Source organism: Pseudomonas sp. LBUM1658 (assembly GCF_059716055.1).
In genome coordinates this window covers 1953851-2011521 of record NZ_CP166798.1, presented here as the reverse complement: position 1 = coordinate 2011521, position 57671 = coordinate 1953851, and the positions used below count along the sequence as shown (strand labels likewise).

General features: G+C 56.5%; 49 protein-coding genes, 1 tRNA gene and 9 pseudogenes (2 of these 59 running past the window's edge). 25 read left to right on the top strand and 34 right to left on the bottom strand.

The genetic code is table 11. The features are described from left to right. Positions 1–350, bottom strand: a pseudogene (locus ACA064_RS09210) (MFS transporter) (its annotated part extends 10 nt beyond the left edge of the window); the annotation flags it as partial. Between the two features lie 99 nt (positions 351–449). On the opposite strand from ACA064_RS09210, the gene ACA064_RS09205 reads away from it, so the two are divergent. Next, positions 450–1421 carry a cupin domain-containing protein gene (locus tag ACA064_RS09205; RefSeq protein ID WP_497673071.1) on the top strand — a complete coding sequence of 324 codons (972 nt, stop codon included), beginning with the start codon at positions 450–452 and terminating at the stop codon, positions 1419–1421. Between the two features lie 234 nt (positions 1422–1655). After that, positions 1656–2090: a VOC family protein gene (locus ACA064_RS09200; protein ID WP_497673070.1), complete on the top strand. Its 435-nt coding sequence runs from the start codon at positions 1656–1658 to the stop codon at positions 2088–2090. Positions 2091–2391: 301 nt separating this feature from the next. Here ACA064_RS09200 and ACA064_RS09195 read toward each other — a convergent pair whose 3' ends face one another. Together ACA064_RS09195 and ACA064_RS09190 are read right to left on the bottom strand one after the other, a co-directional pair. After that, positions 2392–2637 (bottom strand): DUF2934 domain-containing protein, encoded by a 246-nt coding sequence (locus ACA064_RS09195; protein WP_497673069.1) that lies wholly within the window; start codon positions 2635–2637, stop codon positions 2392–2394. 68 nt (positions 2638–2705) lie between these two features. Beyond that, the gene (locus tag ACA064_RS09190; RefSeq protein WP_497673068.1) at positions 2706–2834 is read right to left on the bottom strand and encodes a hypothetical protein; all 129 of its coding nucleotides are present in this window, start codon (positions 2832–2834) and stop codon (positions 2706–2708) included. Positions 2835–3101: 267 nt separating this feature from the next. On the opposite strand from ACA064_RS09190, the gene ACA064_RS09185 reads away from it, so the two are divergent. Both ACA064_RS09185 and adhP read left to right on the top strand, forming a co-directional pair. Then, positions 3102–4532, top strand: coding sequence for an IS1182 family transposase (locus ACA064_RS09185; RefSeq protein ID WP_497672996.1), 1431 nt, complete (start codon positions 3102–3104; stop codon positions 4530–4532). Positions 4533–4925: 393 nt separating this feature from the next. Then, entirely contained in the window at positions 4926–5954 is a 1029-nt protein-coding gene (gene adhP, locus ACA064_RS09180) for an alcohol dehydrogenase AdhP (protein ID WP_497673067.1), read from the top strand. A 306-nt stretch (positions 5955–6260) separates the two neighbouring features. Here adhP and ACA064_RS09175 read toward each other — a convergent pair whose 3' ends face one another. From ACA064_RS09175 to ACA064_RS09115, 13 genes and pseudogenes are all read right to left on the bottom strand, one after another. Continuing rightward, complete coding sequence (locus ACA064_RS09175) at positions 6261–6881, bottom strand: tyrosine-type recombinase/integrase (RefSeq protein WP_497673066.1); 621 nt, start codon at positions 6879–6881, stop codon at positions 6261–6263. A 182-nt stretch (positions 6882–7063) separates the two neighbouring features. Further along, positions 7064–7216 carry a hypothetical protein gene (locus ACA064_RS09170; RefSeq protein WP_497673065.1) on the bottom strand — a complete coding sequence of 51 codons (153 nt, stop codon included), beginning with the start codon at positions 7214–7216 and terminating at the stop codon, positions 7064–7066. A 200-nt stretch (positions 7217–7416) separates the two neighbouring features. Then, positions 7417–8025: a PqiC family protein gene (locus tag ACA064_RS09165; protein WP_497673064.1), complete on the bottom strand. Its 609-nt coding sequence runs from the start codon at positions 8023–8025 to the stop codon at positions 7417–7419. Between the two features lie 5 nt (positions 8026–8030). Beyond that, positions 8031–9704, bottom strand: a complete 1674-nt coding sequence (locus ACA064_RS09160; RefSeq protein WP_497673063.1) for a PqiB family protein — start codon at positions 9702–9704, stop codon at positions 8031–8033. Then, positions 9697–10311 carry a paraquat-inducible protein A gene (locus ACA064_RS09155; RefSeq protein WP_497673062.1) on the bottom strand — a complete coding sequence of 205 codons (615 nt, stop codon included), beginning with the start codon at positions 10309–10311 and terminating at the stop codon, positions 9697–9699. The genes ACA064_RS09160 and ACA064_RS09155 overlap by 8 nt, the downstream gene beginning before the upstream one ends. Further along, positions 10311–10874 (bottom strand): paraquat-inducible protein A, encoded by a 564-nt coding sequence (locus ACA064_RS09150; protein ID WP_497673061.1) that lies wholly within the window; start codon positions 10872–10874, stop codon positions 10311–10313. Before ACA064_RS09150 ends, ACA064_RS09155 begins: the two co-directional genes overlap by 1 nt. Positions 10875–11560: 686 nt before the next feature. Continuing rightward, complete coding sequence (locus ACA064_RS09145; RefSeq protein WP_497673060.1) at positions 11561–12322, bottom strand: bestrophin-like domain; 762 nt, start codon at positions 12320–12322, stop codon at positions 11561–11563. A 113-nt stretch (positions 12323–12435) separates the two neighbouring features. Next, positions 12436–12609: pseudogene (locus ACA064_RS09140) on the bottom strand (IS5/IS1182 family transposase); the annotation flags it as partial. A gap of 377 nt (positions 12610–12986) precedes the next feature. Then, positions 12987–14615, bottom strand: coding sequence for a 3-(methylthio)propionyl-CoA ligase (locus ACA064_RS09135; protein ID WP_497673059.1), 1629 nt, complete (start codon positions 14613–14615; stop codon positions 12987–12989). 35 nt (positions 14616–14650) lie between these two features. Further along, on the bottom strand, positions 14651–15517 hold the full coding sequence (locus ACA064_RS09130; protein WP_497673058.1) for an SDR family NAD(P)-dependent oxidoreductase: 867 nt from the start codon (positions 15515–15517) through the stop codon (positions 14651–14653). A 96-nt stretch (positions 15518–15613) separates the two neighbouring features. After that, positions 15614–16090 carry a 2,4'-dihydroxyacetophenone dioxygenase family protein gene (locus tag ACA064_RS09125; protein WP_497673057.1) on the bottom strand — a complete coding sequence of 159 codons (477 nt, stop codon included), beginning with the start codon at positions 16088–16090 and terminating at the stop codon, positions 15614–15616. A 194-nt stretch (positions 16091–16284) separates the two neighbouring features. Next, entirely contained in the window at positions 16285–16551 is a 267-nt protein-coding gene (locus tag ACA064_RS09120) for a hypothetical protein (protein ID WP_497673056.1), read from the bottom strand. Positions 16552–16709: 158 nt separating this feature from the next. Continuing rightward, complete coding sequence (locus tag ACA064_RS09115) at positions 16710–16916, bottom strand: hypothetical protein (RefSeq protein ID WP_497673055.1); 207 nt, start codon at positions 16914–16916, stop codon at positions 16710–16712. Positions 16917–17211: 295 nt separating this feature from the next. Here ACA064_RS09115 and ACA064_RS09110 point away from each other — a divergent pair, with 295 nt between their 5' ends. The 6 genes and pseudogenes from ACA064_RS09110 to ACA064_RS09085 form a co-directional block, all read left to right on the top strand. Further along, the gene (locus tag ACA064_RS09110) at positions 17212–17646 is read left to right on the top strand and encodes an acyl-CoA thioesterase (protein ID WP_497673054.1); all 435 of its coding nucleotides are present in this window, start codon (positions 17212–17214) and stop codon (positions 17644–17646) included. A 309-nt stretch (positions 17647–17955) separates the two neighbouring features. Next, positions 17956–18864, top strand: a complete 909-nt coding sequence (locus ACA064_RS09105; RefSeq protein WP_497673053.1) for a peptidyl-prolyl cis-trans isomerase — start codon at positions 17956–17958, stop codon at positions 18862–18864. Continuing rightward, positions 18861–19874 (top strand): HupE/UreJ family protein, encoded by a 1014-nt coding sequence (locus ACA064_RS09100; protein ID WP_497673052.1) that lies wholly within the window; start codon positions 18861–18863, stop codon positions 19872–19874. The genes ACA064_RS09105 and ACA064_RS09100 overlap by 4 nt, the downstream gene beginning before the upstream one ends. Positions 19875–19943: 69 nt before the next feature. Then, positions 19944–22166, top strand: a complete 2223-nt coding sequence (locus ACA064_RS09095) for a DUF3604 domain-containing protein (RefSeq protein ID WP_497673051.1) — start codon at positions 19944–19946, stop codon at positions 22164–22166. Positions 22167–22962: 796 nt separating this feature from the next. Beyond that, a complete protein-coding gene (locus ACA064_RS09090) occupies positions 22963–23889 on the top strand; it encodes a transporter (protein WP_497673050.1) in 927 nt (308 codons plus the stop codon). A 172-nt stretch (positions 23890–24061) separates the two neighbouring features. Further along, positions 24062–24568: pseudogene (locus ACA064_RS09085) on the top strand (transposase); the annotation flags it as partial. 3 nt (positions 24569–24571) lie between these two features. On the opposite strand, the pseudogene ACA064_RS09080 reads toward ACA064_RS09085, so the two are convergent. Then, positions 24572–24750, bottom strand: a pseudogene (locus ACA064_RS09080) (IS21 family transposase); the annotation flags it as partial. A 600-nt stretch (positions 24751–25350) separates the two neighbouring features. On the opposite strand from ACA064_RS09080, the pseudogene ACA064_RS09075 reads away from it, so the two are divergent. Further along, positions 25351–25428 (top strand): annotated as a pseudogene (locus ACA064_RS09075) (TerC family protein); the annotation flags it as partial. A 289-nt stretch (positions 25429–25717) separates the two neighbouring features. On the opposite strand, the pseudogene ACA064_RS09070 reads toward ACA064_RS09075, so the two are convergent. The 3 genes and pseudogenes from ACA064_RS09070 to ACA064_RS09060 all read right to left on the bottom strand — a co-directional run. Beyond that, positions 25718–26103 (bottom strand): annotated as a pseudogene (locus ACA064_RS09070) (transposase); the annotation flags it as partial. Positions 26104–26196: 93 nt separating this feature from the next. Next, positions 26197–27111 carry a glycine betaine ABC transporter substrate-binding protein gene (locus ACA064_RS09065; RefSeq protein WP_497673049.1) on the bottom strand — a complete coding sequence of 305 codons (915 nt, stop codon included), beginning with the start codon at positions 27109–27111 and terminating at the stop codon, positions 26197–26199. Positions 27112–27221: 110 nt separating this feature from the next. Beyond that, positions 27222–28148, bottom strand: a complete 927-nt coding sequence (locus tag ACA064_RS09060; protein ID WP_497673048.1) for an NAD(P)-dependent oxidoreductase — start codon at positions 28146–28148, stop codon at positions 27222–27224. A gap of 108 nt (positions 28149–28256) precedes the next feature. Between ACA064_RS09060 and ACA064_RS09055 the strand changes: the two genes are divergently transcribed. Next, on the top strand, positions 28257–29171 hold the full coding sequence (locus ACA064_RS09055) for a LysR substrate-binding domain-containing protein (protein WP_497673047.1): 915 nt from the start codon (positions 28257–28259) through the stop codon (positions 29169–29171). On the opposite strand, the gene ACA064_RS09050 is transcribed toward ACA064_RS09055, so the two are convergent. Then, positions 29168–29563, bottom strand: a complete 396-nt coding sequence (locus tag ACA064_RS09050) for a hypothetical protein (protein ID WP_497673046.1) — start codon at positions 29561–29563, stop codon at positions 29168–29170. The two genes, ACA064_RS09055 and ACA064_RS09050, sit on opposite strands and share 4 nt — an antisense overlap. Positions 29564–29923: 360 nt before the next feature. On the opposite strand from ACA064_RS09050, the gene ACA064_RS09045 reads away from it, so the two are divergent. Continuing rightward, complete coding sequence (locus tag ACA064_RS09045) at positions 29924–30493, top strand: MepB family protein (RefSeq protein WP_497673045.1); 570 nt, start codon at positions 29924–29926, stop codon at positions 30491–30493. On the opposite strand, the pseudogene ACA064_RS09040 reads toward ACA064_RS09045, so the two are convergent. The 3 genes and pseudogenes from ACA064_RS09040 to ACA064_RS09030 form a co-directional block, all read right to left on the bottom strand. Continuing rightward, positions 30490–30750, bottom strand: a pseudogene (locus ACA064_RS09040) (transposase domain-containing protein); the annotation flags it as partial. The gene ACA064_RS09045 and the pseudogene ACA064_RS09040 overlap by 4 nt on opposite strands. A gap of 92 nt (positions 30751–30842) precedes the next feature. Further along, positions 30843–31805 carry a group II intron maturase-specific domain-containing protein gene (locus ACA064_RS09035; RefSeq protein WP_497673044.1) on the bottom strand — a complete coding sequence of 321 codons (963 nt, stop codon included), beginning with the start codon at positions 31803–31805 and terminating at the stop codon, positions 30843–30845. A 134-nt stretch (positions 31806–31939) separates the two neighbouring features. Then, positions 31940–32827, bottom strand: a pseudogene (locus ACA064_RS09030) (IS1182 family transposase); the annotation flags it as partial. A gap of 578 nt (positions 32828–33405) precedes the next feature. On the opposite strand from ACA064_RS09030, the gene ACA064_RS09025 reads away from it, so the two are divergent. The 3 genes from ACA064_RS09025 (at position 33406) to ACA064_RS09015 (ending at position 36810) form a co-directional block, all read left to right on the top strand. Next, positions 33406–34632, top strand: a complete 1227-nt coding sequence (locus tag ACA064_RS09025; RefSeq protein WP_497673043.1) for an acyl-CoA dehydrogenase family protein — start codon at positions 33406–33408, stop codon at positions 34630–34632. A 494-nt stretch (positions 34633–35126) separates the two neighbouring features. After that, a complete protein-coding gene (locus tag ACA064_RS09020) occupies positions 35127–35981 on the top strand; it encodes a bile acid:sodium symporter family protein (RefSeq protein ID WP_497673042.1) in 855 nt (284 codons plus the stop codon). Between the two features lie 604 nt (positions 35982–36585). After that, positions 36586–36810 (top strand): hypothetical protein, encoded by a 225-nt coding sequence (locus ACA064_RS09015; protein WP_497673041.1) that lies wholly within the window; start codon positions 36586–36588, stop codon positions 36808–36810. Between the two features lie 79 nt (positions 36811–36889). On the opposite strand, the gene ACA064_RS09010 is transcribed toward ACA064_RS09015, so the two are convergent. Both ACA064_RS09010 and ACA064_RS09005 read right to left on the bottom strand, forming a co-directional pair. Continuing rightward, complete coding sequence (locus tag ACA064_RS09010; RefSeq protein WP_497673040.1) at positions 36890–37678, bottom strand: DUF1295 domain-containing protein; 789 nt, start codon at positions 37676–37678, stop codon at positions 36890–36892. A 120-nt stretch (positions 37679–37798) separates the two neighbouring features. After that, positions 37799–39082, bottom strand: a complete 1284-nt coding sequence (locus ACA064_RS09005) for an acyl-CoA dehydrogenase family protein (RefSeq protein WP_497673039.1) — start codon at positions 39080–39082, stop codon at positions 37799–37801. Positions 39083–39216: 134 nt separating this feature from the next. On the opposite strand from ACA064_RS09005, the gene ACA064_RS09000 reads away from it, so the two are divergent. Next, positions 39217–40098 carry a helix-turn-helix domain-containing protein gene (locus ACA064_RS09000; RefSeq protein WP_497673038.1) on the top strand — a complete coding sequence of 294 codons (882 nt, stop codon included), beginning with the start codon at positions 39217–39219 and terminating at the stop codon, positions 40096–40098. 74 nt (positions 40099–40172) lie between these two features. Here ACA064_RS09000 and ACA064_RS08995 read toward each other — a convergent pair. Both ACA064_RS08995 and ACA064_RS08990 read right to left on the bottom strand, forming a co-directional pair. Continuing rightward, a pseudogene (locus tag ACA064_RS08995) lies at positions 40173–40365 on the bottom strand (DUF1214 domain-containing protein); the annotation flags it as partial. 458 nt (positions 40366–40823) lie between these two features. Then, positions 40824–41321: a hypothetical protein gene (locus tag ACA064_RS08990; protein WP_497673037.1), complete on the bottom strand. Its 498-nt coding sequence runs from the start codon at positions 41319–41321 to the stop codon at positions 40824–40826. 175 nt (positions 41322–41496) lie between these two features. Here ACA064_RS08990 and ACA064_RS08985 point away from each other — a divergent pair, with 175 nt between their 5' ends. Further along, a complete protein-coding gene (locus tag ACA064_RS08985; protein ID WP_497673036.1) occupies positions 41497–42363 on the top strand; it encodes a helix-turn-helix domain-containing protein in 867 nt (288 codons plus the stop codon). A 162-nt stretch (positions 42364–42525) separates the two neighbouring features. On the opposite strand, the gene ACA064_RS08980 is transcribed toward ACA064_RS08985, so the two are convergent. Both ACA064_RS08980 and ACA064_RS08975 read right to left on the bottom strand, forming a co-directional pair. After that, entirely contained in the window at positions 42526–43935 is a 1410-nt protein-coding gene (locus tag ACA064_RS08980) for an amidase (protein ID WP_497673035.1), read from the bottom strand. A 150-nt stretch (positions 43936–44085) separates the two neighbouring features. Beyond that, positions 44086–46077 (bottom strand): MOSC domain-containing protein, encoded by a 1992-nt coding sequence (locus ACA064_RS08975; protein ID WP_497674204.1) that lies wholly within the window; start codon positions 46075–46077, stop codon positions 44086–44088. Between the two features lie 892 nt (positions 46078–46969). On the opposite strand from ACA064_RS08975, the gene ACA064_RS08970 reads away from it, so the two are divergent. Continuing rightward, the gene (locus ACA064_RS08970; protein WP_497673034.1) at positions 46970–47206 is read left to right on the top strand and encodes a hypothetical protein; all 237 of its coding nucleotides are present in this window, start codon (positions 46970–46972) and stop codon (positions 47204–47206) included. 307 nt (positions 47207–47513) lie between these two features. Here ACA064_RS08970 and ACA064_RS08965 read toward each other — a convergent pair whose 3' ends face one another. After that, positions 47514–49769: a S8 family serine peptidase gene (locus ACA064_RS08965; RefSeq protein WP_497673033.1), complete on the bottom strand. Its 2256-nt coding sequence runs from the start codon at positions 49767–49769 to the stop codon at positions 47514–47516. Between the two features lie 382 nt (positions 49770–50151). Here ACA064_RS08965 and ACA064_RS08960 point away from each other — a divergent pair, with 382 nt between their 5' ends. The 3 genes from ACA064_RS08960 (at position 50152) to mobI (ending at position 52971) form a co-directional block, all read left to right on the top strand. After that, a complete protein-coding gene (locus ACA064_RS08960) occupies positions 50152–50988 on the top strand; it encodes an AraC family ligand binding domain-containing protein (protein ID WP_497673032.1) in 837 nt (278 codons plus the stop codon). 108 nt (positions 50989–51096) lie between these two features. Continuing rightward, entirely contained in the window at positions 51097–51693 is a 597-nt protein-coding gene (locus tag ACA064_RS08955; protein ID WP_497673031.1) for a LysE family translocator, read from the top strand. 816 nt (positions 51694–52509) lie between these two features. Further along, positions 52510–52971 carry a conjugative transfer protein MobI(A/C) gene (gene mobI / locus ACA064_RS08950; RefSeq protein WP_497673030.1) on the top strand — a complete coding sequence of 154 codons (462 nt, stop codon included), beginning with the start codon at positions 52510–52512 and terminating at the stop codon, positions 52969–52971. Positions 52972–55071: 2100 nt separating this feature from the next. On the opposite strand, the gene ACA064_RS08945 is transcribed toward mobI, so the two are convergent. Continuing rightward, positions 55072–55392, bottom strand: a complete 321-nt coding sequence (locus ACA064_RS08945; RefSeq protein ID WP_497673029.1) for a hypothetical protein — start codon at positions 55390–55392, stop codon at positions 55072–55074. Positions 55393–55531: 139 nt separating this feature from the next. On the opposite strand from ACA064_RS08945, the gene ACA064_RS08940 reads away from it, so the two are divergent. Genes ACA064_RS08940 through ACA064_RS08930 form a run of 3 tightly spaced genes read left to right on the top strand, consistent with a single transcriptional unit; the run spans position 55532 to position 57364 of the window. After that, positions 55532–55849, top strand: coding sequence for a hypothetical protein (locus tag ACA064_RS08940; protein ID WP_497674367.1), 318 nt, complete (start codon positions 55532–55534; stop codon positions 55847–55849). Between the two features lie 46 nt (positions 55850–55895). Continuing rightward, on the top strand, positions 55896–56312 hold the full coding sequence (locus ACA064_RS08935; RefSeq protein ID WP_497673028.1) for a hypothetical protein: 417 nt from the start codon (positions 55896–55898) through the stop codon (positions 56310–56312). Continuing rightward, entirely contained in the window at positions 56213–57364 is a 1152-nt protein-coding gene (locus tag ACA064_RS08930) for a tyrosine-type recombinase/integrase (RefSeq protein ID WP_497674203.1), read from the top strand. The genes ACA064_RS08935 and ACA064_RS08930 overlap by 100 nt, the downstream gene beginning before the upstream one ends. A gap of 80 nt (positions 57365–57444) precedes the next feature. Here ACA064_RS08930 and ACA064_RS08925 read toward each other — a convergent pair. Then, positions 57445–57521, bottom strand: a tRNA-Pro gene (locus tag ACA064_RS08925). An 89-nt stretch (positions 57522–57610) separates the two neighbouring features. Then, positions 57611–57671, bottom strand: the 3' portion of a protein-coding gene (locus ACA064_RS08920) for a MerR family transcriptional regulator (RefSeq protein ID WP_003179985.1). 296 nt of this gene lie beyond the right edge of the window; only the last 61 of its 357 coding nucleotides appear in the window; its start codon lies off the right edge, out of view — the gene reads right to left on this strand; its stop codon occupies positions 57611–57613.

Genomic DNA, 57671 nt, shown 5'->3' with positions numbered 1-57671 from the left:
ATCAGGCTGGAAGAGAAAGCCACCAGCAGGTTGGAGGCAATCATCAGCGTGGAAAAGCACAGCAACACCACTCGCCGGTCGATCGCTCGCGTCAAGCCTGGCACCAGTAACCCGGAGAACAGCGCCACTACCGCCGTCACGGTCACCGCCTGCCCTGCCAAGGCTTCCGACACCCCCAGTTCAACGGCCATCGGCGTCAGCAAGCTGGCTGGAAGGTACTCCGCCGTCAACGATCCAAACACGCCCATCGCCAGCGAAAATACCGCCATCCAGGCCGGCGTCGCAGGTTCTACATCAGCCTCGTAGCCAAAGCGCGCATCGGCTACAACGTCACACACCCCATTATTCATCATTAAACACCTCTGGAATTTATCTCAACCAGAAGTCTATGGACGCAGACCAGGATGTTCTATGATGCAAAGTCTTTAGTTTTTGACCGAAACCCCGAAATGACATCTCTAGATCAGTTCGCCTTATCCTCCGATCTCATCAACGAACTGTTGCGCGGCATGCGCCTGCGGGGCGTCGAGTACCGTCGCATCCAAGCTGGCCCCTCTTTCGGGCTGGGCTTCGCTGCCAAACCAGGACACGCCTACTTCCACTTCCTCGCCGTCGGCACCGCCGTCCTGCGTGCGGAAGACGGCACTTTGTACGAGTTGTCGGCCGGCAACGCCGTGTTCATCGCCCAGGGTGAAGCCCATCAGCTTCTCTCAAGCCTGGACGTACTCGCCCAAGACATCGGTAGCTTTGATGCGGCCCCTCTCGGCGACGCGGTCTGCGCCGTGGATGCTTCACCCGGTGCCGATGTCAGCCCCAGCACTATTATCTTCAGCGGCTGCATGGAGTTTGAACTCGGAAGCATGCAAGGTCTCGGTGGGTTGATGCCTGATCTGATGCTGATTGATGCCAGGGGGCAGCGTTACCCTGGGCTTATGCCGATTCTCGCCTCCATGGAGCGCGAAGTTCGCTCCGCACGCGTTGGCTTCGCAGGCATCCTCGCTCGCCTCGCCGACGTAGTGGCGGCCATGATCGTGCGCGGCTGGGTTGAATGCGCCTGCGGCAACGCTTCTGGCTTGGTGGCCGCGTTACGCGACCCCAGGCTGGCCCGCGCACTCCTGGCCTTGCACCGAGAGCCGGCGCGTGACTGGACCGTGGCGGAACTGGCGGCGCAATGTAATACCTCTCGCTCGGTCTTCGCGGAACGCTTCCAGGCCACTATCGGCATCCCCCCGCTGCGCTATGCAACGGAACTGCGGATGCGCCTCGCCAGTCAATGGCTGAGTCTCGAGCGACTGCCTATTGAAGCCGTAGCGCAGCGCCTGGGCTACACCTCGCAGGCGGCCTTCAGTCGCGCCTTCAAGCGCATCACCGGCCAGCCACCCGGCGCCAGCCGCCAAATGGCTCGTTCTATTGCCTCCTGAAGTACGAAGATGTGGAGGGTGCATAGACACTTGTATCGATTTGGTAATCCCCGATGTGAACGGCTGGTATGGGTCGTTTTAAGCCGGTCGCGACAGGCAGAAATCGGCCAAAAGCAGGCAGTCGACAAGGGTAGCTCTCGGGTAGGCTGTTTCCTCCGACTAATCATCCGCCCGGCTCGACCCAGACGCCAATGCCACCAATTCTCGACACCATTGAAAGAAGGACCGAAGGATATGACAGTCAAGCGAATGGACAACATCCTGATAGTTGTTGACGATCTCGAAGCGGTGAAGGCGTTCTTTATCGAGTTGGGCCTCGAGCTTGAGGGCCAAACGACGGTTGAAGGGTCTTCTATCGGGAGCCTCATAGGGCTTGGAGACGTCCGAGCCACCCTCGTGATGCTGCGGACTCCCGATGGGCAGGGAATTGAACTGGACAAATTTCACACGCCAAACGCAGTCAGGTTTGGGCCCGTGGACGCGCCAGTGAACACTTTGGGTCTTCGTCGCATCATGTTTTCCGTCGATGACGTCGATGCTGTCGTTGCGCGGTTGCAGGCCCATGGCGTAGAACTCATTGGCCAGATGCAGTATGAGGAATCGTACCGGCTCGCCTATATTCGTGGGCCTGAGGGCATCATCGTCGGGCTTGCCGAGCAACTCGGCTGAGGGTGGGCGGCTCGCGCGCGCACGACAATCACCGCGCAGGCACTGACGGCCTTCAGTCGGGTACGTTGAGCCAGGCCGTCCCGAATGATCTTCCCAGGGGGCACGATGAAGCGTTTCTTCTTCCTGCTCGCCGCTGCATTGATCTTCGTGGGCACGGTCGGGTCCGGGCAGACCCTTCTGCAGCCGACTGCCGCCGAATTTCTGACAAGCCAGCAAGCTTGCTCGCTGCATCGGTCAGGGACGTCGGTTCCTACCTGGAGATAAACCGCGAACGCTACTACTGCACGCCGCACAACTATTCTCAGCGATCAACGCGGCTGGCTTCACCTTTCGCGGGCCACTCACTATTAGTATCCCGTTCGATATCTTCAGGCGCAGATGCTTGATCCAAGCCGGTTTCCCATTCGGTAGGAACCGGCTCAGGGGCGGCTTCTGCCTCAAGCTGTTCTTGCGCGAGACGCCAATAAAGCTCTTCAGATCCTTGCGGACGACCATCCTTTTCCCACAACTCGTAAGCTCTTTCCCGGACTTTCAAATCTTCGATCATTGTCGTTCCTCTCTGAGTCGTTACGTGATCCCGCAAGCTCTTACACTAGCTGATCCCGATGTGCGTGCTCATAGCTCATCCTCAGCCTTGGCTATCAAAGCGTCATCGGCGAGGGGCTCAAGCAGCGCCTCGGCGATCTCACCAAGCTTGCCCCGTGGGTGGTCGCTATTGCCCAGCAGTTCGGCTGTAGCGGTCATGTCGGCCTGTCCTCTCAATATATTGACCATGGACCCTTTGCGGCGATCCATTGGGTTTAAAGAGATGCAGCGGCCCGCATTGCACGGTGTGTCGCCAGTTACTTGGCAACCGCGGATGGAGGATTCAGGTTCGCTGTATATCGATACCGCCACCGATGCCGAACCACAGCTGAATGAGGCGACAGGCAGCAATCGGCCCAGAGTGTGTAAAAACGCTTTCGCGAACCCTTGCTATGATTTCTGAGGATTTCATCGCAAGGATCGCCCATGAAGCGCTTTATTCAAGGTGAGCATCGAGGCCAAAGCACCTTACTTCCCGAGAGCCTCGACGATTACGTCACGGATACCAATCCGGTGCGCGTAGTCGACGTCTTTGTCGACGAACTTGACCTGGTCAAACTGGGTTTTGAAGGTGCCATACCAGCAGATACTGGCCGGCCGGCTTACCATCCCGCTGTCCTCCTGAAGATCTACATCTACGGCTATCTGAACCGCATTCAGTCGAGCCGGCGCCTGGAACGAGAAGCCCAACGCAACGTCGAGCTGATGTGGCTGACCGGGCGTTTGATGCCCGATTTCAAGACCATCGCCAACTTCCGAAAAGACAACAGCAAGGCCATCCGAGGCGTCTGCCGCCAGTTCGTGGTGCTGTGTCAGCAGCTGGGATTATTCGGAGAAAATCTGGTTGCCATCGACGGCAGTAAATTCAAGGCCGTCAACAACCGTGACCGCAATTTCACCAGTGCCAAGCTGAAGCGGCGAATGGAAGAAATTGAATCGAGTATCAATCGGTATCTGACTGCTCTCGACGAAGCCGATCAGCAAGAACCCTCAATCGCTCAGCCCAAGGCTACTCGTCTGCAAGAGAAAATCGACAAGCTCAAAGCCCAGATGAAAGAGTTACAGGTCATTGAAATTCAGCTCAACGAATCGCCGGATAAACAGGTCTCACTGACCGATCCAGACGCCCGCTCCATGATGACTCGCGGCACGGGAATCGTCGGTTACAACGTGCAGACAGCGGTCGATACCCAGCACCATTTGATCGTTGCGCATGAGGTCACCAACGTCGGCTCCGACCGCGATCAACTCAGCTCGATGGCCAAGCAGGCCCGCGAAGCGATGGCGTCAGAAACGCTGTCGGTAGTGGCTGACCGAGGTTACTTCAAAAGCGAAGAAATCCTGGCTTGTCACGATGCCAACATCACTGCCTATGTGCCCAAGCCAATGACCTCTGGAGCCAAAGCAGACGGGCGCTTCAATAACGATGCCTTCATCTATAACACAGCGAAAAACGAATACATTTGTCCGGCTGGAGAGGCGCTGATCTGGCGCTATACCAACGTTGAAAAAGGCCTGACGTTGCACCGTTACTGGAGTTCGAAATGCCGGGGCTGCGCAATGAAACCGCAGTGCACACCGAGCACGGAACGGCGGGTTCGACGCTGGGAGCATGAAGCCGTACTGGAGGAAATGCAGAACCGGCTGAGCAACGCGCCGGAAATGATGCGGATCCGAAAACGGACTGTTGAGCATCCCTTCGGGACGCTCAAGCAATGGATGGGCGCGACACACTTCCTGACCCGAAAACTGAACGGGGTGAGTGCAGAGATGAGCCTGAATGTGCTCGCCTACAACCTGAAACGGGTCATGAAAATTATCGGCACCACTGGCTTGATGAAAGCGTTAACGGCGTAAAAACCGGTCTTTTTTACCCCATCCAAAGGGCTTTAAGAGGCTACTGAGCCGTTTTAACTGTTCCTGAAAACGTCGTGACCTTGATCAGTTTGCGAAACGTGAGCACGGTCTCCTATCGTCGATATAGAAAACCCAATCTGACGTTTTTACACACTCTGGGCCATGAGGAGACATTTGCTGCTTGGCTTGATCAGAGAAATGAAAGTCCGCAACACGCCAATGAGCTGACCTTCGCGGAAGCACTTGCGATGTCGGCTCATCGGCCACAGCACCTCACCCGATAACACTGGTTATTTCAATCAGACGACACCGCAGCACCCCACATCCTGTGGCGAACTGGCAAAAACTGATCTTCACTGATTAAACGCGCCACATATCCATGGGGACTGCACCATGCCTAAAACAATGAAAGCCGCTGTCGTTCATGAGTTTGGCAAACCGCTGCAAATCCGGGAAGTGAAGGTACCTACCCCCGGTTCGGGCCAGGTCCTGGTCAAGATTGCCGCCTGCGGCGTATGCCATACCGACCTGCATGCCGCCGAAGGCGATTGGCCAGTCAAACCCAAGCCGCCCTTCATTCCAGGCCACGAGGGAGTGGGACAGGTCGTCGGCGTGGGGGCCGGAGTCAAGCACGTCAAGGAAGGTGACCGGGTAGGCGTCCCCTGGTTGCATTCCGCCTGCGGCCATTGTGAGCACTGCCTGGGCGGCTGGGAAACTCTCTGCCAATCCCAACAGAACACCGGCTACTCGGTGAATGGTGGCTTTGCCGAATATGCCCTGGCGGACGCCAACTTCGTCGGTCACTTGCCGGACAACATCGAATTCATCGAGATCGCCCCCATATTGTGTGCCGGCGTGACCGTCTATAAAGGCTTGAAGATGACCGACACCCGCCCCGGACAGTGGGTAGCAATCTCCGGCATCGGCGGCCTCGGCCATATGGCAGTGCAGTACGCCAAGGCCATGGGCCTGAACGTTGCCGCCGTGGATGTGGACAATCAGAAACTGGAATTCGCCCGGCACCTTGGCGCCACGCTCACCGTCAATGCCCTCGACCAGGACCCGGCAGCCTACTTGAAGAGTGAAATTGGCGGAACCCATGGCGCGCTGGTCACCGCCGTCTCGCCAAAGGCTTTCGCACAAGCTCTGGGCATGACTCGCCGCGGCGGAACCATCGTCCTCAACGGCCTACCGCCGGGCGAGTTCTCCCTGTCGATCTTCGATATGGTGCTCAACGGCACCACAGTGCGCGGCTCCATCGTCGGCACCCGGCTAGACCTGCAGGAAGCGCTGAGTTTCGCTGCCGAAGGCAAGGTCAAGGCGACGGTCCACAGCGAACCCCTGGAAAACATCAACGACATCTTCACCCGTATGCACAAAGGCCAGATCGAAGGCCGCATCGTGCTCGATCTCACAGTCTGATGCGTCGGATGCTGCTCGCCCAGACAGAACCATGCCGGCAACGTGCTTACTTTAAGCTCTTGGGGTAAGCGATCAGGTACTGGCGGCTCTGCGCGTCGGCCTGCCCAGGGAACATCATCAAGTTGCCCAGCAGCAGGGTGGTTGGGCTCGCTAGCCATTCGTCCAGTGAGCCGACATCGCAAGTGCTTCTGCGAAGGTCAGCTCATTGGCGTGTTGCGGACTTTCATTTCTCTGATCAAGCCAAGCAGCAAATGTCTCCTCATGGCCGGACAGCGACGGTCTAGCATCGACCGTCGCAGTGGGTGTTCAGACTTCCGTCTGTTCCGCCATTTCCAGGGCATCATCGACCTCGATGCCCAGGTATCTGACGGTGCTTTCAAGCTTCGTATGGCCAAGTAGGAGTTGAACTGCTCTCAGGTTCTTCGTCCTGCGATAGATCAGCGATGCTTTGGTTCTCCGTAATGTGTGAGTACCGTACATGGTTGGGTCAAGGCCAATGGCTGTTACCCATGCTTTGACTATTCGAGCGTATTGCCTGGTGGAGAGATGATCTGAGCCGTGCAACCGGGTCGGAAACAAGAAGTCCTCACTGCGGAGGTGGGCCTGATGCATCCAAGCCTCCAGAACCGTTCGGGTTTGCTCAGTGATTTCAAACTGGACTGGGTGCTGAGTTTTCTGCTGCATCACGATGGCCCGTGACGACACATGTTCCCCATGGGCTATGTCTCGTACTCGCAGCTTGGTTAAGTCACAGGCGCGCAGCTTGCTGTCGATGGCCAAGTTGAAGAGGGCCAGATCCCGTGTCTTCTCCGCGAGCTGGAGCCTGACCCGGATGGCCCAGATATCTCTGACTCGGAGCGGGGCTTTCTGCCCGACAAGCTTTCCCTTGTTCCAAGGCTGATGGCTGTATGTAGCAATAATCTTCATGGCTTGTCCTCCACGTTGAGGGAGGACAAGGGTGGATCAGTCATGCTGCGTGGTGGTCGCTAACCGACCCAAACCGGCCGGTCACGCGTCTACGAGACTAGAAGCGATTCAATCATCCAGGTCAGCCTAATATGAGCAAGCAAGCGCTTTTAGTCACTCGAGAGGTCGCAGCATGGAAGCAATTACGAATCCGAACGGCGCTTGGATTTATCTGAGCCCGTGACGTTGTTGTTTTTCGCCGCATCAAGCCTTATCTGCTCCAAATTTTTCTCGTCCATCAATGGTAGCGACGCCAAATAAGCCTCATATTGATACTCAATGTAATTTTGCAGCATGTCAGGAATTTCTTTGATTCCGCTCAGCTTCAGATAGCCAACATTGAACTCACTGGACTGCCGATTTCAACATGGATGGAACACTCATCCGCGAGATCGCACGAAGAGCCCTTACCTCTGCTGCGGCGCCATCATCCAACGGCCCGCGCGCTCTCGGTGCATTAGCACTTGGCACCCGGTGTCTCCGCCGCCATCTTGACCTAAGGACAAGCTGTTCCCTGCTGTTTTGACCAGCTACGTGCGGTACCTACAATAGCGCTCGCCAACTGTCCAATGGCCTGCTGATGGGCCAACACCACATCCTGCACTCCGGGGCCGGCGGGTTGGCGGATGATGCTACTGCACGTCAGGCTCCGAGATTTTTCGCCAGCGCCGCGCAGGCTGATGCTCCAGACCGTATCGATCAAGGCGTACTGGCCCGGCAACGAGTCGAAACGCCGGACGTCGGTTTGCAGCGAGAGCACTTCGCGGCCGGGAATCTTGGGCAGGCCCGCCAGGTCACGGGTACCCAGCTTGAGCTCCATCTGGCTGGCCAGGGCGTCATGGAACTCATCGGCCAGCGGCGCGCTCCAGCGCTCGGTTTCGAGGATCGCCAGGGCTCCGCTGCCCTGGCGGACCACCACCTGCGGCTGGTCGACCGAAACCGGGATGCGCACCGGCAGCATCTCGAACTGAAAGGCTGGCGCGGCTACATGGGTGCGCGCAGCAGTGTCCGTCGCAGTCGGCACCAGGGTGTAGTAATGGGTCGGTGCCGACGTGCAGGCGCTCAGGCCCAGGGTGGCGAAAATGGCCAGGGAGCGAATAGTCATGGGGTTCATTCCTGGTCAATGTCTCTGGAAGATGAAGACGATGATTTATATCCGTCGGGCTTGTTGTCTTTGATCCGTCCGCGAATCAGCGCCTCGGGATGCCGGCCCAGGAAATCGGTCAGCACCCGCACCGAACGCGCGGTACGCTGGACCTCATCCATCGCCTGACCAAATTGCTGGCGCTGCGGTGAATCCTCGGAAAAGCTGTCATTGGCCGAGGCCACGGTTTTCTTGGTCTGCACCAGGGTATCGCGCATCTGCGGCAACACTTCGCCATTGACCTGCTTGAGGGTCTTCTGCAGGTCGCTGAGGGTGCCATTGAGGTTGGCGGCAATCTGGTCGATCGGCAGCTTGCTGATCTTGTCGACGACGGCTTGCAGTTGCTCCTGAAGTTTATCCAGGCTGCCCGGTACCGTCGGAATCTCCACGGGTCGTGCCGCCACGTCGAAGTTCACCGGTGTGGCGTTCGGGACAAAATCCAGGGCGATGTAGAGTTGGCCGGTGATCAGGTTGCCAGTCCTGGCCTGGGCTCTGAGCCCCCGCGCGACGAACTGCCCCATTACTTGTACCGCCATGGCCTCGTCGTTGACGTCCCGGTTCTTCAACATTTTTTCATGGGCCTTACCCAGCCTGCTGGGATATATCACGGCGCCAATGAGGGTGGGGAAGCTTTTCTTGACCTCGTCATAGTCCAGGTCAACCGATACCACCCGCCCCAGGTTCATCCCGTGAAACTCCACCGGTGCATTGATCACCAGACCTCGCAAGGGCTGATCGAAGCGCATGCGGATGTAGTGTGGCTCGCCATCGGCCGGAGCCATGGCCGTTTGCTGGTCGTTGAACAGGGTGAACCGGGTGTTTTCTTCTGCGATCACGGGATTGGGGCTGTACTTGGGTTCCACGAAAGCGATCCCGCCGGCCAGAATCGAGGCCAGCGACTCGGTGTTCACTTTCAGGCCGTCGGCGGCCAGGCTGACATCCACCCCGCTGGCGTTCCAGAATCGGCTGTCGCGGGTCACGAACCTGTCGTTCGGGGCATGGATGAAGATCTGCACTTCGACGCTTTTGCCGTCATCCGCGAGCTGATAGGACACCACTTCACCCACCGGAATACGCCGGTAGTAGACGCTCGAGCCGATATCCAGCGAGCCAAGGTCGTCGGTTTTCAAGGTGTAACGGGTGCCTAGCTCACCGTAGATAATCGACGGCGGAGTTTCGAGGCCGACAAACGCTTTTTGCGGCTTGTTCGACTCACTGGCATCGGCACCGATAAAGGACCCGGACAATAGCGTATCGATCCCCGAGATGCCTTGGGCGCCGATACGCGGCCGCACGACCCAGAAGCGCGTATCTTCAGTAGCAAAGGATTTGGCGAAACCTTCGAGGTCGATGATCACATCGACATGGCTTTGGTCCTCGCGCAAGGTAATCGAGGTCACCTTGCCGATGACCACGTTCTTGTATTTGACCTGGGTCTTGTTCGCCACCAGCCCTTCGGCCGTCAGGAAGCTCACGGTAATCTGTGGCCCCTCCGTTCTTGCGTTATGGATCACCATGGACAACCCGACCAGGGCCGCGACAATCGGCACCAGCCACACCAGGGACACATTGAAACGTCGACGCTTGACCTCGGGAGTACCTGGAGCCGGCGCGGCGGTGGAACTTGGATGATCAGTCATTTTCAACCTCTGCGTCCCAGATTAGCCGGGGATCGAAACTCATGGCAGCGAACATCGTCATAACCACCACCAGACCGAAAAATAGAATACCGATCCGCGGATCGATGGTACTGAGGGATTTGAATTGCACCAGGGCGGCGATCACGGCCACCACCAGCACGTCGAGCATCGACCAGTAACCGATCACTTCGATCAGTCGATAGAGTTTCGCCCGCTCGCGCATGGCCCAGCGACTGTGGCGCTGGCAGCTGATCAGCAACGTGCCGAGCACCAGGAACTTCATGCAGGGCACTGCCACGCTGGCAATGAAAATCAGCAGCGCCAGGTCCCATTCCCCTGCGCTCCAGAACTCGACGATCCCGCTGAAGATGGTGTTTTCGCTGCCGCTGCCAAAAATGTCGGTATACATCACCGGCATCACGTTGGCCGGGATGTAGAAGACCAGGCTGGCCAGCAAAAATGCCCAGGTACGCGAAATGCTGTTGGGTTTGCGTCGATGCAGGGGTGATTCGCAACGAGAGCAGCTCGGGTCCGCCGCCGGGCAGACCTGGCCGCAGGTATGGCACAAGGTCAGATTCAACTGGCTGGCATAGGGCGGCATGTTCATCAAATAACGTCCTCCAGATCCTTCCACAGCCTGCGGATGCCTTTACCGGAAATCAGGATGATCAGCACGGTGAGCATGGCCAGCGCCCACAATCCCACCCCCGGATGCACATCGAGCATGCCCGCCAGTTTGATGATAGCCACCAGAATACCCAGCAAGCACACTTCGAGCATGCTCCAGGGCCGCAAGTGCTCCAGGGTCCGCATGCAGTTCTTGAAGCCGGGAGCCGCGCGCCCGCCCAGAGCAAAGCTGAGCACCCAGCACGACAGGCAGATTTGCAGGAGTGGCGCGAGGATGATTGCCAGCCCTGTCACCGCCGCTATTACGCTGATCTCTCCTTGCGCCAGGGCTTGCACCGACTGCCACAGTGTCGCTTGATTACTCAGACCTTGCAGACTGATGGTCATGATCGGGAACGCGTTGGCGAACACAAACAACAGCGCCGCGCTGATGGACAGTGCCAGCAGTTGTTGAACGCTGAACGACTCCCCGCGATCCAGAATGGCCGCGCAACGAATGCAAAGAGCCGTCTGGCCCTTGGCCAAAGGGACTGCCTTGTACACCGAGTCGCAGTGCTCGCAGCGTGATCCACGCTGGAGAAGAGGTCATAGGCTCGATTAAGGTGTATCGAAGATCCATTCCTTTGAACCGGACAAGATCGTCCGGCTTAAGGGTGTGGGACCAAGTCATCATAGAAGCCCAGATCAAAAGCGTTTGCCATGATCGACACATCAAATAAGAATCCGTTTCTAAAGTACCGCCGCAACCTCACTGAATGATAGTTCACCATCAAGCAGGCGGTTAGCCGCCAGATACCGACGCTGACTCTCGACGATCTTGCTAAAAGCCTGAAAATCTCCCTTCTTACTGTTTCGATTGACAACTACCCAAGGGGAGATCGTCGCGTATACGCGATTCTATGAGGTCGGTAATTCACGCGCGACACAGGACATGACCTTCAAGCTCGGACCGGAGCCTAAGGCAGCACCAATAGCGTTAGCAGCTCCTAACCATTGTTAAACAGATCCGGAGCGCGAGAGGAATTAGGCGCTATAAATCGGGTGTGAGCTGCGATCGGCGTGGTGTTGCTGATTGTCCCATCGATGGTCGCGCAGGCCGGACTCGCCGCTGTTCGGGTGTAGACGTACAGCGCGGCACTCACGCGGTATCTCGCCTAAGTCGGCGTCGCGGACAGTTTGACCGTAAGCGTGCGGCCCCCCGGATGTCCGATGCCGTCCGCACGGTGAAATTACTTCCCGATGTACATGAGAGCAGACCGCAACGGGGCATCCGAGACATGGATCACCCCGATGTAAGGATGAGCCATGTCGACAACCAGAAAGACCGCAGCAGCAACCGACATGGAGCAGATGCACATGACGCCAATCACAGTGGGATTTGCCGGAGCCTGGAGGCCGAACGTCGCGAACAGCCAGGCCAGCCAGAAAGTCAGGATGACGAGAAATGCAGTCGGCAGCCCTTCCGTGTTGCTCTCGACAAGCATCCAATGCGCTTCCGCCAAAAGTCCGCTAACCTCCAGTGCGCGAGCCTGAAGCATCCGTTGAGGTTCGTTTTTGGGCGTAAGCGCCCGGAGTTCGCCCTGAATTGGCTCGATACCTGGGGACTCGTCAAAAGGATTGACAAGGGCCGACCTTGAGGACGAATTGCCCCAACCCTGGCTTAACCTGGTTTCAATCAACTGATGGAGACGGGTTCGCGCCTCCGACGTCTCTGGACCATACTGTGCCATGACCCTGTCGAGCAGAACGATGCGTGCGGCCGATGTCCGCAGCTCGGTCTCGTTGTTGTCATAGACATTTTTGGCGGACGCAATCAAAAGCCCAAGTGCGAGAGCGGACAACGTTCCCACAACTGCCGTTGCGAGACGGATCACGTCCTTGGATTCGGCATCAAGATGGTGAATCGGTAGGCGAATGCGGAGCAGTATTCCGATTAGTGCGGCTCCGAACAGGCAGGCGAAAACAGTTCCTCCGATGATGATGGAGCTCAATTTGTTATCTCCTTAAATCTGCGGCGATCCTTATCTTTGTGCAGCGATAACGATTGCCTGGCGGAAGTCTGTGACCTGCGCAGCGAAGTCGAAAGCTTCTAAGGACGTTAGACAGGCCGGCCAGTATCTGCCGGTATGACGCCTTCAAAACCCAGCTTGACCAGGTCGAGTTCGTCGACAAAGACGTCGACTACGCGCACCGGATTGGTATCCGTGACGTAATCGTCGAGACTTTCGGGCAGTAAGGTGCTTTGGCCTCGATGTTCACCTTGAATAAAGCGCTTCATGGGCGATCCCTGCGATGAAATCCTTAGAAATCATAGCAAGGATTCGCGGAGGCGTTTTTACACACTCTGGGCCGATAGTTGCCGGTCACTAACGGTTGATATGTACCCAGAGCTGTCAGAAGAGTCAGGCATGCTGCAGACCACCTTTTCACCTGTTGTACCCGGGCTCTGTCAGGGCAGGTTAGAACTGACGACGGAGGTAGAAGGGCAACCGGGGTGACCCCTTGAATGCGCAGACGTGCAAGTGCAGGCCGACGTACCGAGGCGCATTTATAGCTCCTCGATAACCATAAACCTCTGCCTTTGCCTTTGCCTCGACGGAGCGTGCCAGGTCCATAACTATTGGCCGGACAAGCCTGCCCGCTTCGGTTTCATGGCTAGAAACGATAGTCCTGGAACTGTTCGCGCAACTTCATTTTTTGCAACTTCCCCGTCGCTGTAAGCGGGAGCGACTCCACGTAAGCGACATCATCCGGCAACCACCACTTCGCCACACGGGTTTGCAAGAACCCGAGCAGCTCATCCTTGCTGGCCATTTTACCCGGTTTCAGAACCACGACCAGCAACGGTCGTTCCTGCCACTTGGGATGGGGGATACCGATAACGGCTGCCTGCGCCACCGCCGGATGACCGACCGCGGCATTTTCCAGGTCGATTGAGGAGATCCACTCGCCACCGGACTTGATGACATCCTTGGCACGGTCGGTGATCTGCATATAGCCATCCGGATCGATGGTTGCGATATCGCCGGTACCAAGCCAGCCATCTTCATCCAGCAGCGACCCACCCTCGCCCCGGTAATACTGGCTGGCAATCCACGGCCCCCTGACCAACAGATGGCCAGCGGCTTTGCCGTCACGGAGCAGTTCGGCGCCCGCTTCGTCCACGATCTTCATCGACACCCCGAACAACGCCCGCCCCTGCTTGGCCTGCAGATCAAGCCGCTCATCGATCGATGCGTTGCAATGCTTGGGCAGCGGGTTGCAGACGGTGCCAAGCGGCGACATCTCGGTCATGCCCCAGGCATGCAGCACCCGGGTGCCAAAACGGGTTTCGAACGTCTCGACCTGGGCCCTCGGCGCTGCGGCCCCGCCAATCACCACCCGGTTCAGGTGCAGGTCCACCAACGGGTCCAGCCCTGCGCTTTCGACATGCTGTTGCAAGGCCATCCATACCGTGGGCACGCCTAGGGCAAGGGTCACCTTCTCGGCACGCATCAACTCATACAGGCTTTGGCCATCGAGCGCCGCTCCTGGCAGAACCAGCCTGGCACCACTCATTGCTCCCGCGTAGGGCATGCCCCAGGCGTTGACGTGGAACATGGGCACAACCAATAGCGCCGAATCGGCCGACGACAGGCCAAAGCCGTCCTGCGTGCACAGCGCCAGGGAATGCAGAATCGAGGAGCGGTGAGAAAACAGTACGCCCTTCGGATTGCCAGTGGTTCCCGAGGTGTAGCACAACGACGAGGCGGCCCGCTCATCGAGCAGTGGCCAGGTGAACGCTTCACTCCGGTCCCCGATCAATTCCTCATAACACAGCAGGTTGGGCACCTCGATGGCCGGCATCCGGCCGCGATCTGTCAGGGCGATGAAGGCTTTGACGGTCTTCATTCGCGGTGCCAGCTGCTCGATGAGCGCGGCAAACGACAGATCGAAGAACAGGTACTGGTCTTCGGCGTGGTTGGCAATGAACTCGATTTGCTCGGGAAACAGTCGAGGGTTGATGGTATGCAGCACCGCGCCCATGCCCGAAACGCCGAAATACAGTTCCATGTGCCGGTAGCCATTCCAGGCCAGCGTAGCGATCCGTTCGCCGGGCTGCACATCCAGGGCAGTCAGGGCATTGGCCAGCTGTTTGGCTCGCCGGCCGATATCGGCATAGCTGCAGTGATGCATCGGCCCCTCGACCGTGCGCGAGGCGATTTCGCTCTGCGGATGCATACTCAAGGCGTGCTCGAGAACCGATGAAATCAATAAGGGGTGATCCTGCATCAAACCCAGCATGGCGATGTGCTCCGTTTTGCTTGTTGTCTAGACGATCAGAGGTAACCAATTTTTCGCGCGTCGCTTAACATCACCCGACGCATCAGGCCCAAGGACAGCCGCTTGAGGTGGAATACCAGCCTGGCGAACGGCCCGATCAGCAACAGGTCCTGGCCTTTCTGAACGGCACGCACCATGCCTTCGGCGACCAGTACCGGTTCACATCCCTTGGCCTGATAGTAAGCATGCAAACGTTCGAGCTGTGCTTCGCTGACCGACGGCGAAATGTTGCTGCGGGTCTGGGTGATCGGTGTATTGATGATGCCGGGACAAACAGTGGTCACGCCGATATCGGTATCGGCCAGCTCCATCTTCAGCACTTCATTGAAACCGAATACCGCATGTTTCGACGCGGCATAGGCCGCCATCGTTGGTGAGGGGTAGATGCCGGCCACCGAGGCGACGTTTAGCACATGGCGCGTACCTCCGGCCCTGATCATTTGCGGGATGAAGTGGTAGCAGCCATGCACCACGCCCATCACATTGATATCCATCACCCGTTGCCAATGGGCCAGATCACTCTGCAGGAATTGGCCGAGGTAGCCGATTCCGGCGTTGTTGATCAGCACATCGAGGGGCCCCAGCGTGGTGTGAATATGCTCGGCGAACGCCTGCATTTCACTCTCGCTCGATACATCGAGCTTATAAGTCATGCAGGCTGCGCCCAGGGCTTCGACTTCAGTACGGACATCTTTCAGCGCATCCGAGTTGATGTCGGTGGCAAGGATATGGGCGCCGCGGCGGGCGAACGCCAGCGCCGCCTCTCGACCGATGCCGGAGGCGGCACCGGTGATGAGTACTTTCTTGTTCTTTAGGTTGGGTATGGCCATGTGGGTTTCCAGCGGGAATGGGGGCGTCTGCATCAGCAATGCTCGATCAGCTATGTTCTCAAGGCATTTTTAAATGGCTGTCAGACAGGTGTCGGCGATCCCTTGAAGGGGGCGGATCGCCGCGGTAGGTCAGACCGAGAAGCTGGTGATGTCCTTGGCTTCGATGTCATTGGCTTCGCAGAAGGCGCGGTAGCGCTGCACGCTCGATTTCCAGTTCTCGATGGCGCAGATGTTGTCGTTCTCGTCGTAATACAGCAGGTCGCCCTGGGTGATGTTCAGGGTGATGATTTCATCGCCGAACTCGGCCAGCGCGAGGGGGGTGTGACTGGTGCCGGCGGTTTCGAAGACCACGCCGCCCGGTTTGGAGATCCAGTCGTGCTCGAGGTATTTCCAGCCGCCCTTGACGGTGTAAACGATCACGGTGCCGGTGTGGTAGTGCCTGGGCAGCGTGGTGCCGGCCGGGGCCTTGAGCAGGGTGATGGTCTCGCCACGAACCGGGTCGCACTTGATGTACTTGATGAAGACTTCGTCGCTGTAGGGAGCGAAGGGAACCCAGGGCAGGTCTTCGTCGTTGATGGCCGCGGTATCGATGCTTTCGTACAACATGGTGATGCTCCTCGGATGACTGCCGCTGGCGGCAAGTTGGACACTCTGAGGGCCATCCTGAAGTTGCGGCGCAACAATTGCCCCCCCGACGGCGAGGGGGCTGAGGGCAAATTTGGTGGTAATGCATATAGCACGTTCGCTGCTCATCAGCAGTGAAACGTTGCGCACAGAGATGTGCCCATCAGCCTGCCGACCTATCGCCGACCGAGGCCCACAAGAATGCGCAGTCTTCGGTATCGGCTGCACAGCCCACGTTGCAATTGAAGTGTCCGCGCCGGCCCACCCAGCGCCCGAAGCTGATACTGCGACACCGCCGTCATGAGTGCTTCCGCTTCTAGGCGCAGGCGTTCGATTTCCTCCGCTGGCTTCACGCCTCTCGCTTCGTTGTACATGCGCAATGCTTGCAGAGCCTGCTGCATTAGCGGGTCCCCCGCAGCAATCTTCTCGTCATGATCTCCCATACCGGCCTCCATAGCCGATCATTTGATGTGGACAGTATAGGCAGATTCGCATGCTAGCCCAGCCGGTAGGAACACATCGGCAGGCACGACCAGGGAGCGGAGTAGTTGGAGTAGAGGGCGCTGCGACACTTACGGTTAAGCAGGGCGAGCCCCATACTTTACTTCTGGGCCAACAGCAGACCAAAGTCTTCTCGGCCGGTTTCCTTAGTCGCCAGGTCGAGGAACTGCACGGACCCTCCAACTGGAAGCAGGGTATCCAACTGGTCCAGCGCCTCGACAGGGACCGCCGCGGCATGAGCAATTCGCCATGGATCGCCACGCAGCAGCTCGCGGGCACCGTACAGGCTGATGCTGCGGGTGGTCATGGATTAGCCAAAGTCAAAAGTGATTGGCGCAAAATATCAAATAAATGGCGCCCTTTATCAAATAAACACTCTGTATCTCCCCAGAATGCATTGCTCAACGAGTTAGAACCTGTCAGTTGGAGGTGTGTGCGTCATTCTCGTTGGGCTTTCTCGGTCGCACTCGGGTAGCTGCCGAAGATCTAGCATTGGATCGACGCTGCAGTGGGCATCTTGCTCTCAGGACTTAAGCAGCCACTGAGCTAGTTTGTTTGTCTGCCGAGGCATGCAAGTCCGGCAATAGCCTGGAGATATCTACATGAGTTGGGATTTGCCGACACCTTTCGTTCTTGATCTCACCGTTAGCGCCGAAGACATCGATGGCCTCGGTCATGCAAACAATGCGGTCTACGTGAGCTGGTTGGAGCGTTGCACGTGGCATCATCTACAAAGTCTCGGCCTCTACCTGAGCGAGTACCGGCGCTTGGACCGAGCCATGGCCGTCGTACGAAACGAAATCGATTATCTCGCCAGCGCCTACGAAGGACAGACGCTGCAAGTCGGCACTTGGGTCGTGTGTTCGGACCAGAGGTTGAAAGTCACCCGGCGCTTCCAACTCATCCGCCCCGCGGATGCCACGACCTTGTTGCGAGCACAGACCACTTTCGTTTGCATAGAGCTCTCTAGCGGAAAGCCCAAGCGGATGCCCACAGAATTTATTGAGGGGTATAGCAAAGCGCTCATCCAGTCCTAAGACTGGACCATGCAATTAAAGTCTGAAGTGCTATAAGCCATTTCATCGTGGCCTATTCGGGTGACTAGGCCTCTTTGGCAAAGTACGCGGTTGCATACCCAGCCGGCTTTAACTGAGGCCGTGTGAAAACTTCGTAATCGTCGCCTAGACTCATCCAATCCGTTCGGCGATGTGGCCCATGAAGTGATTCATCGGAAGCGAATACCGATATCAGGTGACGCTGCTGCTCGAAAGCCTCGATGACTATGGATCTTGTCGGCGTTGAAGGACCGTGGCAGCGGTCCAGCCTCGTGCGAGTGAATTGATTCAATGAACTCCAACACACCCCAGTCCAACCTTTCGCCCCCGTCGCCACTTCAGCACTGGCTACGTGAACCGTTGCTGCATTTCATAGTTGCGGGGTTCGCGCTTTTCGCGATTTACGGCGGGTTGTATGGACCGTCGGAAAACCGAGAGTCGCGGCGAATTGAGATCACCGCGGACGACGTTCGCCGGATTGAAATCTCGTGGCTCGCGCGCTGGCAGCGGCCGCCGACAGCGGCGGAGATGCGCGGGATGATTGAGGAGCAGGTGAAAGAGGAGATCCTCTATCGCGAGGCGCTCGCGCTTGGGCTGGAGAAGGACGATACGATCATCCGACGCCGCCTCGCGCAAAAGATGGACTTTCTCGCCGAGGACGTGGCGGCGCTCCGCGAACCTGCGCCGGGTGAAGTCGAGGCGTGGTTTGCGAAGAATCAGGCGCGATTCGCGCCGCCGCCGCTCGTGACGTTCCACCATCTCTTTTTCGCCTCGGACAAACGCGGCACGGGCGCGCAAGCGGAAGCACGCAAGGAACTCGCGGCGCTGGCGGGCAAAGATGCAGTTGGCGGCGATGCATTCATGTTCCAGAGTGCTTACGCCGAGCAGACGCCGGACCAGGTCGCACGGGTATTTGGGTCCAAATTCACAGGCAGCCTTTTCCAGGAAAAGCCCGGCGCGTGGCGCGGGCCGCTGGAGTCCGGCTACGGCTGGCATCTCGTCTGGATCGACGCGTTGACGCCGAGCCAGCCGCCGGCCTTCGAGACTGTCGCGGAGCAGGCGAAAGCCGATTGGCTCTCAGAACAGCGCACAGAGATGAAGCGAGCCACGTTTGAGGCACTCAAGGCGCGCTATGAGATCGTCGTAACCCAGCCGGCGTCGGTGAGTGGGATAGTCGCAGCCCAAACGGAGAAGCGATGAGGCGCAGCCGATCATTCCTTTGGTTGTTCGCGGTGATGCTTTGGCTCGCTGCGGGATCGGCCGTGCAGGCGCACGAATCGCGACCGGCCTACCTGGAGATCAATGAGACGGCTGCAGGCCGATACGATGTGCTCTGGCGGACACCGGTGCTCTCGGGAGCGCGACTCCCGGTTGTGCTTCGGTTTCCTGAAGGTTGCCACAACGTCGTCGAGCCGATGCAGAGTGAACTCAACGACTCACTGATCGAGCGGCGCGTGATCGATGCCGGTGCTGCCGGGCTTGCAGGGCAGCGCATTGAGTTCGTTGGGCTGCAAGCGACCATCACGGATGTGCTCGTGCGCGTCTCGCGGCGCGACGGCACGACATCGACCACGCTTGTGCGGCCCGCGCGCCCATGGATTGAGATCGCCGCGGTACCCGGCGCATTCGCGGTAGCGGGTGCGTTTCTGGTGCACGGCGTCGAGCACATCCTGGGTGGGTTCGATCATCTCCTCTTCGTCTTCGGCCTGCTGCTGCTCGTGCGCGGGGGCTGGATGCTGGTGAAGACGGTGACAGCCTTCACGCTCGCGCATTCCATCACGCTCGCGCTCGCGGCGCTTGGCGTGGTGCATGTGCCGGGGCCGCCGGTCGAGGCGACGATCGCGCTGAGCATCCTGTTGCTCGCGGTCGAAATCGCGCGGATGAATCGCGGCCAGCCCAGTTTCACCGCGCGCTGGCCGTGGGTGGTGGCATTTTGCTTTGGGCTATTGCATGGCTTTGGCTTTGCCGGTGCCCTCTCGGAGATCGGTCTGCCGCAGCGCGACCTGCCACTAGCGCTCTTCACCTTCAATGTCGGCGTGGAGGTCGGACAACTTGTCTTCGTCGGCGCCGTGCTGGCTGCTCGCGTGCTGCTGCTGCGCTGCCGGTTCCCGGAGTTCGCCGTCCGCCAGGCGCAACCCGTCGCATCGTATGTGCTCGGGACGCTTGCGGCTTTTTGGTTCTTCGAGCGTGTCGCGGATTTTTGGACCTGAACTGCAATGAGCTCCACCCAGGACTTTCTTCAACAACCAGCCAGTAACCTACCCAGGAGACTGCATCCCATGAAGGCCGATCCTCATCCCGCCATCCATGCACTGCTCGGCTCCGCCGCGCTGTTGCTCGCTATCACCCCGGCATTGGCTGCAGAGAAGAATCCCGACCGCGAAGCGTACTTTGGCCAGACGCATTCGCACACCAGTTGGTCGATTGACGCCTATCTCATCGGCAACCATATCGCCGGGCCGGAAGAGGCCTACAAGTATTCACTGGGCATGCCGGTCAAGCACCCGGTGGGTTTTGACGTGAAACTCAAGGGGCGTCCCCTCGATTTCCATGGTGTGACCGATCATTCGGAGTATGTCGGCGTCATCGCTCTTGCGAACGACCCGACATCGGATTTCAGCAAGCTCCCCATCGCGCAGAAGCTGATCGCCAAAACCCCGGCGGACTTCAATCGAGTCTTCAAATGGATTGCCGGCAGCATGAGCCATCCAATCAAGGAACTCATCGATCCGAAGATTGCGGGCAACATCTGGCAGCAGAACATCGCCATCGCGGATAAATACTATCAACCTGGCAAATTCACGACGTTCGTTGCTTATGAATGGACTTCGGCGCCCAACAACCAGAACATGCACCGCAATATCTTCTTCCGAGACTCGAAGAAGGTGCCGGTCCTGCCGTTCACCGCGCTCGACTCATCCAAGCCCGAGGACCTCTGGGCCTGGATGGATGCCCAGCGCAAGCAGGGGAACGAGGTGCTCGCGATTTCGCACAACGCAAACCTCAGCAACGGCCTGATGTTTCCAGTGGAGGTGGACGACCGCGGCCGCCCCATCGACGCCGCGTGGGCTGAAACGCGGATGCGCAATGAATTCCTCACCGAGATCCACCAGGTCAAGGGAACCTCCGAGACGCACCCCGAACTCTCGCCGACCGATGAGTTCGCCAATTACGAAGTCATGAGTTTCCTGATCGGCTTGGATAACAGCACCTCCAAGCTGAACGGCAGCTACATTCGGCAAGCCTGGCAGAACGGCATGGCCCTCCAGGAAACGCGCGGCTTCAATCCTTTCAAGATGGGCGTCGTGGGCGCCAGCGACTCGCACAACACCGTCGTCCCCTATTCCCAGGAAAATAACTTCGGCTCACACGGGTTTACCGATAACACGCCGGCGCTGCGGTTATCGGGCAAGGCCAATTCGGGAATGGTCGCCCTGCAGACCAGCACTTCCGGCCTCGGCGGCGTGTGGGCGGAGGAGAACACCCGCGAATCGATCTTCGACGCGATGAAGCGCAAAGAGGTATTTGGCACCAGTGGCGTGCGCATCACTGTGCGGATGTTTGGCGGGTGGAAATTCGACGATCAATTGTGGAATGACAAAAACTGGGTTCGGACGGCGTATACCAATGGAGTACCGATGGGTGGCGACCTGCCCGCAGATGAGGCTGCCAAAGCGCCCTCCTTCGTGGTCTGGGCGGTTAAGGACGCCGACGATGGCAACCTCGACAGGATTCAGATCATCAAAGGCTGGACGAAGAACGGGCAGACCTTCGAGAAGATTTACGACGTTGCCTGGTCTGGCGACCGCAAGCCCGATCCGGCGACGGGCCGAGTGCCAGCGGTTGGCTCCACGGTCGATATTTCAAAAGCGACTTACACCAATACCATCGGTGCCACGGAGCTGAAGAAGGTCTGGGTGGATCCGGATTTCGATCCGGCCCAACACGCCTTCTACTACGCCCGGGTTTTGCAGATTCCGACCCCGCGTTGGAGCACCTATGACGCGATGAAGATGCAAGTGGTGCCGCCAAGTGAAGTGGCCTCCACGGTCCAGGAACGGGTGTGGACTTCCCCGATCTGGTACGCGCCCAGTGCACAAGCCAGCAAGTCGGCAAAACCCGGTATGACCATTGCGGATCTCAAGGCCAAAGGCGCCAAGGCGCTCAATAACGCCGAACTGCAGTCGTTTGTGGTGGGCAAGACGCTCAATGTCCGCAATACCGTGACCGGCCAGACGTTCGAAATCGCCTACGGCACCGACGGTCAGCGATCAATCATCAGCGTGGACGGCAAAGCCCCGGCCTCGGGCGAGTACCTGAACATGATGCACGGTGGCCAGTTCGGGGTGCCCGCAAAGTACGAGATCAAAGACGGTCACCTCGTGACCACCCTTGGCGGGTCGCCCTTCGAGGCCACCGTGTTCCAAGCGAGTGGCAAATATGTGGCCGCGCGGACCAACGAATTCGGCTTCGCGAATTATGAAGTTGAAGATGTGAAGTAAGTCCGAGAGACTCGGCGGTGTCGGACGGCGGGAAAGCGCACCCAAAGGTACCCGTAAGTCTGCGGATCGAACGGGTACCTTGGGGATTGATCAGCAGATTGAATCGGCCCTGATTTTGTAGACGTTCGGGAATGACCGCTATTGGCCGAGGCTGTGTAAAAACGCAGACACCGTTTTGAGGTGTACGTTGCTACGTAGAATCTGCTCGCATTTGGTTAGTCAACTGACCTGGAATTTTCGTAGGCGCGCGGTTTTCATTCCGGTTCAGACCGAGAAACCTACTCAAAAACGTTTTTACACAGTCTGGGCCGATTGCTGTCGGTCACGAAGGTCTGCAATTGGCCGATTCTGTTGAAAAAGTCGCCACGGCCTGGCCGCCCATGCATTGGGCAGTGAGAACGTCCATTTTGCATGCTGCTACGTCAAATCTGAGCCCTGAACATTCTGGCGAAAAGCATGGATTTCAATCTCCGGCGCGTACTTTTCTGCTGTGGAAACCGAAGCCGACTTTTTCAACAGAATCGGCCAACAGCTGCCTGTTGATATCGTCTGAGAAATCCCAGACGATCTGTCTCTTGCAGCGCCTTGTTATAAGACTTTGAGTTGTCTACGAAACCAGGGGGGCAGACCTCATCCAATAAACAGTATGCCTAGGCACCGATCGGCCAGGAGTATCCGATCAAACAGCAAGTGCGGCCACGCAGTACTGGTGGCAGCTGTAAGTGCCAAACGGATGCAGATGCGCTACAACAATACATAGAACTCTGGGGGCCTGATAGGAAGCGAGCGAATGTGGATGAAACACAAACTCTGTGTCGTTAGGCTGGTTCGGTTCGCATCCGCTTCGCTCATCATAGTAGCCCCCGGTGCAGTCGCAGAGGATCTCGAACCCAGGTCCTACGCCAATACGCCGGTCGGTATCAATTTCCTGCTCATGGGCTACAGCGATCTCCATGGCAGCGTGACCGCCAACCCCTCAATCCCGCTCCAAGATGCCAAGCTCAACATCAAGACTGCCGTGTTTGCCTTTGCCAGATCCCTGGACGTCTGGGGCCGCTCCGGGAAGTTCGATATCGTCGTGCCTGAGGCAAGATTGACGGGCTCTGCTCTGTTCGCCGGTGAACCCAAGGAGCGTAATATCACCGGGCTGATCGATCCAAGATTCCGGTTCTCGGTCAACTTATATGGCGCCCCGGCGCTGTCCCTGGCTGAATTCCCCAGCTATCAACAGGATGTGATTATCGGCGCCAGCTTGGCGATCACGGCGCCACTTGGCCAATACGACTCTAGTAAGCTGATAAATCTCGGCAACAACCGCTGGTCATTCAAGCCCGAACTTGGGATTTCCAAGCGCCTAGGGCCAGTGACCTTGGAATTATCCGGCGCGGGAACCTTTTACACCGACAATGACGAGTTCCTCGGCGACCACGCACTTTCCCAGAACCCGATTTACCAGGTACAGGGGCATCTTATCTATGCCTTTAGTAACGGTGTTTGGGCTGCGCTGGATGCGACCTACTTCGCTGGCGGGAGCAGCTCAGTCGATGGGGTCAGTAACCACGATTTTCAGGAAAACACACGCTACGGATGCACCCTCACGCTGCCGTTGAACCTAAACCATTCGCTAAAGCTGTATGCGAGTAATGGCGCGCATACCCGCACGGGCAGCGAATACGATGTCATTGGCATTGTCTGGCAGTATCGCTTCGGCGGAGGGCTTTGAAACTTAGGACTTACGCAACATTCCATTCATGCGTTCGGAAGACATTTGTCTGATGCTGGCTGTTACCTGCCATTTGTGACAGACAGCTATCGACCCGATTCTGTTGAAAAAGTAGCTCCCCTGGCTGGCCTGCGGCAAAATATCTGCATTGGCCGGCGGGGGATCACACAGCATGATGGGACAGTTATCGAGTGGGCAGGAGCGACTGTTTTACTCGTTCAACCTTGAAGATCACATCCCAGCAAATCACCTTCTGCGCAGCATTGATCAATGTCTCGATCTGAGCGACCTGCGCCATTACCTCGCCGATTTCTATAGCCCGATTGGGCGTCCGTCGATTGATCCTGAACTGATGATTCGCATGCTGATCGTGGCCTATTGCTACGGCATTCGCTCAGAGCGGCGGTTGTGCGAAGAGGCCCATTTGAACCTGGCGTATCGTTGGTTTTGCCGGTTGAGCCTTGAAGATGAAGTACCCAATCACTCTACTTTTTCCAAAAATCGACACGGCCGCTTTCGGGACAGTGATCTGTTTCGCTGGTTGTTCAATGAAGTGCTGCGTCGCTGCATGGACGCAGGCCTGGTCAAAGGCGAAGGATTTGCCGTGGACGCCAGCATCATCAAAGCGGATGCGAGTCGGCAGCGCGGCGTACCGGGTGATGAACAGGTCAACTGGAGCGCGAAACAGATGCCGGTTTAGCTCGGCATCGGAAAGGTCGATGGGCCAGTTCAAGCCACTTGCCGCGAAGCGGCAGAGGTAATCACCTGCACTGGAACGGCCGATGCAGAGGCTTGGGGCGATCTTGCGCGCGGGAGGTCGGCGTCGAACTTTAGGCGTAGGACCTCTCGGATTTTACGCATGGATAAACGCTCCACGACGACCTCTTCGCTTCGAAAAAAGAGGTCGATGGTAGTGAAAAGTCCTGCGTCGCTTCCTGCCTAAAAGTGTCCGGATGACCGCGGAATCGGTGTCCGGATACTCGTGGAATGAGTGTCCGGATGTTGGTGGAATCGGTGTCCGAATGAGCGCGGAATCCGCACGATAAAGGCTGGAATGTGCTGTTTCGACTCTACGACCAGTTGGCGCTGTGGTTTGACGGGACTTGGTGGCCAGGTGATTTTGAACTGGTGAAGTGTGCCAATCGCCCGTTATCAATCGATTGCACCGGATGGATTTTACATACCCGATGAACCGTGGTGAATGACTGTTGTTGGTCGATTGTGTTGAAAAAGTAGGCTTCGGTTTCCACGGCAGAAAAGTACGCGTCTGAGATTGAAATCCTTACTTTGGGCAGAGGCTTCCGAGTTCAGATTTCACGTAGCAGTGTGCAAAAAAAGCGTTTTCACCGGTCAATATTCGGGCAGTTTGGGCGGACCGACTTTTTCAACAGAATCGGCCGATTGCTGCCTGTCACGACAGGCTGGCCAACGGTAACCCTGGCGGGGTGCGCACTTTAGCAAATTATTGCAATAGACATTCTGTTGGGCGGCGACAACTCCGTCGTCATCGCAATGGCTTACCGCAATCTTCCACAGCATCTGGGCGATTGAGCGTGAGGTGGAGGCGCTGGACAATCGCGAGCAGTTTCAGAGCCACACGTAAACGATCGAAGATTATTCGACCGTGACACTGGGTGGTGTGAAGAAAAGCCCTGGGCGTACCCAAGCGTGTTCGAGTGGCACCTGAGTCGGCTTTGCAGTGGCCAGGTCATGGAGTTTCGGTCGTGGAGCATGGAACTGGTCGTCAGCTTGGGCTGTCGTGTTCGCGTTCCGAGTATCTAGCCGCACGAGTGCGTCGCCTGTTCAGCTTATCTGCCTCTGCACAGGGATGGGCGTAGTAGCATGAACGAGTGACACCAAAGACCGTGCAAATCCAATCAACTGGCTCTTGGGCACTCAACAGATCAATCAGCGTGTGCGCTCGTGCTCTTCCGACATCAAGAGCGCGGTAGCCTTTAAAATGAATTTCTCCCGCTCAAGGCGAGCGATTCGAGCTTCCAGTTCCTGGATTTGCTGCTGCTCTGGCGTCAGCGCCTTGCTCTGCGGAGTAACACCCTTGCGCTCCTGCTGAAGCTGATTAACCCAGCGATGTAACGCGAACTCAACAACCCCGAGCGAGCGGCAGGCTTCGATATGGCTGTAGCCTTGATCAAGCACGAGGCCTGCGGCCTCGCGTTTGAATTCAGCGGAAAAGGAACGACGTTGCTTGGTCATCAGACACCTCTATCTGGCGAGCATTCTCGCCTAAATGGTGTCCGGTTTCATTAGACCACTACTGGAGGTGTACTTGACACAGCAAGGGATATGTTAGTTTTTGTAGAGTGGAAGTTTTTTTGCACTTTCTGTCCACTCAGTAATTTTCTCTGGGTGTGAGTCAAGATAATGAGTGATAGCCCCATCGGGGTTTGAAGTCTCGTGAGACTCGGCCATAATTCCCTGCAAGTCGGCAAGGGGGATTTTGTAGTTTTGAAGGAAATTCGCTGCTCGAGGGAAATCTTCACCAAACCCTTTGCGAGAAAGGGCATGTACGCCTTCAGCACCCCCTAAAGAGCCCTTTGGATCTTCCAAATAGCGTAGATTCCATTTTCCAAACATCCAATGAGGGGTCCAGGCTGTTGCAACGATCCAGTCTTTTTTAAGAATGGCTCGATCCATCGAAATAGTCATTGCAGTTGCACTGCTAGCGGAGAGTTTGTAATCGACCAGGTTGTAATTTTTTATTGTTTCTTCGGACTTTCGCATTAGGCCTGCACCAGGGTCTATGCCTTGTATTCTTCCTTTAAATTTCTTTGCAACTTCGGGATTTGCCAAATCAGCGATTGTTCTTACTTCGTTAATCGGCACATAGTCTGGCACCACCCATCCAAGCTTCCCGCCATAGATTATGCCTAGATCGTCAACACTATTTTTGTACTTATCCCAATAAGCAGCTTGGGTATTAGGTAGCCAAGCCATGAGCATAGCATCGAGCTTTTTAGTTGAGATGCTTTGATATTGCACGCCGAGTGCTAGCAGTGAGAGTTTTACTTTATAATCGAGTTGTTGTTCTAGAATTTTCTTGGCCATATTTGTAACGATTTCAGAGTCCGGCTCTGAAATAAAACTCAATCGCAAGACTTGATCTTCCCTGAATTCAGACTCCGTCGCTTGAACGCCTAATGACATTAGGAGTACAACCGCCAACGTCGCACACTTGAATACATACATAAAATCAAGCTTCATTTTAATCATCCTATTATTTTAGCTTTTTGGTGGTGTATGGAAGATCAATTTACGCCAGCGCAAACTCTTGGAGTTCCTGAATTCAGAGGAGATCCTAATTAAGCGGCTACCTATGCGTGTACGGGGAGGACTTCCCACGGTGCTATCCAGTCGCCTGCAACTCGCAACGCTATCTTTGCATCATCTTCAATGAGCCGGCAGACACTCATTTCACCGGAACGCTCACCGTAACGCTGCTTCGCTTCTTCGAAGCGCGCATGAGTTGCACGGGTTAGTTCGCAGCGTGTTCCGGTTTCATTTAACAATTCTTCTATCAGGCCAAGATCTTTCAGGCACAGCGCAAGCGGGAAGGATGGATCGTAGTGGCCGGCAAATATCGACGGTACATCGTGTTGCATTACGAAACTATCGGCGGCCCCTCCCTTCATTGCTTCCCACCACACATCTGGCTCCAAACCTGCAACCTTAGCGGCCACCATAGCTTCGCCTATAGCGGCAGCGTGGATTTTCCAAAGCTGATTGTTAACCAGCTTAGCGACGTAACCGTTGCCGTAGCGGCCAACTTTTCGAATTACACCCATTGCTTCAAGAACAGGACGCGTTTTTTCGATATGAGAATCCTGCCCACCTACAAACAAAATCATGTCACCACGTATGGAAGAATCAACTGACCCAGTAACTGGTGCATCAATAGGAAATCCACCCCGCGCGACGAACTCGTCGGCAAGCTTGCGCATCATAAACGGACTGCTGGTTGTCAGGTCGATCCAGTATTTACCCGTAATATCGGCTTCAAAAAAACCGCCGGCACCACGTACAACTTGATCAATTTGCACTGGTCCGAAGACCATGCTAACTACGACATCTACATTCTCAATCACTTCTCGAGGGCTATCAGCCCAAACAGCGCCATTGGCTAACAAAGACTCTGCCACTTCCCTCCGCAGGTCATATACAACCAAGTCAAAACCTAAAGCCTGAATGTTCCGAGCCGCGGGAAGTCCCATTGTTCCTAAACCAACAAATCCAATTTTCATAATGGTTCTCGTTTTTATTGATGGGGCGATTGGTACCTACGAGCAACATAAAATGCTTGTTGGATATAAACAAATGAAATATTATTATAGTGTCGATCATGAAACGTGATGATGCGAGGTAAGCGATTGAAAAACCTTGATTTGAACCTGCTCCAGGCTTTTCTAGCCATTGTTGACAGTGGAGGCTTCACGCGTGCTGCTCATTTTCTATGCCGTACTCAGTCGGCAGTAAGCATGCAGCTGCGAAAGCTTGAAGAACAGATGGGCAAACAGTTGATTCAACGGGATAATCGTCAAGTAAGGTTGACGGAAGACGGTGAGATACTTCTCGGTTATGCGCGTCGTATGATCCATCTAAATGAAAGTGCCTTTGCGGCCGTTGGAAAGCCATTTACCGAGGGGCACCTCAGACTAGGCATACCTGATGATTACGCTCAGTTTTTTTTACCTTCTGTGTTGACGCGTTTTGCACATGCTTACCCACGAGTGCAGCTTGAAGTAACTGGGGCTTTGAGTGGGGAGCTACTTGACCTACTTGAGGCAGGAGACCTTGACGTGGCTCTGATCACGCGACAGCCAAATCGAAGCTGCGGAAAGATTTTGCGCAAAGAACGGTTAGTCTGGGTAGGCTCGCGCCAACATATGGCTCAGAGCATGGAGCCGGTTCCGCTGGCGTTTTTCCCCGAAGGGTGTGTGTTCCGTGAGCATGCCATAGCTGCTCTTAACGCCCAAGGACGGCCTTGGCGAATTGCCTATTCTAGTCGGAGCTTTGCTGGAGGAACAATCGCTGTAAACGGAGGTTTAGCAGTGACTGTAATGGCCCAGAGCATGGTGCCGGTTGAATGGCGGATCTTCGGGATCGAGGATGATTTTCCTCAATTGCCCGAGATCGAGATCGTTTTGCATCGAGCACCGAGCAAGCTACCATCAGCCACAACGCTGTTAGAGGAACAGTTGATTGAAAGCGTCCAGACAGTTTTCAATTCAGCTTTCCGACAAGGTTGCTATCTTACACGAGCTTAGTAAAGCGCTGACTTCCCAAGCGTCAGCCTCGATGAAGCAATTGCGCATATCGGCTTCCTGGCTGATTTTGGCCAGCCGATCGTGAACAGCCTTATCCAGATCTTCGTCGCTCCGATAGGTGTGGCCAGCTCGTAATTGCCCGACTCCAGCCGCTTCATCCCGTAGGGTTCCAGGCAGTAGCGCTCGATGTTTTCCCGGGCTCGCTTTCTGCCGCGCACGAACTTGCTATTGTTTTCGACAACCAGGCGCAGCACGACAGTGGCGACCCGTTCGGCATCGACCTCTCCCGGCTGCCAATGAGCGTCCGCATCGCGGCCCACATGACCTATGCACATGCACTCCACAATGAGGCAGAGGTTGCGTACAGCAACGCTGACTCTCAGCTCGGCCACGCAACTCAGAAAATCGCTGCGATCGATCAGGTTCTTGGTGTCACGGATGGTGCCGCGTTATTGAGCAGGTTTAACGTCGAGGCCTAAAGTTATTCCGGATAGCGTTCAACCCGAATGTAAGCGTCCGGTAATCACATCTTGCGCGATAGCTGTCATTTATGCAGCATCAGCTTTGCAAGTTAACTCCGTCTGTGCGCGGATGATCGTGTCAGCATAACCTCTAAATAAGTAAACAGATTGCGCCCTTGGAGGCTGTTCACTGGACGTAACCGCACCCTGTCCGCTTCGGCATGTCGAAGGGTGTAGCATATGTTCTGGAATGGATCGCATGGTCAATGAGTGGTTTAGGAGTTGTTCCCGTTGAAATTCGATTTAACTGAGCCAGAGACAAAATATGCAAGCGCGGCAGACCCTGCCCTCGGCCATCTTCCGAACGATCTGATAGCTGCTATCCAGGATGTGTACAAGCCAGCGGGAATGCAATTGACGGATGCGGCTCTACGCGAGGCTGAGAGCTCCGAGTATGGAGCCTCCCGCTTTGGCCTCGACGGACACACGATTGTCTTCCGTGTGGCTAAAACAACGCCGACCAAGATTGGACAGTTCGTCACAATATGGAAGCGGCCGACGTCGGGCAGCATCATTGCACCTCTCGATATAGGTGATGGCGTAGCCTTTGTTGTGGTGAGTGTGTTCGATGCAACGCATCGCGGACAGTTTGTGTTCGACCAGAAGATACTGGCATCAAAGGGCATCATGGCGATTAACGGTAAAGGCGGTAAGCGCGCTATCCGCGTCTATCCACCTTGGGTCAAACCAGTCGCCAAAGAGGCCGTTAGGACACAGCAATGGCAACTCCGGTACTTCCTCCCTCTTGAACAAAGCGGAAACGCCGATTCCGTGCAGGTGCGCCGGCTCTTTGAAGTTTAAGATCCTTTATCCGTCATTCTTGAGAGTTTTTGGTAAGTGTCCGGCGCCCACCTATGCGGCAGCAACTCGGTAATCTCACTCGCCCGCTGCGTTGGCAGGCGCGTAAGTACGTCCTTCAAATAAGCATAAGGATCATGCCCATTGAGCCGTGCCGATTGGATCAAACTCATGATCGCAGCCGCGCGTTTGCCGCTGCGCAAGGAACCTGCGAACAGCCAGTTTGAACGCCCGATTGCCCACGGTCGGATCTGGTTGTCGGGTAGTCAGACGCGGTTGCCCGCGTCCAACCCCCTAAGAACCGTGCATGCGAGTTTCCCAGCACACGGCTCAAGCCTCTACAAAGGCACTATCAAGCACCTGGCGATACCTCTTTAACATTGGCGAACTGCTGATCTCTGGGGCAACGCAGGTGATAGATTTCAAAATTGACTGCCGCGTCAGTTCCGCCATAAGCCAGCTTTACGATATGGCGACTATGCCACGGCGTATCTTTGGTAACGGGCTTATGGCAGACCGAGCACAAGCCATCTTGCTGCTGCCAGACTCGATACATCTTTGCTCGTCCCTGCGTCGATTTGAGCATTTTCTTGCCCCAGCGGAACTCGAAATACTCATCCCAATTGGGGTCATGCGGGTTGGCAGCGGCCTTAATCTTGATGTGCCGCACGATCGGCGTGTCCGACTCCTTCAGTAAGGTGTATTCCCTTGCCTTACCGTCTGCGTATTTTTCAACGGTGGAGAACACCCACCGGCGTGATCCTCGGACTTTGAAATATCTGTCCTTGACCCACCGGGTTCCTTTGCGCGGATGCCGTCTCACCGCCCAGCGCCAGAGCATTGTCCAGACTTCGCTGTCTACCTGATTGAAGACTTTCTTGGCGACCACGTGGCTATGGTAGTTCGCCCACCCCCGTAAAATTGGGTTGAGCAGCCCTATCAAATTGACCTGTTTGGTCGCATTGTTGGTCTTGATCACTTCTCGGAGCTTGGCAAGATGCGCCTTGATGTTCGCTTTCGACGGCTTAATCAAGAGCTTGCCGTTGTACTTGCGCAAGTTCCAGCCGAGGAAGTCGAACCCGTCCCCTATGTGCGTTATTTTGGTTTTTTCCGGAGAGAGGATGAGTCCACGTTCTGCCAGGAACTCAACCACCGCAGGCCTGACCTCATTTTCCAGCCATTCTTTCGAGCAGCCCGTAATGATGAAGTCATCCGCATAACGCACCACGCACATTTTTCGGGCTGTCCACTTTGCGTTGGGAAACCTCTTCGCCAGCATCGCTTCCAACCCATCCAGCGTCATGTTGGCCAGCACCGGAGAAATGATGCCTCCCTGCGGGGTTTGGGCGTGGCTGGGGAATAGCTCATTCCGGTACCCGAGGCAGGAGCCGTATGCGGTAGTTCCGCACGTACGGATCTGTGCGGGGGGTGGCAGGTAACTGCCATTCCTACCGCGACCAGCGACTCAGCTCCGATCTCTTCACGCGCCAGGTTCGCCATATTGCTTAGTTGAGCCCGGTCATTACCAATGTTGGTTACCTCATGCGCGACGATCAGATGATGCTTGTCGTCGACGGCTGTTTGTACGTTATAGCCAACCGTTCCGGAGCCTCGGCCACTTGTAGCTATTGAGCGTGCGTCAGGATCGGTGAGGGAAATTTGTTTGTCCGGGCTGTTGTGCAACTGTGCCTCAATGTCCTTGAGTTTTTGCATCTGCTGTTTCAGTGTTTCTATTTTCTCTTTCAGTCGCTCAGTTTTAGCCTCGGCAATCTCGGGCGCCGCTCGATCCGCCGAATCCATTGCCGCAAGATAGCGATCGATGCTTTGTTCGATCTGTTGCATGCGTGCCTTCACTTTGCCCTGGGTGAAGTTTCGGTCGCGGTTGTTGACGGCTTTGAATTTGCTGCCATCGATGGCGATGATCGATTGGGAGAAAAGATTGAGGTTGCGGCAAAGAACTACGAATTGACGGCAGACGTTGCGAATGGCTTTGCCGTTGTCTTTGCGAAAGTCGGCAATAGTTTTGAAGTCCGGAGCCAAACGCGCCGCCAGCCACATCAACTCGACGTTGCGCTGGGCCTCACGCTCAAGCCGGCGACTGGACTGAATCCGATTAAGGTAACCGTAGATATAGATCTTCAGTACGACCGCTGGATGGTAGGCCGGACGACCAGTAGCAGCAGGATCAACACCCTCAAACCCAAGTGCACCCAGGTCAAGTTCATCGACGAAAACGTCGACCACTCGCACTGGATTCTCTTCGGCTACGTAATCGTCCAGGCACTCCGGCAGCAGCGTCACTTGCGTCCGGGCCTCACCTTCAATAAATCGCTTCATGATCGTCCCCGCTACGATCTAGACGACTAGAAGGTTAGACAATCGCAGACGTTTTCACACAGCCTGGACCCATTGCGGCCAGTCAGCACCGGCAGAAATCGACCCAGGCTGTGTGAAAACGCATGCACCGTTTTGAAGTTTGCGTTGCTACGTAAAATCTGAAACCGGGCACCGCGCCATTCTTGGGGCTCCCGTGCTGGTGACTGTCCCCAAGTTCAGAGTGCTCTCATCAATTCCGCCACGCGGAATTTATGGTATTTATCCTTGTTCACCGAAGAACCGCACCCCAAACTCAAAAAGACATAACTTGCGAGCGACGGCATTGCTCAACCACTAGCCCAATCATCCCTAGGCCCGGTGCAACCTCTGATGCGCTAAGCCCCGGAAAAACTATCCCGATCATCGGTATTGGTGCTGCGAAAACTGCTAGTTAGCTGGCGAAAGCATCTGCCGGCGCTGGGACGTCGTGCGCAGCGCCGTTCATACGAACTCGAGGGAAATTTGAGCCGGTGACGCTGAGCAAATAGCGACATCAAGAATTGATTTTCCATCGTAACGACCCCTAGGAAAGATAAAACATGAGTTCAGTCACGCCCCGCATTTCTGATCAAATCTACGATGACCTATGGTTGCCTGACGAAACGGTTGTAGTACGCAGGCAAGTTCGCGATTTTGCAGAAACCGTACTCCGGCCGATCGCCCACAAACTGAATAACACGCCCGAGAGTGTCGCGGCGTTCCCGTGGCAATTGCTTAAGCAGATGGGTGATGCAGGTCTTTTGCGCATCCCTTTCGAGAAGCAGTATGGTGGTGCCGGACTGGAGTATCCGACCCTTGCGACCATGATCATGTTGGAGGAAATTGCTTACGTTTCCTCTGGTGTGGCAGCCGCGCTTATAGACGTCCAGTTGATCCTGTTCGGCCATACGCTCAAGCACGCACAGCCCTCGATTAAGGAAAAACTTTTCCCCTCCTTGTGCAGGGGCGAAATCGTTGGCGCCTTTGCCACGAGTGAGCCTGCCGCCAGCACCGATTTAAGTGTCAAGGCGTTGAAAACCGAAGCCAGGAAAGTCGAAGGGGGATACCGGATCAGCGGACGCAAGCGTTGGATCACCAACTCACCGGTCGCACACTACATGTTCGTGCTGTGCAAAACGGAGGATGGCATGACCATGCTCTTGGTGGACATGAGTAGCGATGGCGTTCGGGTGGGCGAGCCCGACAAAAAAATGGGAAATCACTGCCAACTGACAGCTGATGTCTACTTCGATGAAGTCTTTGTGCCAGACGAGAATCTGGTTGGTAACAGTGGTGCAGGGCTGAAAGCTGCGTTGACGTCTCTGACGCTTGGTCGTGTGGGTATCGGTGCTTGCGGTGTCGGTATGGCCCAGGCAGCGTTCGATTTCGCTAGTGCTTATATGAAACGGCGCGAAATTTTTGGCAAGAAGATTTCGCAGTTTCAATATTGGCAATTCAAGTTTGCCGAGTACGCGACGCAATTGGAAAACGCCCGCAATCTTTACGTCAAGGCCGCCCTGGTCGTCGATAAAAACCGTCCGAATATCCAGTCGATGTGCGCCATGGCAAAGTTGGTCGGCAGTTCGCTGGCGGGCGATGTTGCACGAGATGCCATTCAAGTGTGCGGTGGTTATGGATTCGTCAAAGAGTTGGCAGCTACTGGCGAGCAATTTCCGCTGGAGGCGATATATAGAGACAGCAAGATCGGCGAGATTTACGAAGGTGCAAATGAAGTTCAGCGTTTGGTCATTGCACGTGCGATCTTTGGCAAGGACTGCGTTGGCTGATTCCTTTGCACCGTGCCTACAACACAACGTCGTTGCGCCTTGGACATCTGCGCCAGGCGCAATCTACATACCGGCCCAGCTATTGACCAACCCTGATGTCGACCATTGGATTCCCCTTGGAGATTCCAGCATGATCGAGCGTTTGCTCTTGGCCGATTCCTGCCTGTCACGACTGGCCGAAATCGACCCATTGACCTCCTGAATTTCACAGGTACCTCTATCTGCGAGTAAAGTTCGCAGCGTTGCCGCACTCAATTCGTTCCGTCACACGGAACTATTCAAACTCCTTGTTGTGCCGCTCGGCGTCACACCCTACGGTTTGCTCCAACGCGGGAAGTTGGACCGTTAAAGAGATACGCCATTTCGCCAGTGCTTTGCTGGCGGGACGTTGACAACGGGAGCATGCCCTGTGCGATTGCGATCGTAATGCAGAGACTTGAAAGTCCTCCATTTCCCTGGATCGCCTCGAGTGAATTCGCTGAAAGAAGGTCCTCATGACGCAACCCCTGATACAACTTCTAGTTCTAGTCTTCGTCGTATCGACCATGCTTAGCGTCGGCCTAATACTGACTATGCAGGACATCTTCGCGTCGCTGCGCGACAAGCGTTGGCTGGTTCGCGCACTGTTGACCAATGTAATAGTGCTGCCCTTGCTCGCCCTGGGCGTTTCCCGCTGGCTGGGGCTGGATGCCGTGCTGAGCACTGCATTGTTGTTACTGGCTACCGCGCCAGGCGGCCCGGCGCTGGTCAAGATGGCGACTCTGGCGAAAGGCGATACGGCGCTCGCCGTCGGACTGGTCCTGAGCCTGCTATCGGTGGGTGTTGTCAGCCAGCCCTTGCTGCTACCCCTCTTGGTGGACGGTGTGACGGTGAACCCTGGCGCCATAGTGCGCACCCTGTTGTTCACTGTGCTGTCGCCCTTGCTACTGGGACTCGCCTTGAAGTCGCTGCAGCCGGCGCTCGCGGCGTGGCTGCGTTTGCCAATGCAGCGAGTGTCCACCGTCAGCCTGGTATTGTCATTGCTACTGCTGCCGGTGGTATATGCGCGCGAACTTCTGGAGCTCTCCAGCAGCGCCGCACTCCCAGCCGCTGTGTTGTTCGTCGCCTTCTGCGCGGTGACAGGCTGGTTGATCGGCGGACCGCAAGCCGGCTCTCGGCGCATTCTGAGCTTGTGTTGCAGTCAGCCCAACATGGCGGCGGCCATGGTCATCGCCAGCCAGAATTTCCAAGATCCGCGAGTCCTGCTCATGCTGATATTGATCTTGGTCGCGGGCATGCTGATTCTTCTGCCGCTGAGTCTTTTCTTTGCCCGCCAGTCCTTGGTAGTTGACCTTAACCGTACGTTCTAACCGAGTGCCCCCTATAGCGACTGGCTGCTTCTGGCCCAGGCTGTGTAAAAACGCATGCACCATTTTGAAGTCTGCGTTGCTACGTAAAATCTGCCGGCGTTTGGTTAATTAGCAGACCTGAAATTTGCATAGGAGCGCGTTTTTTTGTTCCGGTTCAGACCGAGAAACCTACTCAAAAACGTTTTTACACAGCCTCGGCCAATTTCTGCCGGCCGTAATCTGAAATTGGGTATAGCTGGCAACGGGTCCTCGCTTGCCAACCTTCCTCCCTTGCTCGGCGGTCCGTTGATAGAAATGTTTCCTCATACTGATATCATTTGGCGATGTTCTCTTCCCAGCAGGGAGACAGGGAGAACATAGAAACCCCGGCAGGGCCAACCTCCGGGGTTTTGTTTTTTTGGCCATTACACAGGCGCGAGACCACCAAAGACTGCGCTTACAGGTAGCCGTCGATACCTGATAGCGCTAGATGGGCAAAGATCATTTTCGGAAGCACCGGTGCAGCAAATTGGCAATGCAATGCTGACAAGGAGGATACCGGCTAGTACGGTCACAATGCCTATACTCGACTCGCTGGCAAAGTAACAAGGAGACGGAGAATTCGATGGGCAAGGATAGAGATAGCAGGGAGAGCCTGGGTGAAAAGATCATGGCAGGCGAGCCGTTGATGGAGCAGGCGGTACAGGCGTTACGCCGGTACCACGAAGCTCAAGAGACTCAGTCTGCGGAAGAAGTGGAGAAGCTGCGCCTCGAAGTGGAAGCGCTGTTCGTTGCTGTTAACGAGTATCAGCGTCAAACCTTCGGCGGCCCTGCACCTCAGTTGCATTGAGCGAAACCCTGACGCGGCAAAGGCAGCAGTCGACCCTTTGCGGACGTTGGCTCCTTGCACGCCCAACTCTAAATCGGGGCTAACTTCCAGCGCCTGACGGGTTCGCGTGGGTGGCTGGCTTATCGAAAAAGGCCTGTCCGCTCAGGATGCGCCAGGGGATCAGCAAGCCGGAGCGCGCCTTGTATTCGGCCCAGCCGGGATGACGCGAAATTGAAGCATCTTTCATCAGCATGCGCGGCAGGAACAAGAGGGTCCATTGCAGCAACACAAAGATCCATCCGGCGAGGCTGGCGGCGAGAATGGCATAGGTCGCATAAATCATGATCTCGCCGAGGAAATTCGGGTTGCGCGTGTACGCGAACATGCCGTTGTCGATCAGCCCCTTTTTCAGCCGCAGCGTGAAGGTCTTTTGCAGGTCGGCGGCGATCATCGTCACCACGCCCAGTGTGTGCAGGCAGACGCAGATGACCAGGGTGAGCGTGGATGGCTCGATATGGCGCGAGAGGAACAGCCAGGGCAGGCCCCAGATCCAGATGGCGTAAGTGGCATAAAGACAGAAGACGCCGCCGATGGTTATCGGTTTGTCCATCGACGAATCGCGCCCGCTGGCATCCTTGATTAACCAACACCAGCCATATACGCCGTGCAGGCAGAGGTAAACCCAGGCGCCGATGGAGTAGTTGTCGGTGACTTCCATCATCGCAAGGATGATGAAGAAGGTGAACAGCTTGTGGAAGTTGATCGCTGTGGCCAGCTTGAGCTTGCGCGGCCCACCGCCGATGTCTTCGACCAGATAGTTGATGGTGTTAAATGTGGTGCGCGCCCAGGCAGGAGCGAGTGGGCGTGCTGCGCAGAGGGATGAGTTCATGGTGGGCCTCGTCAGTGGATATCGTCAGGCTCTGGCGTCAACGCCGACTGTCGACGCTGGTGGGGCGGCGATGGCCTGATCGGTTCAGCTTGGTAAGCGGCGATATGAGCGGCGCAGGATTTAGTTCTGAGACCAGCCCTCGGCATAGAGTTGCTGGCACAGCAGTCCCAGGCGCATGGTCAGCATGTAGTTCTCGCCGTCCTCGATCTGTGCGGCGCGGGCGTCGCGGAAGATTTTTTCTATCGGGTATTCGCGCGAGGTGCCGGCACCGCCGAACAGTTGCAAGGCTTCGGTGGCGACCTTCAGGCATTCGTCGGTCACCGTCACCTTGGCGGAGGCTGTGGCATAGGGATGGGTGCGCGGCGAGAGGCGGGCAAATGCCAGCGCGCGGCGTGCCACCGAGCGGCACAGTTCGACCCGACGCAGCATATCGCCGAGGCGATAGCGGGTGAGTTGATGGTCAATCAGCAGTTGGCCGCCTTGCTTGCGTTCGTGGCAATACTGCAAGGCCATCTCGAAGGCGGCGCGGGCAACGCCGGTGAATAGCTGCGACATGTGAGTACCGGCGTAGGACCAGGTCGAGGCCAGGTTGCCGTAATACTCGTGCTCCAGACCGACGCCGAAGCGGATCGGCAACTTGACATTGTCGAAAAAGATTTCGCATTGCGGCAGCGCACGCTGGCCGATCTTGTCCAGAGGCTTGCCGCGCGAGATGCCTGGCAGGTCGAGCGGGACAATGACGGCGAGGCCATTGGAACGGCCGTCGGCGTCGAAATAGCCATTGCCATAGTCGGCAGGAACATAGGCCAGCGCAACTTGGGCCACGGCACCGTTGGAGACCCAGGCCGAACTCTGGCCGTTGAGCACGATTTCGTCCTTGCTCACCCTCGCCGTGAGGTTACCGCGATTGCCCGGCGCGCCCTTGGGCCATTCGCGCTTCATGTCGAATATCAGCATGTCGCTGCCCTTGTCGGGCTGGGTGATGATCCAGCAACCGATCTTGCCTGCGCACAGCTCGACCAGTTCCTGCTTGCCCGAGGCTAGTGCCATCTGCAAGGGAAAGCCGGCAACGGCAAGCGAGGCGCCCAAGCCGGCGTCGCCCCAGCCCATCTCCTCGCCGATCATGGACTCGAGACGAATGGCGACCTCGGGGGCGAACTGCGAGAGAAACTGCGGGTCGAGGCCCAGCTTGGCGGCCTCCTGATAGACCGTCCAGAACGGCGAGCCGGGCGCAATGACATCGGCAGCGCTCATCTTGTCGAGTTCCTGGCCGATGGGTCGCAGCACATTCTTGGCGAATTGATGCACGCTGCTTTGGATGGCGAGTTCTTCCTCGGTCAAGGGCACTTCAAAACCTGTCAGGCCGACGGCCGGCAGGGTCAATTCGGGTTTCAGTGTCAGCATGCTTACGCTCTCCTCAGGCAAATTCGGGATGTTGATTGCCGGGCTAGTTTTGCTGACAGGCGATCTGTGCGTCTGTGAGAGAACAGGCGTATCTTTATTGAAAAATGTCCATAAGCTCATCCACAGGAATTGCCATGGAATATTGGCTGCAAGTACGCAAGGATCTAGGTATCGAGCCTATCGTCGCCGGCATGATTGAGGGCGATTGCCCTGTGTTTGCGGAGCGCTACCTGTATCGCAGCTTGGAAAAAACAGTCTCGGGACTAGGCGGAGTCGGCCTGCTGACGCAGCTCGGCGGCTCCCGTGTGCAAGAAGGCGAGCGCGGGCAGATGCGCGCCGACTCTCTGCCGACCCGGTCCATGCTGGTCCCGGCAAATTGCGCGACCCACTGGCACTATTCCGGCACAGTCGACTTCGCGAATTTCTATTTCCCGGAACAAGTAGACGGAATTCAAGAAAGTCTCAGGGGTTTGGTGGAAGCTCGAGGGGAGCCCATGTTGTTTGGCGATACGTTGGTGGGGGCGACCGCCTTGCAACTGGTCATCGAATTGAACAAGGGGGCCAGTGCAGACAAAGCGTTCATGGCGGTGCTGGTCGAAGTCATGCTCAAGCAAACCTACCGCGCCTTGACCACCCCGGATACCGGCGGCATCAATCCTCGCCATATCCATTTCTCGCGGCTGCAAGCGGTGCTGGGCTTTATTCACGAACATTTGGCCGAGAAGCTTTCGATCGATCTGCTGGCCGCAGAGGCGCGGGTCAGCCAGACGCATTTTCGTCGTTTGTTCCTGGACGCGATGGGCGTACCGCCGCACCGCTACATTCTGGCGTTGCGCCTGGAGCGGGCGCGCAATCTGCTGAGCATGACCACGATGCCTATCGCGCGTATCGCCTTGAGTTGTGGGTTCAGCGACCAAAGCCACCTGACCGCCAGCTTTCGCGTCGTGCACGCGGTAACCCCCGCCGAATTTCGCGCCCGGATCAGCCGCTCTGCGAGTCCTCTCCTGGGCATGTGAAGTTCCGCAGGACGCCGGATCACGCCAGCGGGCCGTCTCAACCCGCTCGGAGTCCCGACGGCATGCGCACGTCGCTATTTCGCCACCACGACCCCCAGGGGATGCCACGTTCCTCCACCGGGCGGCAGGATTGAAGGTGGCGTATCTTTTGGCCAGTACACGCGCATCACCAGGTAGATAGTGTCATTCGGCGCGGGTAACCAGTTGGCTTCCTTTTGCCTTGCCAGGAGAGTCCTTCTGGATGTAAAGGGTCAGCGATCCGTCGGCGACCGACCGCTATTGGCCGATTCTGTTGAAAAAGTCGGTCCGCCCAAACTGCCCGATCATTGACTGGTGAAAACGCCTTTTTTGCACGCTGCTACGTGGAATCTGAGTCCGGAAGCCTCTGCCAAACAGTAAAGATTTCAATCTCGGACGCGTACTTTTCTGCTGCGCAAACCATGGCCGACTTTTTCAACAGAATCGGCCGTTTTCTGCCTGTCGCGACTGACTGAAATCGACCCATTTGTGCCTGATGACACATGCAAGGTCTCTGGCCGATAACGCTATAAAGCAGTCGTAGTTAACTCCCTCCAAGGTCTGGCGAATTGGGCAGTGCTGGAGTGCTCTACAAGTTCGCCGACACAGGCGAGTCGATTACCTATCCATTCAACAAAGCGCCAATCACCATGGGTTGGCGCTTTGCTCCCAACGATTCGATGGGAAATCGTCGGACCGTTTCGGGTTTATTGACTGACGATCTTTTCATCAACGGAATCAAAATAGAACACCGCCTTGCCGACCATGCGCGGATTGATCATGGCCAGCATCGGGATTGCACTGCCATTGAAACGCTCCAGATCCAGCGTGCCGCCGCTCATCGCCATGAGGCCGCGGTCGCCCTTGCCCTCAGGGGTCTGAAAACGGCCATACAGGACGCCGCCGGCTGCGGACTTGAATTCGCAGTCGCCCACGCCAGCATAGACAGTTTTGTGGCCTTCGACGATGGTGTCGACCGCCCCGCATTGGACATACACGTGTACTACGGCGCCCTTGGCGGTGAATTTCCCGGCGCCCTCGGCGACGAAGTACAAGTTCGATTTGCCTGGGCCGATATGCACTTCCGACAACGACTTGGTGGCTATGCCGAGCTCCAGGCGCGGCTGGGGTTCAGCTGCCTGTGCCAGGCCGGTCGCCACGGCAAGCGCTGCGAACAATGTCGATTTAATGTATTTGATTTTCATGTTTATCTCCTTGTGATGGGTGGAATTTATGTTTTCGATCTGGGGGATTGATGTGTCCGACAGATGAGGCATTGTGCTGACAATCGAGCTCTACGCCTGTGAGGAAACGAGCGTATATTTATTGAAATCTGCTACTAGCCCTGCACCTTGGAATCACATGGAAAGTTGGCAACAAGTGCGCAAAGATCTGGGACTGCCACCTATCGTCGCTGGCATGGTCGAGGGCGATTGCCCGGTATTTGTTGAGCGCTATATCTACCGCGCCCCAGAAAAGGCGGTGTCTGGGCTGGTCAGCATGAGCTTGGTAACGCTGTTTGGTGGCTCGCGGGTGCAGGAAGGCGAGCAAGGAGCATTTCGCGGTGAGTTTTTACCGACGCAGTCCGTGCTTGTGCCGCCGCACTGCGCGACCCATTGGCATAATTCCGGCACCGTCGATTGCGCGATTTTTTATTTTCCGGATCACCTCGATGGAATTCAGGCGAGCCTCAAAGCGCTGGCAGATGCGAGGAAAACACCCATGCCGTTTGGCGATACGCTGGTGGGGGCGACCGCCTTGCGGCTGGTCAGCGAATTGCAAAAAGGCGTCAGCGCCGACCAACGCTTTATGGCCATGCTGGTCCCGGTGATGCTGGAACAATCGTATCGCGTGCTGACCACCCCGGACACGGGCGGCATCAATCCCCGCCATATCCACTTCCCACGCCTGCAGGCGGTGCTGAGCTTCATTCACAGCCATCTCGCGCGGGATTTGTCGATTGAAGCGCTGGCCGCCGAGGCGCAGGTCAGCCCGGCATACTTTCGTCGCCTGTTTCAGGAGGCGATGGGGGCACCGCCGCATCGCTATATCTTGGCGATGCGTCTGGAACAGGCGCGCAACCTGCTGACGATGACGACCATGCCGATTGCGCGGATCGCCCAGGACTGCGGCTTCAGCGATCAAAGTCATTTCACCGCCAGCTTTCGCGCCGTTCACGCGGCAACGCCCGCCCAGTATCGGGCCGAGGTCGGTCGCTCTGCCAACCGGTCGCGACTGAACGTTTGAACCTGCCGCAGCACGTGCCACCCTTCTCTTAGCGCTGGCGCAGCAGATGGATGCCGATGAGCAAGGCCCACAATGGCAGCAGAACAAGGAAGACCATTTGGACAAGTTCGCCCAGCTCCGCCAGTTGCCTCACCAGCACCGACTTTCGCAAGCCCGCTTCGGTTATCGCGTCGGATCAATCGGCGTTTCAAGACCGTGGCAAACCTCTACGGCCTCGGCCGCATCGAGACAGAGATCCTCGCGAAAGCGCTGGCCGGTAAGCAGCACGCCTATCGGCAACCCGGTCGCCTCGTCCCGACCCGCAGGCACGCAGGCGGAAGGCAGACCAAGGTAGTTGGCGGGTACGACGGGACGCATCATTTCCAGCGTGGCCGCCGCCCCGGCCGAAGTTGCCACATCGAAGCCGTGTTCGAACGGCAACTGCGTCCACGTTGGGCTTAACAACAGCGGGTGCGTCGATATGAACAATGACCAGGCGCGGGCGATTCCATCACGTCGCGCGAATAGTTCGGACATGGAGGATTTGGTGATGGGGGAAATGGCGCGATTGAGCGCATCCCAGAATGTCCGGCCGTTGGCACCCAGGAGCGGTGTCATCTGATCGGCAATCGATGCAAAATCGGTCATCAGTAGCTTGGCCCATTCGGCGACGGTCTCTTCGTAAAGGGGCGGGCAAGCTTCGACAACATCGTATCCGGCGTTCGAAAGCGCGTCGGCCGCGCGGCGCACGACGGCGCTCACTTTGGGATCGACGCCGCCGCCGGGTGGGGTCGCCATGACCGCCACACGAATCGGCCTGGCAAGCGCGGGGCCGACGAGGGGCGAGTCAATCGACCATGGGTCGCGCGGATGGGCACCCATCAACACCAGCAAGCCAAGGCGCACATCGGCAACGCGGCGTGCCATTGGCCCCTGCACGGCCAGGTACTGCAGGGCCGCGTGGCGATCCTCCGCTGGCAGCAAGCCGGCGTCAGGCACTCGTCCCGTTGAAGGTTTGATCGACGCGATGCCGCACGCATTCGCCGGATTGCGCACCGACCCGCCGATGTCATTGCCGAGGCCGATCGGGCTCATGCCTGTGGCCACGGCCACCCCCTCGCCGCCGCTCGACCCGCCCGCGGTCCGGCTCAGATTCCATGGATTGCGTGTCAGGCCATGGAGTGAACTGTCGGTGCTAACGCGCATCCCCATGTTGGGCATGTTGGTGCGCGCGATGGGGATCGCTCCTGCCGCCCGCATTCTTTCGACTACCGGGGCATCGAGCGGAGCGACGGCCTGCGCCAGTTCCGGCACGCCCCAGGTCGAGGGCAGGCCCGCCATGTCGATGTTCGCCTTCACGGTGAAGGGAACACCGTGCAGCCGGCCGAGGGGTCCACCGGCGGCGGTGATGCGATCGGCTTCCAGCGCGGCAGCGCGCGCCTCGCTGGCATAGACAGCGACCACCGCATTGACCTGAGGATTGACTGCCTCGATCCGGGCCAAGTGCGCATCAATGACCTCGATGGAAGTGATTTTCTTGCTGGCAATCAGTGTTGCCAACTCGCTTGCTGTCTTGCGCCAAAGTTCATTCATTTTCTATTCCTCCGCGCCCCGACAGGACTATGTTGATATGTGGGTAAGTATTTTTCTGCAATACACGTACTGGATTCAAAGCTGAAGTCCATTCCATCTGCTTTTCAGAGCTATGGTCCGCCACAGGCTGGCGCGGACGATGTCTCACCGTTACAAGTCGATAACCACCGGCCCGGACGGCCGCGCGCAACACAGCAGCACCGTCCCCTCTGCCATCTCGGATGCCGGTTCGTCGTGGGTCACCTCGCCCGACAAGAGAGGCGTGGCACAGGCCTGGCAGACGCCGTAGCGGCAACCGGAGGAGGGCTTGAGGCCCGCCGATTCCGCCAGTTCCAGCAAGGAACCGTTACCGGTCCACTGCGTCTCGACACCGGAACGCGCAAAGCGCACCTGATGCTGTACCTGCTCGCCGCAGGCGTCTTTCGAGGCCGGCCGCGGACCGAAAAATTCGGCATGGATGCGTGAGGGTGGTACCCCGGCCTGGGCCAGTGCATCGCTCAACGCGACCGAAAACTCAGGCGTGCCGCACAGGTAGATATCGGGTTCGGCATCGCCGGCCAGTTTGAGTGTCAATGCAGGTTTGACCCGTCCCGCATACTCGCAGTCGCCGCCGTGGCTATAGCAACGCACGATGCGTAACTGCGGCAGGCGCGCCGACAAGGCTGCAAGTTCGGCATGGAAACCCATCAATGCGCTGTTGCGTGCGCCATGCAGCAAGGTCACCGGTCGCGTCGAATCGATCGCGGCCAGGGCGTGCAGGATCGCCAGCATCGGCGTGATACCTATGCCCATGCTGACCAGCAGCAGCGGCGTGTTGGCGTCAGGGATAACGTGGAAGCGTCCGGCCGGCCAGCGCAGCCATACGGTGTCGCCCTCTTTGATCTGCTCGTGCAGACGTTGCGGCATCGAAGGCGCGGGGCAGTGCCGCACGCTGATCCGGTAGGCATTGCCGTGCGAAGCGTTGGACAGGCTATAGCGGCGGACGGTGGGTGCCTCGCCGTCGCCGTTTTCCAGCGCGAGTGGAATGTGCTGGCCCGGCAGAAAGGGATATACCCTGGCCGTGTCGTCGGCCGGCTCCAGGTGCAAAGAAACGATCTCGACCGTCTCCGCGACTCGCTGTGCCACGCGGAAGCGACTGAAGTTGCCCAGACCGGCCGGTGCGGGCGACCCCAGTGCCCTGATCGATTTGCGCATCGCCGCATTGATTACGGCACCGGTGATTTTGCGGCTCACTGCCGTTAGCGGACGGTCCCACCAACGCTTGGCCTTCGGCTCATACCAAACGATATCGCCTTCGCGCACCATTCCGGCCGTGCGCACGTTGGCATACATGCCCAGGATGCGCCCGATGCCCGGCGCCGCCATGGCACGCAAGATGCCGGGTTGCTTTGGCAAGCCCGGTTGCGCCTGTGCCGGCATCGAACAACGCGAGGTTGGAGATGTGAGATCGAGCACCGTGTCGCCGATGTGTAGGGTGCCGCCCAGCCATTGCTGTTCGGCCGCGCCTTCCCATTCCGGCCCGGTTTCAATCAGCAGGTTGGGCCGCAAACGGCGCACGTCGCCATCCAGTGTGGAGTCGACAGCGTACAAGGCGGCCAGCGTCGCCGTTGTCAGAAAGTGAATCGGGGCGGCATCGAAATGGGTCCCCGGCGGGGCCGTATAAGCGGCCAGTTCCATCAGCATGCGCAAGGGAAACTGCGAAAAGTCCGGCAATGGTTCGCTTGGCGGAATGCCCAGGGCGTGCTTGAGCTCGGCCGGTCCCAGTGGGCTGCGCCGCCGATAGTAGGCCTGGTCGCTGCGCGGTGGACGGGCATTCAGCACGACAGGATGCTGCAGCAAGGCCGACAAATGGCTGTCGATCCAGATATCGTCTGGTAAATACAGCGAACCATCGGGCAGCAATATTTCCGGTTTTTCCAGATCATCCTGATTGTCCGGCTCACGCACATAGCGAGCCGCGCAGAGCATCAGCTCCGGGAAATTCTTGCCACCGCTTATTTCGCTATTGAGCGCATCGAGCACCGCCCAGGCACGGTCACCCAAGATGCCGCGCTGGTCGACCTTTGCAGTCGTTAGCCGTTCGCCTGCCATGGATTTGACGGGATAGCGCCAGCATTGCACCAGTCGTCCTACTTCAATCATCGCCACGGCCAGCCCTCCGGGGTTTGCCTAGATTGGCGCTCGAATTCCTTCGTCATCGTCTCTCGTGTCTGCGCTGTCAATATCATGGGTTCTCCGGTGATCTATGGCCATTCGGGTTCAGCACGGGCTCGGGGATCAGGCCAGCAGATTGAGCACCTTGGGGTAGAATTCGGAATCAGCCGACCTATCCAAAACATGCTGCTCGACTTGTTGCCGTTGATGATGCATGGATGACTCTTACGGATGCCGATAAAGCATTTTGCTGACACGCGAGCGCTGCGCCTGTGAGAGAACGAGCGCATCTTTGTTGAAATCTGCTTATTAGCCAGGTACTCGAAAAAGTCTTGGGAGACCGGCCATTGAAATGCCGCAGCAATTCCAACGTGCGAACGTCAACAATGGGTGGCTAGCACGCCGCGCGGTGACAAGGCCTAACGACGGGTCTCGGATCAGTTACCGGTCGTTCGCCTTAACCAAATTAGTGCTGTGTCTATGCCGGCTCTTAGCCGATAACAGTCTTTAGCGAGAGGCAGAAATCGGCCAGCGGACGCTCGGAGTCAGTCGTCAGATTCCCTTCACATGGGCCCAAGCGAGTGACCCGCTTGTTAGGTGTAATCACGATGCTCGCCAAACCAGGGCGTCCCTAGATAGGAAAAACGCCGCCGCACACACGCCCCGACCTTTTGGGCTTCGCCAGTAGAAGGGCAATCGGGGTGACCCCTTGGATGCGCAGACGTGCAAGAGCAGGCCGACGTACCGAGGCGCATATATAGCTTCTCGATAACCAAAAGTTGGGGTCTGAATGAAAAGGGCAAAGCCGAACAGCTGAACTAAAAGCTGACCATTAAGTCAGAATGCTCAGCTGCACTTTCCCCATTACGAGGATCCCACCATGCGCATCTACACCCTTGAATACCTGTTTAACGGCGAGCCACGCGCACACATGTTCGAATTCAAGCAGCCTCAGCTGCCCGTCCACGAGGCGGCGATACACTTGCTACAGCTGCATTTTGGGGATGGAGAGAACAGCCTGATCATGCCCACCGCGGACGCGACGCCGGAGGAAATTTTAGAGCGGGCTGAGCTGTTAGGGCTGACGCAGATTAAGGTCGTCGATCAACCCAGTTGATGCCAGGTGTAGCGACCAGCAACGCGCGCCACGGCAGATTTGAAGGGCAGCTTTTGGCCGTTTTCTGCCCGTCGTGCGGCTAGACTGTCTGGGTCAATTCAGCCTGTCGTGACCGGCAGCAAACCAAAGAAGACATGCACTGGCTGGAGGTATCGGCGAGGAGAAAGAGCCCAAAAGGTGCCTATGAAACCAAGGGCGAATTCGGGTTGCTTTCGACTGTATTAAGCTATGGACACCTGGGAAGGGTAAAGCAGCCAGCCCCCATGTCTGGCCACTTTCTCCAGCATTGAAATGGTCAAGGTGCCAATTACACGTGCACGGCCGCCAGAGCAAAGTCCTGTGGACCCGCCGAGACATTCGAGGCGACGACTTCGATTGTCCACTCGCCAGCCATTGGCTTGTCGACTTGGACCATTTCGACATTATTGGTGCTGTCGAGTTTGAGGATTCCGGCCTTCGCACCGGCAGACTGGTTGCCAATCAATCTCTTCCCGGACGGAGTGCGAACGATGAGATTGAGGTTGTTCACCAGTTTTTTTCCTGGATAGTCAGTGTAAGCGAGCACTATCCGTATAGGCCGTGCCGTCTCTGCAATCGTTTGTGTGACACTCCACTTTTTCCCCGTCACGAGGGCCGGTCCATCAATCGTAAGGATTGGGTAGGAGAGTGACCGGTCAAGATTTACACGTCCAAAACCTTGATGGGGGTCGAGCAAGACGCCTTTGGGAGCCGTTCCAGGCAGACGCTCCGCCCCGGCGATCAGTAATGCTTTGATGAGGGCTGCACTCGGATTGGATAGCTGCCTTTGGCTGCGTAGATATTCTCGCAGCAATGCCGCCGCCCCAGCTGTGAGCGGTGTGGCCATGCTTGTTCCCCCCATATAGAAGTATTTGTGGTTGATCGGATATGGGGACCACGCAAAGTTATTCGGGGCGATTTGGGTCGAACGCGTAGAGAGAATGAAGGTGCCTGGGGCAACGACATCGGGCTTGATGCGGCTGTCGCTGGTGGGGCCGCGGCTGCTAAATGCCGCCACCTGGTCCGGCTTGTCAGCCATCGGGGCGCTGTGGAGTGGGGCCACAGGGTAGTCGTCTGGCCACCACTCACCATAGGTATTGGACTTGAATTCCGGACGCCTGTTTTCACTTGCTCCCACGGTAATGCAATTTTTGGCCGTTCCAGGAGACGTCACACTCATTAAATTGATCTTGCCGTCACCATCCTTGTCTGTCCCATCGTTTCCTACTGCGATGATGAAGCAGAAATCCCGGTGTTTCCAAACATACTCGTCAAATTGCCTGCATTGCTCGTCGTATTCACCAGCATCCCCACCGCCCCAAGAATTGGAGTGGATACGGGCGCCTTTATCGTAAGCGAATTGGAATAAGGTGCCGAGATTGTCGGGCAGGCCAGCAAGTATGTATCGGCGTCGTGCCAGGCTCGGAGCGGTTGATGGCTTCCATTTCATTTCCTGCTCTATGGCTTGAAAAACAAGCTTGGCCTTATAGGCGAGGCCATGGATTCGTTCCGGTCCACCGTTCGATGCGGTACCGTTGCCGAGCACCGAACCACTGACATGCGTGCCATGCCCGGAGTCGACATCAGCGGCTCCGTCATCCGCGCCGCCATTGGTGACGTAATCAAGCCAGGACGAGGCAATTGGATAGCTCTTGATAGCGACGATCCTCCCGGCGAAATCAGGATGGATGGTCGCCGGATCCCCCGTGTCGAGACCGGTATCGCATACGGCAATGATTTCCCCATCGCCAGTCAGGCCGAGCTTTGTAGACATGCTTTTCGGATTGCCATTACCCATGATGATGGTGGCCACGTTATTGCTTGTACGCGGAATGACCCTTTGCCGGACGTATCGCACGCCGTGCACTGCAGACACCTGACGCAGTTGCTCCGGGATGGTTTTCGAGGCCTGGGTGGATGCCACGATCAAGACGCGAGCACGGGCGTTCTTGGAAAGGATCTTAAACCCGAGTCGACTTACCTCCTTCGAAATCCTCTGCACGTCGGCACCATCAAAAATCTCTATCGAGAAATTGTCAGGGACCTCGTGCCGCCTCGGGAGAGTTTCACCGTTATCTTTTTTCTCCACGAGTTCAGGAGCAAGCCGCGCATCGTGTTGTAAATGTCCCACCCACTGTACGAAGGGGAGCTCGGCAATCTTCGTGAGTTGTTTGCCCGCCGTCCGGATGACATATCCAAAAGCGCCATAGGGCTCGCAAATTTTCACTCCGACTTTTCGCAGTTGGTTCAACCAGGTGCGTTTGATTGGAGCGATGAACTGCACCACGTAGTGGTGTGGCTTCTCATCCACTTCGGATACATTCGGGTCAACTCCCCCGCGGCTCAGCGTGTTGATCGTGTGCTTGCCCATTTGCAAGTCATATTCCTGAGTGATGTCTTCTACAGGAAACTCACGCGCTAGTTCTGTGGCGTCCTGGTTATTCGCCTGAACCACCACGAACGCGTCATAACGATCAATGATCTGCGCTCGTGCCTCAATTGAAGGGATATCGGATTTGTCAGCAAAAACTTTGAGGACAGACATCGCAAAGCTCCTTGTTAGGCAAGAGAGGCCGGCGCAGGCTTTCGTTTTTCAGCAACACTCTTTTTCCAGGGGGCACCAGCACGTCCGTGACGTACACTTCGGTCCTTTCCGTTAAAGCCAACACATACGTCATAGTAGTACGGCGAATACAAATCCACCTCCGCTACTGCGACAGGAGCGCTTGGAGTGAAAAGGCAAATGTCCGCATCTGGCCGATTTCTGCCTTTGGCCAACGGCAGTTTTGGCTCGTTTTCTGCCTTTCAGGATCGGCAGCTATAGCTCAGCGCCAACCTGCACAAATCTTCTAAACGTCCTTTTCCAACGCGCGGTAAATTAGTCGTCCGCACAGTTCAAAGCTGAACCATTACCTCTGGAGCCTTCCGTGGATAAACGCAACTGGATTGAGCTGTCCCAGGATGCCGATACCGGGATTGAATCGATTCGTGCCCATTTTCAGGGGCATGCCTACGATCCGCACTGGCATGACAGTTTTCTGGTGGGGGTCACCGAGCAGGGGGTACAGCAGTTCAATTGCCGGCGCGTTCGCCACCTCTGTACGCCGGGCAAGGTATTCATGCTGGAGCCGGGGGAGATCCACGATGGGCATGCGCCGACTGAGGAAGGATTTACCTACTCCATGCTCTACCTCGATCCGCACTGGCTGGAACGGGAGTTGCACGCGTTGTTCGAGCACGCACCGGCCAACAGTCAGCTGGGGTTTGCCGACACCTTGAGCCAGGATCCGGGCCTGGCCACTGCCATTTATCGAGCTTTCCACTCGCTCCATGAGGGTGACTTGCGCATTGTGCGCCAGAGCGCCATCGACACCTTGTTGGGGTCGCTCACTTGCCACCTTGATTGGCGCAAGCGTCAGACCTTTGATCCGCGCCTGCCGTTGGTGGCCCAGGTTGCGCGTGACTATCTGCATGCCCATGTCTTCGAGGACATCGGGCTGGATGATCTGGCCCAAGCGTGTGGTGTTGATCGCTTTCGCCTGACGCGGGCCTTCAAGGCAGCCTTTGGGCTGGCGCCTCATGCTTATTTGATCCAGCTGCGCCTGGCCAAGGCACGGCAGTTGCTGGCGCGGGGTGAGTCGCCGGCACAGGTGGCCAGTGCTCTCGGGTTCGCCGATCAAAGCCATATGGGGCGATGGTTTCGCCGTGCCTACCAGCTCACACCAGCGGATTACCGCAAGCGCTGCTCAAACCTTCCAGACTGAATCCCGCTGACTCGCGACCATGGTTTCCTATTTGATCAAGGAGTCCATGCCATGTCCTTTTCGCTGTTCTTTTCTGCCCTTTCGATGCGCCTTCGGGGAGTCTGAGCCATGGAATCGTTGCTGCCTTTCCTGCTGTTTGCGTTCGTTGCCTCGATTACCCCGGGACCGACCAATATTCTGGTGTTGAGCCACAGCTCGCGGCGGGGGCTAGGTGCCACCCTACCCATCATTTTTGGCGCATGCGTGGCGGCGGCGCTGATTGTTTTTGCAGTCGGGCTCGGCGTGGGCGAGACGCTGCTGCGGTTTCCGCGTGTGCAGCAGGCAATGGCCTGGGCCGGGGTGCTCTGGTTGAGTTGGCTGGCCTGGCAGATCTTTCAAAGCGCGCCGCCGTCCTTGGACCCGGCTACCCCGCGCGACGAGGGTCTCAGCGTGTTCGGCGCCGCCACCCTGCAATTGGTCAACCCCAAGGTCTGGATGATGGCGGTGGCGGTGGTGAGCGTATTTGTCAGTGGCGGCGAAAAGACCATGCGGCTGGTGGTGTTGTCGCTAGTGTTTCTGTTGGTCTCCTTGCCGTGCATGACTCTGTGGGCGTTGCTCGGCGTGGGTAGTGCTAGGGTTTTTGGTTCGCCACAGGCGTTTAAACGCATGAACAATGCATTGGCTTTTTTGCTGCTGGTGTCGGCCTGGTTGACCGTGCTGGTGTAGGTCGAACATTGCCTGGACAGGACGCTTTAATCAGCAGTTGGACCCCGTATGGCTTAAGGTGGTGAAGAAGGCTGGTATGGAGAAATAGGGGGGCAGAATACGTTCGTACAGAGACTTCAAGGGGGTATTGCCAAGCCCACTGTAGACTCGACTATCCAGTAACGTTCTGGTTCTGACCGTTCAACCTGCTCTAAAACGTTTTTACCCACTCTGGGCCAAGAGCTGTCGTTCGCTAACGTCCGTTTCTGGCCGATTTCTGCCCTTCGCGACCGGCAAAAAACGACCGAATTCTGCCTGTGCTGACCGGGAGGTATTGGCCGTTTTCTGCTGGGCATGACCAACCGGTTACTTACCGACAAAGTACATGGACCTACCATGCGGCTCAGCAAAATCTACTACCTTCTGGAGTCCTTGCCGGACTTCGTTGGCGCGGTGCATATCACCGCGCACGAGGCTAATAATCGGGTCGAAAATTGGTAATGAAACACCGCCTATTCGATCGACAGTCTTGTGCAGTAATGGGAAATCTAGTGCGGGAGCAAACGGCTGCCAGTTGCCGTTCGATATGGATGCCGATGCTGAGCGTTTGCTTGATGCTGATGTGCTTAGTCTTGTCACGCTCCAGGCTTTGAGCCGCGCCTGAACCTTTACCACGAAATGTCGAATGTGATTTGTTTCACTGAAGGCTGTATTCGATTTTTTAACTCTGGATTCGCGGCTCAATTTCAGACGCTAAATGCGTCTGAAATCGGAAATCGTACTGTAAAAAATGCGTAACCATGGAAGCTCAAAAAAAATCAGATGGAGCCACCAGCTATGCGTAAAGAAGAACAGACGATCGTCGCCAAGCTTGATGAGCAATATGATGGGGTGTTGGAGGAGGCACGGCTCCTAAACAAAAGCTATATCAGTGCTTCCATTAGCCTGTACAAAAAGACCGGAATCAAATCTGGCATAGCGGCGATTTCAATTAAGCAGACGAGTCCAAACGCCTACTCGATCTACTGGTGCAAGCTTGTGCCCTTGCAGGGTAAGCAGAATAAATTCCTTCCATTGACGATTGCTAAAGGCAATGGCAAATACAAATACTCGCCCTCATCGTTCCAGTTCGTTGAGTACACCTACCGGTTCTTGGTCTTGCAGGTGGAGGAACGGCTTGCTGAAATTCGCAAGATTGCCAGCGAAAATCGCCAGCTGCGTCGTACGATCGTTGCTTATGAGAGCAAACTGTCCCGGTACCAGTCCCGTGAGTACGGTGAGCTTTACACTGGCAAGTAGCTGATAATTGCTGCTAACTGGATAGGTCAGGCGTCTATAAGCAGTGCAGATCGCTGTAGGCCCGATAGGAAACCTGAAAGCCCCGTTCAGCTTAGCCTGGACGGGGCTTTTCTCTATAAGCAGTGACGCCACATTGCGGCTTGAGCGCACGTGCGAACAAACTGGTCGCTATAAGCAGTGAAGTCCGGTGTTTTGTCCTCCTAGAAGGCCCGAAACCCCGTGCAGACTGGGTTCGCAGGTTTTAACTGCTATAAGCAGTGATGCCTGAATACCACTCACTCAGTCAGCCTCGAGTCGTATTAGCAGTGACGAGACTCACTTTCATAAAATAAACATTGGTATGTATCGTCAAACCGGTCCCCCTGTGTCGCGCAACGGATACTCACCGCGTCGGCCATCCTCTTTACCAGCATCGGAGGTGAGTGGCTGGAGCCCTTTAAATCCGGGGCTTTCAGCCACTCACCTCCGGCACTCACCCCCGACGCTCACCTCCGGAACCCACCGCCTCGACCAACCTCTTTACCAGCATCAGAGGTGAGTGGCTGGAGCCCTTTAAATCCGGGGCTTTCAGCCACTCACCCCCGACGCTCACCTCCGGAACCCACCGCCTCGACCAACCTCTTTACCAGCATCGGAGGTGAGTGGCTGGAGCCCTTTAAATCCGGGGCTTCCAGCCACTCACCTCCGGCACTCACCCCCGATAGCAAAACGAGCTTTCCTCTCTATGAGAGGTGAATGGTCGGACTCCCATAAACAAACAGTGAGGTGCGGGCCTGTTTTATGAGAAAACCGTGTCGCGAAGCGGATGTAAGGGGTGAATGGGATAGATCCGGATCTGACTGCGGGTAGGGGGGCATCGGAGAGGGTTAAATCCTTGGGATTTACACTGAGCGTGAGAAGCTGATTCCACCGCAAATTTGCAGCCAGGAGAAAAACACCATGAACTCGATTGAGCTACTTTTTTACGCGGTAGTCGGGGTGCTTGGCACACTTGCTATAGCTGCTGCGGTGGGCTACGTAATTGCGGATCGCCTCGACAAAAAAAATGATACCGACTGAGTCTTGACGACAGCACGCGGCTGAGGTGGCTGGAAATGGTGGATGTTGATTCGCATAGGATCAGACACTTCAGAATGCTTGTGGGCCTCTGTGACCAATTGGACCCTCCTAGCGACTCGTCTGCTAACTCTTTGGCCTGTTGTCATATCGCTAGAAGCGCTGTAGTGCTCGCGGAGCGCTAAATAAGACACCACCAGCCACATCACAGAAAAAACACCTCCAGCGGCCTTCCAGGCAGCCTCTCGAGCATGAAATCAGACACGAGGCTGATCTCCGGCAAATTAGCCTCAGAAGTCGACCGAGCATCTGTTCAGCTCCGGAAATTGTTGATACACGCAAACGCTTTAGCTCTGCGGAATCAGCAATCCACAAACCAGTTGTAGAAGAGATACCCGGCGCAAACCGACACTACACAGGTACCAATGGACAGTAATGGGTATTGCCCCTCAATACCCAACCACCACTGCACTTTAAACAAGAAAGCCCCTACCAACACGCAAGCCAGAATCCCTAGGGCTAGGCCAAGCAATGCAAACAAGCGAGCTCCCAACCCAGGGTTGCCCTGATGCCAGTTTTCACTGAGACAAAAGGGGCAGTGATTCGACGAAGGGGTGTATCCCCAGAAACAACGTGTGTAACTCGCTCTTGGGATCATCGTGTTGCCACAGCATTGGCAAGTAACCATGGAGTGTCGCATGTCGCACCTCGGCTCGTTCTTCATGAGCTGATACTGCGCCATTGCTCAGAAAACCCAACTGCACCTGCATCTTGGGTTTTTCCAGAGCTGACATAGGGTGGTATGCGACCTTAAACATATGGAGAAACACATTGGAATTCCGCCATCTCGGTAACAACCGTTACTTCCCGCCCATCGCTCCCAACGGTCGCATCTACGCGGTACTTACTGAACAGGAGAACCAAGTGGAAAATTTATGTTTGACTTCGGAGGGAATAATTAGCGCCGATATTAAAACTCTCTGGTCGGAGATCCTCGGCATTTACTACAACGATGATTACTGGGAGATTATTTTTCGCAACTACTCAGAGAAAAGTCTGCGCTTCCGCCGTGGCATGCCCTGTGTAATAGTTATAAATGCGGGCAATATTTTTACAGCCCGAATTCAAGGGTACACCATCCCTTTGTGCCTGATGAATCGGCTCCTCTTTGAACAGCAAAAGTTGCATCGAAGTTAACTGCACTCCTCTCAATAGACGGAGAAAAATCTCCATTTTTTTGTTGCCCGACCAGCAACGTTTCACCCCATTACCCGAGAACACAGACTTATGCAAAAAATCGCCCCGTGGTAGGGATTTTACCAATATTTTTTTCAGACGCTTTTCGGTGTTGAAACCGAAACTCAAGGCTGCCTCCTTATGATTATCTTAGACCCCATGGCCTGAGGAGATCGTAGTGATGCACCAAACAATACTAGTCATGAGGAACAGCAAATCGATGAGCCCTCCACGCAGGGGTCAATCATGTTGCACCCTAAAGGCTCAAATGCTTGAGCGGGGCGAGAGTGCCGAGTTTTGGCGCGACTGGAAAGCCGAGATCATCCCGTCCCCTTGGAAGCCAGACGAACACTTCGAAGAGATGGCGCTAGAGCAACAGGTAGAGGCGAAACGCCTTCGCGCCTTGGCGATCGAGTACGGCGCCCAGAAAGAAAAGTTGGTCCAGGCACTGAAACTCACCCGTGAAAATCTCCGTGCGTGCCAAGGGACCATTCATCTGGCTGGCGGTTTCGATCCGGCCTACGTGAACGACGTGCAAGCCGCAATGAAGATTGCAGATGCCGCCATGGCCAAAGCAACCGCCTAACTCCCCCACCCTTCTGCCGCCACGCGCGGTACGGAGTAAGACGCACATGGCAAATAACAGTGCAGCCCAAGTTTCAGCTCCTCCCCCGCGCTTTATCCGCTTCAAGCACGCCTACGGCTACCTCGGCATGTGCCGGGACGAATTCAACAAGTCCGTGCGACCCAATGTTCGCGAGTTTCCCATCGGGACCCAGGGCGTTGCGTTCGACCGGATTGAGCTCGACGAGTGGGCGGATGCCTGGATCGCAAGCAAGTCAGTTGAAAAGGCAGCGAAACAGGACAACAATCGGCCTCGCAGCGAGCGCCATGTGGAAGCCAAAGGAGCAGAACCATGGCCCAAAAAGCAATTACAGGCCTCCAAAAAATGCCGAACGGCATCTGGAAAATCGACAAAAAATACCGAGGAGAGCGAATTCAAGAGAGTACTGGCACTTGTGACCGGGCGGAAGCCGAGCAGTACCTGATCCATATGCTGGAGAAGTTGCGGCAACAGAAGGTCTATGGCGTCAGGACGGTGCGGACATGGAGGGAGGCTTCCATCAAGTTCCTGCTTGAGGTGAAGGATCAAGCTTCGATCCATATATCAGCAACTTATATGGCGCAGCTCGACCCGTTTATAGGTCACCTGCCGATCACGCACGTCGACGACAACAGCCTGGCTTCTTACATTCGCTCGAAGCTGGCACCGGAGATCGGAAAGCCGGTAACGAACAGGACGGTGAATATCGCCCTTCAGCGGGTGATTAGGGTGCTGAACCTGTGCGCACGGAAGTGGCGGGATGATGAGCGCCGGCCTTGGCTGGACGTGGTGCCAATGATCTCGCTGCTGGATGAGAAGACGACCAGTCGCAAGCCCTACCCGCTCTCGTGGGAAGAGCAGTCGATCTTGTTCGCCGAACTGCCCGCTCATCTGCAAACCATGGCGATGTTCAAGGTCAACACGGGATGCAGGGAGCAGGAGGTGTGCAAGCTTCAGTGGGATTGGGAGATTGCCGTACCAGAACTGGCGACGAGCGTATTCCTGATACCGGCCAGGTTTGGCGGCAGGAGTGCTCGGGCAGGAGTGAAGAACGGCGATGAACGCCTGGTGGTGCTGAATGACGTGGCCAAGTCGGTCATCGAGAAGCAGCGAGGCAAGCATCCGCTGTTCGTGTTTCCTTTTGGCAAGCCAGATGGCGAAGGGAATGGAACGACTGTGCACCGAATGAATGACTCGGCATGGAAGAAGGCGCGGGTCAGGGCGGCGAAGAAGTGGCAGGAAAAGTACTTGAGGCCGGCGCATGACGGATTTTTGCGAATCCGCATCCATGACCTCAAGCATTCTTTCGGTAGGCGCTTGCGTGCCGCTGGTGTGACCGAGGAAGACCGGAAAGCTTTGCTTGGACACAAGAACGGCAGCATCACCAGTCACTACTCGGCAGCAGAGCTGGATCAACTGATTGCAGCGGCAAATAAGGTATCAGCAACCGACTCACGCGCACCAGCGCTGACGATCCTGAAAAGGAGGCAGGTATAGAACAACCCTAGGGTCACTCGGAATGTCACTAGGGTAGAAACGAAAAAGCCACCAAAAGGCGGCTAAGTCATTGAAAAATATGGTCGGGACGGAGTGATTCGAACACTCGACCCCTAGCACCCCATGCTAGTGCGCTACCGGACTGCGCTACGCCCCGACTAGGCGTGAAACTCATCCCCCATCTCGAGGAACGCTCAAGAATATATCGCAAGCGTTTGAAAACTGGAAGTATTTAAACGCAGAAATTTATTTCTTGAGTACCACCAGAACATCTTCCAGTTCGGCGATCATCTGGCGGATCATTTGC

What these genes read in the sequence shown, in the direction of transcription:
- mobI (WP_497673030.1), top strand. Translation starts at nt 52,510, where the DNA reads ATGCGTAAAGAAGAACAGACGATCGTCGCCAAGCTTGATGAGCAATAT.
- ACA064_RS08970 (WP_497673034.1), top strand. Translation starts at nt 46,970, where the DNA reads ATGCGCATCTACACCCTTGAATACCTGTTTAACGGCGAGCCACGCGCA.
- ACA064_RS08955 (WP_497673031.1), top strand. Translation starts at nt 51,097, where the DNA reads ATGGAATCGTTGCTGCCTTTCCTGCTGTTTGCGTTCGTTGCCTCGATT.
- ACA064_RS09190 (WP_497673068.1), bottom strand. Translation starts at nt 2,834, where the DNA reads ATGACCGCTACAGCCGAACTGCTGGGCAATAGCGACCACCCACGGGGC.
- ACA064_RS09205 (WP_497673071.1), top strand. Translation starts at nt 450, where the DNA reads ATGACATCTCTAGATCAGTTCGCCTTATCCTCCGATCTCATCAACGAA.
- ACA064_RS09000 (WP_497673038.1), top strand. Translation starts at nt 39,217, where the DNA reads ATGGAATATTGGCTGCAAGTACGCAAGGATCTAGGTATCGAGCCTATC.
- ACA064_RS08940 (WP_497674367.1), top strand. Translation starts at nt 55,532, where the DNA reads ATGCTTGAGCGGGGCGAGAGTGCCGAGTTTTGGCGCGACTGGAAAGCC.
- ACA064_RS09055 (WP_497673047.1), top strand. Translation starts at nt 28,257, where the DNA reads ATGATGCGAGGTAAGCGATTGAAAAACCTTGATTTGAACCTGCTCCAG.
- ACA064_RS09115 (WP_497673055.1), bottom strand. Translation starts at nt 16,916, where the DNA reads ATGACCACCCGCAGCATCAGCCTGTACGGTGCCCGCGAGCTGCTGCGT.
- ACA064_RS09135 (WP_497673059.1), bottom strand. Translation starts at nt 14,615, where the DNA reads ATGCTGGGTTTGATGCAGGATCACCCCTTATTGATTTCATCGGTTCTC.
- ACA064_RS08990 (WP_497673037.1), bottom strand. Translation starts at nt 41,321, where the DNA reads ATGAAAATCAAATACATTAAATCGACATTGTTCGCAGCGCTTGCCGTG.
- ACA064_RS09125 (WP_497673057.1), bottom strand. Translation starts at nt 16,090, where the DNA reads ATGTTGTACGAAAGCATCGATACCGCGGCCATCAACGACGAAGACCTG.
- ACA064_RS09020 (WP_497673042.1), top strand. Translation starts at nt 35,127, where the DNA reads ATGACGCAACCCCTGATACAACTTCTAGTTCTAGTCTTCGTCGTATCG.
- ACA064_RS09155 (WP_497673062.1), bottom strand. Translation starts at nt 10,311, where the DNA reads ATGAACATGCCGCCCTATGCCAGCCAGTTGAATCTGACCTTGTGCCAT.
- ACA064_RS09200 (WP_497673070.1), top strand. Translation starts at nt 1,656, where the DNA reads ATGACAGTCAAGCGAATGGACAACATCCTGATAGTTGTTGACGATCTC.
- ACA064_RS08935 (WP_497673028.1), top strand. Translation starts at nt 55,896, where the DNA reads ATGGCAAATAACAGTGCAGCCCAAGTTTCAGCTCCTCCCCCGCGCTTT.
- ACA064_RS09195 (WP_497673069.1), bottom strand. Translation starts at nt 2,637, where the DNA reads ATGATCGAAGATTTGAAAGTCCGGGAAAGAGCTTACGAGTTGTGGGAA.
- ACA064_RS09025 (WP_497673043.1), top strand. Translation starts at nt 33,406, where the DNA reads ATGAGTTCAGTCACGCCCCGCATTTCTGATCAAATCTACGATGACCTA.
- ACA064_RS09095 (WP_497673051.1), top strand. Translation starts at nt 19,944, where the DNA reads ATGAAGGCCGATCCTCATCCCGCCATCCATGCACTGCTCGGCTCCGCC.
- ACA064_RS08975 (WP_497674204.1), bottom strand. Translation starts at nt 46,077, where the DNA reads ATGATTGAAGTAGGACGACTGGTGCAATGCTGGCGCTATCCCGTCAAA.
- ACA064_RS09185 (WP_497672996.1), top strand. Translation starts at nt 3,102, where the DNA reads ATGAAGCGCTTTATTCAAGGTGAGCATCGAGGCCAAAGCACCTTACTT.
- ACA064_RS08930 (WP_497674203.1), top strand. Translation starts at nt 56,213, where the DNA reads ATGCCGAACGGCATCTGGAAAATCGACAAAAAATACCGAGGAGAGCGA.
- ACA064_RS09060 (WP_497673048.1), bottom strand. Translation starts at nt 28,148, where the DNA reads ATGAAAATTGGATTTGTTGGTTTAGGAACAATGGGACTTCCCGCGGCT.
- ACA064_RS09100 (WP_497673052.1), top strand. Translation starts at nt 18,861, where the DNA reads ATGAGGCGCAGCCGATCATTCCTTTGGTTGTTCGCGGTGATGCTTTGG.
- ACA064_RS08965 (WP_497673033.1), bottom strand. Translation starts at nt 49,769, where the DNA reads ATGTCTGTCCTCAAAGTTTTTGCTGACAAATCCGATATCCCTTCAATT.
- ACA064_RS09010 (WP_497673040.1), bottom strand. Translation starts at nt 37,678, where the DNA reads ATGAACTCATCCCTCTGCGCAGCACGCCCACTCGCTCCTGCCTGGGCG.
- ACA064_RS09110 (WP_497673054.1), top strand. Translation starts at nt 17,212, where the DNA reads ATGAGTTGGGATTTGCCGACACCTTTCGTTCTTGATCTCACCGTTAGC.
- ACA064_RS09170 (WP_497673065.1), bottom strand. Translation starts at nt 7,216, where the DNA reads ATGCTGCAAAATTACATTGAGTATCAATATGAGGCTTATTTGGCGTCG.
- ACA064_RS09175 (WP_497673066.1), bottom strand. Translation starts at nt 6,881, where the DNA reads ATGAAGATTATTGCTACATACAGCCATCAGCCTTGGAACAAGGGAAAG.
- ACA064_RS09160 (WP_497673063.1), bottom strand. Translation starts at nt 9,704, where the DNA reads ATGACTGATCATCCAAGTTCCACCGCCGCGCCGGCTCCAGGTACTCCC.
- ACA064_RS09065 (WP_497673049.1), bottom strand. Translation starts at nt 27,111, where the DNA reads ATGAAGCTTGATTTTATGTATGTATTCAAGTGTGCGACGTTGGCGGTT.
- ACA064_RS09005 (WP_497673039.1), bottom strand. Translation starts at nt 39,082, where the DNA reads ATGCTGACACTGAAACCCGAATTGACCCTGCCGGCCGTCGGCCTGACA.
- adhP (WP_497673067.1), top strand. Translation starts at nt 4,926, where the DNA reads ATGCCTAAAACAATGAAAGCCGCTGTCGTTCATGAGTTTGGCAAACCG.
- ACA064_RS09015 (WP_497673041.1), top strand. Translation starts at nt 36,586, where the DNA reads ATGGGCAAGGATAGAGATAGCAGGGAGAGCCTGGGTGAAAAGATCATG.
- ACA064_RS09130 (WP_497673058.1), bottom strand. Translation starts at nt 15,517, where the DNA reads ATGCAGACGCCCCCATTCCCGCTGGAAACCCACATGGCCATACCCAAC.
- ACA064_RS08980 (WP_497673035.1), bottom strand. Translation starts at nt 43,935, where the DNA reads ATGAATGAACTTTGGCGCAAGACAGCAAGCGAGTTGGCAACACTGATT.
- ACA064_RS09105 (WP_497673053.1), top strand. Translation starts at nt 17,956, where the DNA reads ATGAACTCCAACACACCCCAGTCCAACCTTTCGCCCCCGTCGCCACTT.
- ACA064_RS09090 (WP_497673050.1), top strand. Translation starts at nt 22,963, where the DNA reads ATGAAACACAAACTCTGTGTCGTTAGGCTGGTTCGGTTCGCATCCGCT.
- ACA064_RS09165 (WP_497673064.1), bottom strand. Translation starts at nt 8,025, where the DNA reads ATGACTATTCGCTCCCTGGCCATTTTCGCCACCCTGGGCCTGAGCGCC.
- ACA064_RS09120 (WP_497673056.1), bottom strand. Translation starts at nt 16,551, where the DNA reads ATGGGAGATCATGACGAGAAGATTGCTGCGGGGGACCCGCTAATGCAG.